The 55,532-nt window shown below is 73.1% G+C and carries 53 protein-coding genes (2 of these 53 cut by a window edge); 22 read left to right on the top strand and 31 right to left on the bottom strand.

Features of this window, described 5'->3' with window-relative positions; all coding sequences use genetic code 11:
* A protein-coding gene (locus C1N71_RS03645; protein WP_137755172.1) for a hypothetical protein crosses the window boundary here: on the top strand, positions 1-362 show its final stretch. The gene continues 523 nt to the left of window position 1, outside the view; the window shows 362 of its 885 coding nt (coding positions 524-885); its start codon lies off the left edge, out of view; it ends in the stop codon at positions 360-362.
* A gap of 16 nt (positions 363-378) precedes the next feature.
* Here the strand turns inward: C1N71_RS03645 and C1N71_RS03640 are convergent, their stop codons facing one another.
* Genes C1N71_RS03640 through C1N71_RS03625 form a run of 4 tightly spaced genes read right to left on the bottom strand, consistent with a single transcriptional unit; the run spans position 379 to position 4,094 of the window.
* The gene (locus C1N71_RS03640) at positions 379-1,497 is read right to left on the bottom strand and encodes a 5-(carboxyamino)imidazole ribonucleotide synthase (protein ID WP_137755171.1); all 1,119 of its coding nucleotides are present in this window, start codon (positions 1,495-1,497) and stop codon (positions 379-381) included.
* The gene (locus C1N71_RS03635; RefSeq protein WP_137755170.1) at positions 1,494-2,840 is read right to left on the bottom strand and encodes a UDP-glucose dehydrogenase family protein; all 1,347 of its coding nucleotides are present in this window, start codon (positions 2,838-2,840) and stop codon (positions 1,494-1,496) included. Before C1N71_RS03635 ends, C1N71_RS03640 begins: the two co-directional genes overlap by 4 nt.
* Positions 2,837-3,349 carry a PH domain-containing protein gene (locus C1N71_RS03630; protein WP_137755169.1) on the bottom strand — a complete coding sequence of 171 codons (513 nt, stop codon included), beginning with the start codon at positions 3,347-3,349 and terminating at the stop codon, positions 2,837-2,839. The genes C1N71_RS03635 and C1N71_RS03630 overlap by 4 nt, the downstream gene beginning before the upstream one ends.
* Before the next feature lie 19 nt (positions 3,350-3,368).
* On the bottom strand, positions 3,369-4,094 hold the full coding sequence (locus C1N71_RS03625; RefSeq protein ID WP_175414082.1) for a biotin--[acetyl-CoA-carboxylase] ligase: 726 nt from the start codon (positions 4,092-4,094) through the stop codon (positions 3,369-3,371).
* Between the two features lie 121 nt (positions 4,095-4,215).
* Between C1N71_RS03625 and C1N71_RS03620 the strand changes: the two genes are divergently transcribed.
* From C1N71_RS03620 to C1N71_RS03610, 3 genes are all read left to right on the top strand, one after another.
* On the top strand, positions 4,216-5,799 hold the full coding sequence (locus C1N71_RS03620; RefSeq protein WP_137755167.1) for an acyl-CoA carboxylase subunit beta: 1,584 nt from the start codon (positions 4,216-4,218) through the stop codon (positions 5,797-5,799).
* Between the two features lie 61 nt (positions 5,800-5,860).
* Entirely contained in the window at positions 5,861-6,082 is a 222-nt protein-coding gene (locus C1N71_RS03615) for an acyl-CoA carboxylase epsilon subunit (protein WP_137755166.1), read from the top strand.
* A 14-nt stretch (positions 6,083-6,096) separates the two neighbouring features.
* Entirely contained in the window at positions 6,097-7,059 is a 963-nt protein-coding gene (locus C1N71_RS03610; protein ID WP_137755165.1) for a DNA topoisomerase IB, read from the top strand.
* An 11-nt stretch (positions 7,060-7,070) separates the two neighbouring features.
* Here the strand turns inward: C1N71_RS03610 and C1N71_RS03605 are convergent, their stop codons facing one another.
* From C1N71_RS03605 to C1N71_RS03595, 3 genes are read right to left on the bottom strand one after another with little or no spacing between them, the layout of a single operon-like run.
* Positions 7,071-7,904, bottom strand: a complete 834-nt coding sequence (locus C1N71_RS03605) for a transposase (RefSeq protein WP_137755164.1) — start codon at positions 7,902-7,904, stop codon at positions 7,071-7,073.
* Between the two features lie 2 nt (positions 7,905-7,906).
* Positions 7,907-9,151: a class I SAM-dependent RNA methyltransferase gene (locus C1N71_RS03600; RefSeq protein ID WP_175414081.1), complete on the bottom strand. Its 1,245-nt coding sequence runs from the start codon at positions 9,149-9,151 to the stop codon at positions 7,907-7,909.
* 40 nt (positions 9,152-9,191) lie between these two features.
* Positions 9,192-10,616 (bottom strand): dihydrolipoyl dehydrogenase family protein, encoded by a 1,425-nt coding sequence (locus C1N71_RS03595; RefSeq protein WP_137755163.1) that lies wholly within the window; start codon positions 10,614-10,616, stop codon positions 9,192-9,194.
* 62 nt (positions 10,617-10,678) lie between these two features.
* Here C1N71_RS03595 and C1N71_RS03590 point away from each other — a divergent pair, with 62 nt between their 5' ends.
* Complete coding sequence (locus tag C1N71_RS03590; protein ID WP_137755162.1) at positions 10,679-11,314, top strand: Maf family protein; 636 nt, start codon at positions 10,679-10,681, stop codon at positions 11,312-11,314.
* Between the two features lie 49 nt (positions 11,315-11,363).
* On the opposite strand, the gene C1N71_RS03585 is transcribed toward C1N71_RS03590, so the two are convergent.
* The 4 genes from C1N71_RS03585 to C1N71_RS03570 all read right to left on the bottom strand — a co-directional run bounded on the left by C1N71_RS03585 (position 11,364) and on the right by C1N71_RS03570 (position 17,289).
* Positions 11,364-12,707: a cell wall-binding repeat-containing protein gene (locus tag C1N71_RS03585; protein WP_137755161.1), complete on the bottom strand. Its 1,344-nt coding sequence runs from the start codon at positions 12,705-12,707 to the stop codon at positions 11,364-11,366.
* Positions 12,708-12,911: 204 nt separating this feature from the next.
* The gene (locus C1N71_RS03580) at positions 12,912-14,978 is read right to left on the bottom strand and encodes an ABC transporter ATP-binding protein (protein WP_137755160.1); all 2,067 of its coding nucleotides are present in this window, start codon (positions 14,976-14,978) and stop codon (positions 12,912-12,914) included.
* Between the two features lie 2 nt (positions 14,979-14,980).
* A complete protein-coding gene (locus C1N71_RS03575) occupies positions 14,981-16,711 on the bottom strand; it encodes an ABC transporter ATP-binding protein (protein ID WP_137755159.1) in 1,731 nt (576 codons plus the stop codon).
* Entirely contained in the window at positions 16,708-17,289 is a 582-nt protein-coding gene (locus tag C1N71_RS03570) for a TetR/AcrR family transcriptional regulator (RefSeq protein ID WP_137755158.1), read from the bottom strand. Before C1N71_RS03570 ends, C1N71_RS03575 begins: the two co-directional genes overlap by 4 nt.
* 147 nt (positions 17,290-17,436) lie before the next feature.
* On the opposite strand from C1N71_RS03570, the gene C1N71_RS03565 reads away from it, so the two are divergent.
* A complete protein-coding gene (locus C1N71_RS03565) occupies positions 17,437-19,212 on the top strand; it encodes an acetyl/propionyl/methylcrotonyl-CoA carboxylase subunit alpha (RefSeq protein ID WP_137755157.1) in 1,776 nt (591 codons plus the stop codon).
* Positions 19,213-19,529: 317 nt separating this feature from the next.
* On the opposite strand, the gene C1N71_RS03560 is transcribed toward C1N71_RS03565, so the two are convergent.
* Both C1N71_RS03560 and C1N71_RS03555 read right to left on the bottom strand, forming a co-directional pair.
* Positions 19,530-20,855, bottom strand: a complete 1,326-nt coding sequence (locus C1N71_RS03560) for an endonuclease domain-containing protein (protein WP_137755156.1) — start codon at positions 20,853-20,855, stop codon at positions 19,530-19,532.
* Complete coding sequence (locus C1N71_RS03555; protein WP_137755155.1) at positions 20,800-22,068, bottom strand: DUF6596 domain-containing protein; 1,269 nt, start codon at positions 22,066-22,068, stop codon at positions 20,800-20,802. Before C1N71_RS03555 ends, C1N71_RS03560 begins: the two co-directional genes overlap by 56 nt.
* A gap of 49 nt (positions 22,069-22,117) precedes the next feature.
* Here C1N71_RS03555 and C1N71_RS14875 point away from each other — a divergent pair, with 49 nt between their 5' ends.
* Complete coding sequence (locus tag C1N71_RS14875) at positions 22,118-22,273, top strand: hypothetical protein (RefSeq protein WP_175414080.1); 156 nt, start codon at positions 22,118-22,120, stop codon at positions 22,271-22,273.
* 25 nt (positions 22,274-22,298) lie between these two features.
* Here C1N71_RS14875 and C1N71_RS03550 read toward each other — a convergent pair whose 3' ends face one another.
* Entirely contained in the window at positions 22,299-22,682 is a 384-nt protein-coding gene (locus tag C1N71_RS03550) for a YciI family protein (protein WP_137755154.1), read from the bottom strand.
* A gap of 111 nt (positions 22,683-22,793) precedes the next feature.
* Positions 22,794-23,450 (bottom strand): M15 family metallopeptidase, encoded by a 657-nt coding sequence (locus C1N71_RS03545; RefSeq protein ID WP_137755153.1) that lies wholly within the window; start codon positions 23,448-23,450, stop codon positions 22,794-22,796.
* A gap of 87 nt (positions 23,451-23,537) precedes the next feature.
* Between C1N71_RS03545 and C1N71_RS03540 the strand changes: the two genes are divergently transcribed.
* From C1N71_RS03540 to C1N71_RS03530, 3 genes are all read left to right on the top strand, one after another.
* Positions 23,538-24,236 carry a response regulator transcription factor gene (locus tag C1N71_RS03540; RefSeq protein WP_137755152.1) on the top strand — a complete coding sequence of 233 codons (699 nt, stop codon included), beginning with the start codon at positions 23,538-23,540 and terminating at the stop codon, positions 24,234-24,236.
* Entirely contained in the window at positions 24,217-25,302 is a 1,086-nt protein-coding gene (locus tag C1N71_RS03535; protein WP_137755151.1) for a sensor histidine kinase, read from the top strand. The genes C1N71_RS03540 and C1N71_RS03535 overlap by 20 nt, the downstream gene beginning before the upstream one ends.
* 68 nt (positions 25,303-25,370) lie before the next feature.
* The gene (locus C1N71_RS03530; protein ID WP_137755150.1) at positions 25,371-25,907 is read left to right on the top strand and encodes an MOSC domain-containing protein; all 537 of its coding nucleotides are present in this window, start codon (positions 25,371-25,373) and stop codon (positions 25,905-25,907) included.
* Positions 25,908-25,935: 28 nt separating this feature from the next.
* On the opposite strand, the gene C1N71_RS03525 is transcribed toward C1N71_RS03530, so the two are convergent.
* Positions 25,936-27,366 (bottom strand): NAD(P)H-quinone dehydrogenase, encoded by a 1,431-nt coding sequence (locus C1N71_RS03525; protein WP_441297163.1) that lies wholly within the window; start codon positions 27,364-27,366, stop codon positions 25,936-25,938.
* Between the two features lie 86 nt (positions 27,367-27,452).
* On the opposite strand from C1N71_RS03525, the gene C1N71_RS03520 reads away from it, so the two are divergent.
* Both C1N71_RS03520 and C1N71_RS03515 read left to right on the top strand, forming a co-directional pair.
* On the top strand, positions 27,453-28,286 hold the full coding sequence (locus tag C1N71_RS03520) for a purine-nucleoside phosphorylase (RefSeq protein ID WP_137755149.1): 834 nt from the start codon (positions 27,453-27,455) through the stop codon (positions 28,284-28,286).
* Positions 28,283-29,932: a phospho-sugar mutase gene (locus tag C1N71_RS03515; protein WP_137755148.1), complete on the top strand. Its 1,650-nt coding sequence runs from the start codon at positions 28,283-28,285 to the stop codon at positions 29,930-29,932. Before C1N71_RS03520 ends, C1N71_RS03515 begins: the two co-directional genes overlap by 4 nt.
* A 456-nt stretch (positions 29,933-30,388) precedes the next feature.
* On the opposite strand, the gene C1N71_RS03510 is transcribed toward C1N71_RS03515, so the two are convergent.
* Genes C1N71_RS03510 through C1N71_RS03500 form a run of 3 tightly spaced genes read right to left on the bottom strand, consistent with a single transcriptional unit; the run spans position 30,389 to position 32,210 of the window.
* A complete protein-coding gene (locus tag C1N71_RS03510; RefSeq protein WP_137755147.1) occupies positions 30,389-30,664 on the bottom strand; it encodes a PTS ascorbate transporter subunit IIB in 276 nt (91 codons plus the stop codon).
* On the bottom strand, positions 30,661-31,110 hold the full coding sequence (locus C1N71_RS03505) for a PTS sugar transporter subunit IIA (protein WP_137755146.1): 450 nt from the start codon (positions 31,108-31,110) through the stop codon (positions 30,661-30,663). The genes C1N71_RS03510 and C1N71_RS03505 overlap by 4 nt, the downstream gene beginning before the upstream one ends.
* On the bottom strand, positions 31,107-32,210 hold the full coding sequence (locus tag C1N71_RS03500) for an adenosine deaminase (RefSeq protein ID WP_254678082.1): 1,104 nt from the start codon (positions 32,208-32,210) through the stop codon (positions 31,107-31,109). The genes C1N71_RS03505 and C1N71_RS03500 overlap by 4 nt, the downstream gene beginning before the upstream one ends.
* 146 nt (positions 32,211-32,356) lie before the next feature.
* Here C1N71_RS03500 and C1N71_RS03495 point away from each other — a divergent pair, with 146 nt between their 5' ends.
* Positions 32,357-33,235 carry a nucleoside hydrolase gene (locus tag C1N71_RS03495; protein ID WP_254678143.1) on the top strand — a complete coding sequence of 293 codons (879 nt, stop codon included), beginning with the start codon at positions 32,357-32,359 and terminating at the stop codon, positions 33,233-33,235.
* 16 nt (positions 33,236-33,251) lie between these two features.
* Here C1N71_RS03495 and C1N71_RS03490 read toward each other — a convergent pair whose 3' ends face one another.
* From C1N71_RS03490 to C1N71_RS03450, 9 genes are all read right to left on the bottom strand, one after another.
* Complete coding sequence (locus C1N71_RS03490; protein WP_137755143.1) at positions 33,252-33,527, bottom strand: hypothetical protein; 276 nt, start codon at positions 33,525-33,527, stop codon at positions 33,252-33,254.
* A gap of 65 nt (positions 33,528-33,592) precedes the next feature.
* A complete protein-coding gene (locus tag C1N71_RS03485; protein ID WP_137755142.1) occupies positions 33,593-34,891 on the bottom strand; it encodes a thymidine phosphorylase in 1,299 nt (432 codons plus the stop codon).
* Positions 34,892-34,932: 41 nt separating this feature from the next.
* Positions 34,933-35,343: a cytidine deaminase gene (locus C1N71_RS03480; RefSeq protein ID WP_137755141.1), complete on the bottom strand. Its 411-nt coding sequence runs from the start codon at positions 35,341-35,343 to the stop codon at positions 34,933-34,935.
* Entirely contained in the window at positions 35,340-36,662 is a 1,323-nt protein-coding gene (locus C1N71_RS03475; RefSeq protein ID WP_137755140.1) for an ABC transporter permease, read from the bottom strand. Before C1N71_RS03475 ends, C1N71_RS03480 begins: the two co-directional genes overlap by 4 nt.
* Positions 36,659-38,035: an ABC transporter permease gene (locus C1N71_RS03470; RefSeq protein WP_175414079.1), complete on the bottom strand. Its 1,377-nt coding sequence runs from the start codon at positions 38,033-38,035 to the stop codon at positions 36,659-36,661. The genes C1N71_RS03475 and C1N71_RS03470 overlap by 4 nt, the downstream gene beginning before the upstream one ends.
* Positions 38,032-39,534: an ABC transporter ATP-binding protein gene (locus C1N71_RS03465; RefSeq protein WP_137755139.1), complete on the bottom strand. Its 1,503-nt coding sequence runs from the start codon at positions 39,532-39,534 to the stop codon at positions 38,032-38,034. The genes C1N71_RS03470 and C1N71_RS03465 overlap by 4 nt, the downstream gene beginning before the upstream one ends.
* A gap of 136 nt (positions 39,535-39,670) precedes the next feature.
* Entirely contained in the window at positions 39,671-40,780 is a 1,110-nt protein-coding gene (locus tag C1N71_RS03460; protein WP_137755138.1) for a BMP family lipoprotein, read from the bottom strand.
* Positions 40,781-40,942: 162 nt separating this feature from the next.
* On the bottom strand, positions 40,943-42,016 hold the full coding sequence (locus tag C1N71_RS03455; RefSeq protein ID WP_137755137.1) for a BMP family lipoprotein: 1,074 nt from the start codon (positions 42,014-42,016) through the stop codon (positions 40,943-40,945).
* A gap of 265 nt (positions 42,017-42,281) precedes the next feature.
* Entirely contained in the window at positions 42,282-43,394 is a 1,113-nt protein-coding gene (locus C1N71_RS03450; protein ID WP_137755136.1) for a mannose-1-phosphate guanylyltransferase, read from the bottom strand.
* Between the two features lie 114 nt (positions 43,395-43,508).
* Between C1N71_RS03450 and C1N71_RS03445 the strand changes: the two genes are divergently transcribed.
* The gene (locus C1N71_RS03445; protein ID WP_175414078.1) at positions 43,509-44,669 is read left to right on the top strand and encodes a glycosyltransferase family 4 protein; all 1,161 of its coding nucleotides are present in this window, start codon (positions 43,509-43,511) and stop codon (positions 44,667-44,669) included.
* Positions 44,670-44,876: 207 nt separating this feature from the next.
* Here C1N71_RS03445 and C1N71_RS03440 read toward each other — a convergent pair whose 3' ends face one another.
* Together C1N71_RS03440 and lipB are read right to left on the bottom strand one after the other, a co-directional pair.
* Entirely contained in the window at positions 44,877-45,935 is a 1,059-nt protein-coding gene (locus C1N71_RS03440; RefSeq protein WP_137755135.1) for a lipoyl synthase, read from the bottom strand.
* Complete coding sequence (lipB, locus tag C1N71_RS03435; protein WP_137755134.1) at positions 45,932-46,594, bottom strand: lipoyl(octanoyl) transferase LipB; 663 nt, start codon at positions 46,592-46,594, stop codon at positions 45,932-45,934. Before lipB ends, C1N71_RS03440 begins: the two co-directional genes overlap by 4 nt.
* A 264-nt stretch (positions 46,595-46,858) precedes the next feature.
* On the opposite strand from lipB, the gene sdhC reads away from it, so the two are divergent.
* The 6 genes from sdhC to C1N71_RS03405 all read left to right on the top strand — a co-directional run bounded on the left by sdhC (position 46,859) and on the right by C1N71_RS03405 (position 52,366).
* Entirely contained in the window at positions 46,859-47,194 is a 336-nt protein-coding gene (sdhC, locus tag C1N71_RS03430; RefSeq protein WP_137757172.1) for a succinate dehydrogenase, cytochrome b556 subunit, read from the top strand.
* Complete coding sequence (gene sdhD, locus C1N71_RS03425) at positions 47,194-47,658, top strand: succinate dehydrogenase, hydrophobic membrane anchor protein (protein ID WP_137755133.1); 465 nt, start codon at positions 47,194-47,196, stop codon at positions 47,656-47,658. The genes sdhC and sdhD overlap by 1 nt, the downstream gene beginning before the upstream one ends.
* Before the next feature lie 20 nt (positions 47,659-47,678).
* Positions 47,679-49,472: a succinate dehydrogenase flavoprotein subunit gene (sdhA, locus tag C1N71_RS03420; protein WP_137755132.1), complete on the top strand. Its 1,794-nt coding sequence runs from the start codon at positions 47,679-47,681 to the stop codon at positions 49,470-49,472.
* A gap of 202 nt (positions 49,473-49,674) precedes the next feature.
* The gene (locus C1N71_RS03415; protein WP_137757171.1) at positions 49,675-50,436 is read left to right on the top strand and encodes a succinate dehydrogenase iron-sulfur subunit; all 762 of its coding nucleotides are present in this window, start codon (positions 49,675-49,677) and stop codon (positions 50,434-50,436) included.
* 189 nt (positions 50,437-50,625) lie between these two features.
* Entirely contained in the window at positions 50,626-51,453 is an 828-nt protein-coding gene (locus C1N71_RS03410; protein WP_137755131.1) for a siderophore-interacting protein, read from the top strand.
* A 103-nt stretch (positions 51,454-51,556) separates the two neighbouring features.
* Positions 51,557-52,366, top strand: a complete 810-nt coding sequence (locus tag C1N71_RS03405) for a TspO/MBR family protein (RefSeq protein WP_137755130.1) — start codon at positions 51,557-51,559, stop codon at positions 52,364-52,366.
* Positions 52,367-52,441: 75 nt separating this feature from the next.
* On the opposite strand, the gene ptsP is transcribed toward C1N71_RS03405, so the two are convergent.
* On the bottom strand, positions 52,442-54,091 hold the full coding sequence (ptsP, locus tag C1N71_RS03400; protein WP_137755129.1) for a phosphoenolpyruvate--protein phosphotransferase: 1,650 nt from the start codon (positions 54,089-54,091) through the stop codon (positions 52,442-52,444).
* Between the two features lie 78 nt (positions 54,092-54,169).
* Between ptsP and C1N71_RS03395 the strand changes: the two genes are divergently transcribed.
* Both C1N71_RS03395 and C1N71_RS03390 read left to right on the top strand, forming a co-directional pair.
* A complete protein-coding gene (locus tag C1N71_RS03395; protein ID WP_137755128.1) occupies positions 54,170-55,156 on the top strand; it encodes a YihY/virulence factor BrkB family protein in 987 nt (328 codons plus the stop codon).
* 43 nt (positions 55,157-55,199) lie between these two features.
* Positions 55,200-55,532 carry the beginning of an exodeoxyribonuclease III gene (locus C1N71_RS03390; protein WP_137755127.1) on the top strand. Its footprint extends 501 nt past the window's final position, so 333 of the gene's 834 nt are visible here — the first part of the coding sequence; it begins with the start codon at positions 55,200-55,202; its stop codon lies off the right edge, out of view.

The following is a 55,532-nucleotide window of genomic DNA, read 5'->3' as shown; positions in this document are numbered from 1 at the left end:
CCGTCCTCGACGATCGCGATGCGTTCGGCATCGGCGACCTGCCCGTCGGCCGCATGCTCGGCGCGTACTCCTACGACGGCGACGTCGAGGGCTGCTACCCGTACCCGCATCCCGACCACGCCGCGGTCGCGACGACGCTCGCCGACGTCGACCTCGGCGCGCGGTCGCAGTCGTGGTCGACGTGCTCGCTCGATCCGGCGACGGGCGCGGGGGACCCGAGCGAGGTCAGCGATGCGGCCGCGACGGCCGCCTTCGGTCCCGACGGGGCCTTCCCCGCCGCCTACGGCTGGCTCGGCCCCTGGCCGCTCGACGACGGCCAGGCCGAGCTCTTCCACCGGCAGCAGGCGTTCGCGACCCGCTGACGCGGGCCGCGGTCGATCACTCGAACGTCGCGGCCGCCGCCCTCGCCTGGTAGGCCACCTCGTCGAGCTCGTCGCCGACGACGGTCACGTGGCCGACCTTGCGACCCGGCCTTGCGGTCTTGCCGTACGAGTGCACCTTCGCGCTCGGCTGCGCCGCGAGCGCCCGCTCGTAGCGCGCCTCCATGCGCCCCTCCGCGGGACCGCCGATGACGTTGATCATCACGGCCGACGGCGCGAGCATCGCGCTCGAGCCGAGCGGGAGGTCGAGCACGGCGCGCAGATGCTGCTCGAACTGGCTCGTGACGGAGCCGTCGATCGACCAGTGTCCGGAGTTGTGAGGGCGCATCGCGAGCTCGTTGACGAGCAGCCGCCCGTCCTCGGTCTCGAAGAGCTCGACGGCGAGCGCACCCGTGACGTCGAGGCCCTCCGCGATGCGCACGGCCATGTCCTCGGCGACGGCGCCCTCGCCGCCCGCGCGCGGCGCGGGCACGACGACCTCGGCGCAGATGCCGTCGCGCTGCACCGTCTGGGCGAGCGGCCAGGCCACGATCTCGCCGCTCGGACGGCGCGCGACCTGCTGCGCGAGCTCGCGCCGGAACGGGACGAGCTCCTCGACGAGGAGGCGCGGGCCGCCGTCGGCCGCGCCCTCGAGCCAGTCGGCGACGTCGTCGACCGCGCGCACGACGCGCACGCCCTTGCCGTCGTAGCCGCCCGTCGCGGTCTTCACGACCGCGGCACCGCCGTGGTCGTCGAGGAACGTCCGGAGGTCGGCGGCTCCGTCCACCGGAGCCCAGTCCGGCTGCGCGACGCCGAGCTCGGCCATGCGCTCGCGCATGAGGCGCTTGTCCTGCGCGAAGCGCAGCGCGTGCGGACCGGGGCGCACGGCGACGCCCGCGTCGACCAGGCGCTGCAGCACCTCCTGCGGCACGTGCTCGTGGTCGAACGTCACGACGTCGACGCCCTCGGCGAAGGCGAGGACGACGTCGGCGTCCCGGTAGTCGCCGACGGCGGTGGCGGCGAGCGAGGCTGCCATGCCGTCGGCCTCGGCGAGCACGCGCAGCTCGACGCCGAGCGCGAGGGCGGGCGGGATCATCATGCGGGCGAGCTGCCCGCCTCCGACGACGCCGACGATCATGCGATGGCCTCCTCATGGCTCGTGGTGGGGGTGGGATCGCGATCGGGCCTGCCGATCGCGACGACGCGGAACCCAGCGGCCGCCCAGGCGTCGCGGTCGAGCACGTTGCGCCCGTCGACGACGACGCGCGCGGCCGTCCGCTCGGCGACGGCCGTCGGGTCGAGCTCGCGGAAGACGCGCCACTCGGTGCCGAGCGCCAGGACCGCGGCATCCGCGAGGGCCTCGTCGAGGGTTCCCGCGATGCGCAGCGCCGGCGCACGACGGGCGGCGGGGGCGGCAGCCTCGGGATCGTAGGCGACGACGTCGTGCCGCTCGGCGAGCCGCATCGCGACGTCCAGCGCCGGCGAGTCGCGCACGTCGTCGCTGTCCGGCTTGAATGCGAGCCCCAGCATCGCGACGGCGCCGCCGCCCGCGGCGTCGAGCTCGCGCTCGACGAGCGCGACCATGCGGTCGCGACGACGCAGGTTCACGCGGTCCACCTCGTCGAGGAAGCCGAGGGCGTCCGCGGCACCCACCTCGATCGAGCGGGCCCGGAAGGCACGGATGTCCTTGGGCAGGCAGCCGCCGCCGAATCCGATGCCCGAGTTCAGGAAGCGGCGGCCGATGCGCGCGTCGATGCCGATCGCGTCGGCGAGCTGCACCACGTCGGCGCCCGACGCCTCGGCGACCTCAGCCATGGCGTTGATGAACGAGATCTTCGTCGCGAGGAACGCGTTGGCGCTCACCTTCACGAGCTCGGCGGTCGCGAAGTCGGTGACGATGCGCGGGGTGCCGCGCTCGAGGATCGACGCGTACACGGCGTCGAGCGTCGCGACGGCGGCGTCGTCGCCCGAGCGCACGCCGTACACGAGGCGGTCGGGCGCGAGGGTGTCCGTCACCGCGAGGCCCTCGCGCAGGAACTCGGGGTTCCACGCGAGCCTCGCGCCCGTCGCCTCGACGAGCGCGGCGAGGCGCTCGGCCGTGCCGACGGGGACCGTCGACTTGCCGACGACGAGCATGCCCTCGCGCAGGTGCGGCAGGAGCGAGGACACCGCGGCGTCGACGTGCGTCATGTCGGCGTCGTTCGACCCGGGTCGCTGCGGCGTGCCCACGCAGACGAACCAGACGTCGGCCTCGACGCCCTCCGCATCCGTCGCGAAGCGCAGCGACCCGGCGTCGATGCCCTGCTGCAGCATCGCCTCGAGGCCCGGCTCGTAGAACGGGGCTCGACCCGCGCCGAGCGCGGCGACCTTCGACGCGTCGACGTCGATCCCGACCGTCGCGAGGCCGAGCGACGCCATGCCCGCCGCGTGCACGGCGCCGAGGTAGCCGCAGCCGACGACGGCGATGCGTGGAGCGGTCATGCGTGATCCTCCAGTCGAGGGGCGGAGCCGACGCCCGGCACGTCGAGGAGCGCGGGCGCCCCCGGCGTCCCTGCCACGAGCTCGGTGAGGGTGCGCTGCACGAGGGACGCGCTGGGGACGTCGGCGAGCGTCACGGGATGCTCGCCGCCCGTCGACAGCAGCACGTCGCCCGAGCCGACGATCGCCTGCAGGCCCTGCCTGCGCAGCGTGACGTCGTGGATGCGCGACAGCGGCACGTCGCGCTTCGAGCCGCCGAAGGCGCTGCGCACGATGACGCGGCGCGAGGTCACGACCACGCGACGCGAGAGCCACGCGAGCGTCGGCACGACGCACAGCACGACGGCGAGCACGATCGCGAGCGACCACACGACGAGATCCCACAGCTGCCACGCGACCCGGCCGAGCGCGAAGGTCGTGCCGAAGGCGATGCCGCACAGCAGCACGGCGGGCAGCAGCAGCGCCCGGCCGTGGGACCGCAGGCGCACGACGACGCGCTCCGGATCGCTCATGGCACCATCCTCCCAGCCCTCAGCGCACGTGCTGCACGTCGCCGGCCGAGACGCGCTCGCGGCGCCCGTCGACGTCGACGTCGAGCTCGCCGGCGGGCCCGAGGCCGGACGCGGTGCCGACGAGGTCGCGACCGGCGGGCAGCAGCACGCGCACGCGCTCCCCCAGCGTCGAGCAGCGCCCGGCGATGCGCTCGTGGAGTCGCGCGTCGGCGAGGTCGCTCGCGTCGCGGATGCCGCGCAGCACGCCCGCGAGGACCGCGTCGGCGAGCTCCTCCGCCTCTCCGCGCGCCCCCGCGATCCGCAGCGACGTCGCCCGGTCGGTCGGCAGCTCGTCGGGCGTGAGGACGAGGTTGACGCCGACGCCCACGACCACGTCGTCGCCGCGGCGCTCGCAGAGGATGCCGGCGACCTTCGCGCCGTCGACGAGCACGTCGTTCGGCCACTTCACCGACACCGTCGCCGTCGGCACGAGCGGGTCGATCGCCTCGGCGAGCGCGAGCCCGACCGCGAGCGGGAGCCAGCCCCAGGCATCCGGCGGCGACGTCGGCCGCACGAGGATGCTCGCCGCGAGGCAGCGTCCGGCGGGCGCGACCCACGCACGACCGAGCCGACCCCGGCCGGCGCGCTGGTCGAGCGTCGCCCACGTGCTGAGCGCGGCGGCGCGCGGGTCGACGACGTCGAACGTGCTGCCGACGCTCGGCAGCACGGTCACGGGCGCGAGCGAGCGCGCGGACTCGAAGGGCACGCGCCCACCGTACCCGCGACGCGCGCGCACGCGAGGCGTTGGAGGTTCCCACGACGGATCCCGCGCAGACGTCGTGGGAAGCCACCAGGGCACGGCATCCGGCGCCGTCTAGGGTGGACGGGTGACCAACGCCGAATCGACGACCGCCGGCCGCATCGAGCAGCTCCGCCAGCGCAATGAGGAGGCGATCGTCGCCAAGGAGCGCGCCGCCCGCGAGCGCCAGCACGCCAAGGGCAAGCAATCGGCTCGCGAGCGCATCGAGGCGTTCGTCGACCCCGGCACGTTCGTCGAGTTCGACGCGTACGTGCGCCACCGCACCACGGCGTTCGGCATGGACGCGAAGCGGCCGTACGGCGACGCGGTCGTCACGGGCATCGCGACCGTCCACGGCCGCCGCATCGCCGTCTACTCGCAGGACTTCACGACCTTCGGCGGCTCCCTCGGCGAGGTCGCCGGCGAGAAGATCGTGAAGATCATGGACTACGCCATCAAGGTCGGCGTGCCCATCGTCGGCATGCTCGACTCGGGCGGCGCGCGCATCCAGGAGGGCGTCGTCGCACTCGGCAAGTACGGCGAGATCTTCAAGCGCACGACGGCCGCCTCGGGCGTCATCCCCCAGATCTCGATCGTCATGGGCCCCGCGGCCGGCGGCGCCGTCTACGGACCGGCCCTCACCGACTTCGTCGTCATGGTCGACAAGTCCAGCCACATGTTCGTCACGGGCCCCGACGTCATCAAGACCGTCACGGGCGAGGAGGTCGGCTTCGAGGAGCTCGGCGGCGGCCTCACCCACAACTCGATCTCGGGCGTGAGCCACTACCTCGCCGCCGACGAGGCCGACGCGCTCGACTACGTGCGCGCGCTGCTCGCCTTCCTGCCGGACAACAACCAGTCCGAGGTGCCCGCGTACGACCACCAGGCGCACCGCGTCGTCAACGACCTCGACCGCTCGCTCGACCGCGTCATCCCCGACTCGCCGAACCAGCCCTACGACGTGCTCGACATCATCGAGGTGCTCGTCGACGACCGCGAGTTCCTCGAGGTGCAGCCGCTCTACGCGCCGAACATCGTCATCGGCTTCGGCCGGCTCGAGGGGCGCACGATCGGCATCATCGCCAACCAGCCCAAGCAGATGGCCGGCACGCTCAACATCGAGGCCGGTGAGAAGGCCGCGCGCTTCGTGCGCTTCTGCGACGCCTTCTCGATCCCGATCCTCACGCTCGTCGACGTGCCGGGCTACCTGCCCGGCACCGACCAGGAGTGGACGGGCGTCATCCGCCGCGGCGCGAAGCTCATCTACGCATACGCCGAGGCCACGGTGCCGCTCGTGACCGTCATCACGCGCAAGGCCTACGGCGGCGCCTACATCGTCATGGGCTCGAAGCAGCTCGGCGCCGACATCAACATCGCGTGGCCGACCGCCGAGATCGCCGTCATGGGCGGCCAGGGCGCCGTCAACATCCTCTACCGCTCCGAGATCAAGCAGGCCGAGGAGGAGGGCCGCGACGTCGCCGCCGTGCGCCAGCAGCTCGCCAACGACTACACCTACAACGTGACGAGCCCGTTCCTCGCCGCCGAGCGCGGCGAGATCGACGGCATCATCGAGCCGTCCGAGACGCGCGTCGCCATCACGAAGGCGTTCCGCGCGCTGCGCACGAAGAAGGTCGTGCGGCCCGAGCGCAAGCACGGCAACATCCCCCTGTGATGCGCAGGCGTGAGACCGCAACCCCTCGCGACGCGCACGCGCCGATCGGGACGATAAGCGCATGACCGAGACGTGGAAGCCCGAGCCCGACGAGACCGACATGGTCGTGCTCCAGGGGTCGCCGACCGCCGAGGAGCAGGCTGCCGTGCACGCCGTGCTCACGGCGCTCGGCACCGAGTGGGCGCAGACGAAGCACCGCAAGGTGCTCGACGCACCGACCGGCTGGCTCGCGGGCACGCGGCCGGGCGACGGATCCCTCGCCTCCACGCACTCCGGCGTCTGAGCCGGCCGGGCACCGTGCCTCGCCTGCGCAGGGCGCATCCGAGCGACGATCCCGGCATCCGGCGCCGACGCGCCGGGAAGGGGTGGACGTACCTCCACGACGACGGCTCGAAGGTCTCCGACGAGGACCGCGAGCGCGCGGCCGCGCTCGTGCTGCCGCCCGCATGGACCGACGTGTGGATCGCCGCCGACTCCCTCGCGCACATCCAGGCGACGGGCGTCGACGCGGCCGGGCGCACGCAGTACCGCTACCACGAGGCGTGGTCGGCGAAGCGCGACCGGGTGAAGTTCGAGCGCGCGCTCGACCTCGCCGAGGCCCTGCCTGCCGCACGGCGCCGCATCACGAGCGACCTCGGCGCGGAGGGCCTCGGCCGTGAGCGCGTGCTCGCGGCGGCGATGCGGCTGCTCGACGTCGTCGCGATCCGCGCCGGCGGCGACGCCTACGCCGAGGACAACGGCAGCCGAGGGCTCATGACGCTGCTCGTGCGGCACGCGACCGTCGACGGCGACGCCGTGCGCCTGCGCTTCCCCGCGAAGAGCGGGCAGAAGTTCGACGTGACGGTCGAGGACGCGCCGCTCGCGCGCTGCATCGCCGAGCTCTGCTCGCGCTCGGGGCGCTCCCGCCTGTTCGCCTGGGACGACGGCAGCCGCACGCGGCGCGCGCTGCGCGACTCCGACCTCAACGCGGCGGTGAAGGAGGCGACTGGCGGCGAGTTCACCGCGAAGGACTTCCGCACGCTGCACGGCACGATCGTCGCCGCCGACGCGCTCGCACGGGCCCGCGACGTCGGCACGCAGCGCGAGCGTCAGCGGGCGATCCGGCAGGCGGTCGTCGAGGTGTCGCAGACCCTCGGCAACACCCCGTCCGTCGCGCGCGCGTCGTACATCGACCCCGAGGTCTTCGAGCGCTTCGAGGCCGGCGAGGTCGTGGGGCTGAAGGGCGCGCGCGAACGCGCCCTGCTCGCGCTCCTGCGCTGATCGATCGCGGCTCAGTCGAGGGCGTCGTGCGACTGCGCGGCACGCCGCTCGGCATCGGCGACGCGGCGCTCGGCCGCGGCGCGCTCGTCGGCGGCGGCACGCTCCTCGGCGCGCGCGGCGTCCCGCTCGCGCCCGAGCCGGGCGACGTCGCGCTGGAGCTGCGCGATGCGCTCGTCGAGGTGCTCGGCGCGCTCCCGCGCCGTCGCCTCCGCCGCCTCGATCCCGCGCAGCGCGCGGACGGCCTCGCTCGCCTCCGCGTCCGCCTCGCGCGCGGCGCGCTCGGCAGCCTTCCGCGCACGCCGGCCGGCGAGCTCGTCGGCGCTCGCGCGCACCGGTGCGGGCGGAGGATCGCCGCCGGCGAGGGCACCGGCGAGGTCGACGCCCTCGAGCCCCACCGACTCGAGCGCGCGCACGAGCCGTCCGCTCGCCACCGCCCGGCCCGCCTCGGCGTCCAGCATCGCGGCGGTCAGCGTGCGCTCCACGTCCTCGCGGGCTGCGGCGCTCACGCGCACGCCCGCTGCCTCGGCCCTATCGACCGCGTCGGCGGCGAGCCTGGCCACGAGCGCGCGCCGCTGCGTCGTCAGCGCGCGGAGCTCGGCGCCGTCGAGCTCGTCCTGCGCGTCGCGCAGCGACTCGGCGAGGCCCAGCATCCGAGCGACGGCGTCCGGCTGCTCGCGCGCGAGGGCGTCGACGACCCACGCGGCGAGAGTCGGTCGGCGCAGGGCGCGGATGGCGCGGGCGAGATCGCGGTCCCGCTCCGCGCGGGCTCGCGCGTCGCGCGCGGCCACGAAGTCGCTCGGGGGCGCAGCGAGCAGCTCGCGTGCGATCTCGTCGAGCCCGACCATCGTCAGCCGCGCGTGAACCTCGCCACGCACTCGACGTGGTGGGTGTGCGGGAAGAGGTCGAACGCCTCGAGCGGGCCGAGGTCGTAGCCGGCGTCGACGAGCAGGCGCGCGTCGCGGGCGAACGCGACGGGATCGCAGGCGACGTAGACGACCTGGCTCGGCGCGAGCTCGACGAGCGACGCGATCGTCTCGCCGCCGGCGCCGGCGCGCGGCGGGTCCAGCACGACGGTCGCGGCGCGCAGGCGGTCGCGCTCCGCGGCGGACGCCTCGCGGACCGTGTCGCGCAGGAAGCGGTCGACCTTCGCGGTGATCGCGAGCGCGCCGACCCATTCTGCGAGGTTCTCCGCCGCGTGGTCGGTGGCGACCTCGTCGGACTCGACGCTCGTCATCCGCGCCTGCGGCCCGAGCACGTCGCCGAGGGCGGTCGCGAGGAGGCCGACGCCGCCGTAGAGGTCGAGGTTCGCGGCCTTCGGGTCGATGCGCGTCACGTCGATCGCCCGGCGCACCGCGTCGACGAGCACGCCCGGTGCCTCGCGGTGCACCTGCCAGAAGCCTGCGCGGTCGACCTGCAGCTCACGCTCGCCCACCCGCTCGAGGACGGTGTCGGTGCGGCCGCGCACCGGGTCGCCCTCGGTCGCGATGACGTCGACCGAGCCGTCGCCGCGCTGCACGTAGTCGACCCGCGACGCGCCAGGCAGCCGCAGGTCGAGCTGCGCCTGGTCCTGGATGCCCTCGGTCGCGAGCGGCAGGCTCGTCACGGGCACGACGGTGTGGCTGCGGGCGGCGAACGGTCCCTGGCGCCCCGAGTCGTCGACGTGGAGCGTGACGCGCGTGCGCCAGCCGAGGCCGCCGCGAGCGTCGTCGCCGGGCGCCGCCTGCACGGGCACGTCGCGTTCGATGCGACCGGTGCGGCGCAGCGCATCCTCGACGACGCGCTGCTTCAACGCACGCTGCGCGGGCAGGCGCACGTGGCCGAGCTCGGCGCCGCCTGCACGCCGCTCGGGCGCGCGATCGATCGACGCCTCCGGCCACACGTGCGGCACGCGGTCGGGTGACGCCTCGAGCACCTCGAGCGTCTCGCCGCGCCCGAAGCTCCTCTTCAGCTCCGTGACGCGCACGCGCACCGTCTCGCCGGGGAGCGCGTCGGGCACGAAGAGCACGCGCCCCTCGTGCCTGCCGACGAAGACGCCGCCGTGGGCGACGTTGTCGATCGTGAGTGCGAGCTCGTCTCCGCGCTGGATGGGCATCCCCCGATCCTCCCACGCGTGTCGTGCGCTCGCTCCCCGCTCAGCGCTCGCGGCGCTGCCGTCGGAGGTCCTCGACGACGCGCAGCCAGATCTCGCTCGCCGTCGGGTACGAGGGCACGGCGTGCCACAGCCGTGCCGTCGGCACCTGGGCGGCGACCGCGACCGTCGCGGCGTGCAGCAGCTCGGCGACGCCGTGCCCCACGAGCGTCGCGCCGACGAGCACGTCGCGATCGGCGTCGACCACGACCACGACGCGGCCGCCGGCGTCGTCGCGCGCGAGGGACGTGCCCGCGACGGCGAGGTCGATCGCGACGCGCTCGACGCGGATCCCCCGCTCCTCCGCCTCCGCCTGCGTCAGGCCGACCGCCGCGACCTCGGGATCGGTGAAGACGACCTGCGTGAGCGGATCGTCGTCCACGCCGACGACCTCGTCGGCGCGGCCGCCGTCGGCGACGCGGCCGATGACCTCGCCGGCGATGCGCGCCTCGTGCTTGCCCATGTGCGTGAGCTGCCAGCGCCCGGCGACGTCGCCGGTCGCGTACAGCCAGCCCTCCGCGCCTGCGACGCGCTGCCGGCCGTCGACGACGATGCGATCGAGGCCGACCGCGTCGAGGCCGAGGTCGTCGGTCGCCGGGCGCCTGCCCGTCGCGACGAGGATCTCGTCGGTCACGAGCTCCGCTTGGTCGATCGTCGTCGTCACGGCGCCGCCGTGCACGTGCCCCGTGCCCGTCGCCTCGGGCGCGTGACGACGCACGCGCTGCACGTCGGCGTGCAGTCGCACGTCGACCCCCGCCTCGCGCAGCCCCGCCTCGACCGCCTCCGCGGCCTCGGGCTCGAGCCGTGCGAGCAGCCCGCCGCGCGCCGCGAGCGTCACGCGCGCGCCGAGCGCGGCGAGCCACGTCGCCGCCTCGCACGCGACGACGCCGCCGCCGACGACGAGGATCGAGCCGGGCACCTCGTGCATGGCGGTCGCGTCGCGCGAGCCCCACGGCATCGCGTCGGCGAGCCCGTCGATCGGCGGCGCCGTCGGCGTCGAGCCGGTCGCGAGCACGACGGCGTGACGCGCGACGAGCGTGCGGTCGCCGACGACGACCGTGCGCTCGCCCGTCAGGCGCCCCCGGCCGCGCACGACCTCGATGCCGACGCCCTCGGCCCACTCGACCTGCCCCGAGTCGTCCCAGCCGGAGGTGAAGGAGTCGCGCCTGGCGAGCACGGCGTCCACGTCGAGCGGCGCCTGCGGGCCGAGGCCGGGCATGTGCTGCGCGAGGGAGCGCACGGCCGGTGGCACGAGCAGCGCCTTGGACGGCATGCACGCCCAGTAGGAGCACTCGCCGCCCACGAGCTCGGCCTCGACGAGCGCCGCGGTGCGGTCCGATCCGGCGATCGCGTACTGCGCGGCGTTCTCGCCGACCGGTCCACCGCCGATCACGATCACGTCGTGGGTGGGGTCGGGGGTGGTCGTCATGCGCTCACGCTACGAGACGCCGGATGCGGGCGCGACCGGTTGCGCGGCTACCCTGGCGCACGATGCGCTTCCACCTCGCCTCCACCTCCCCCGCCCGACTCATGCTCATGCGGCAGGCCGGCATCGAGCCGGTGCTGCTCGCGAGCGAGGTCGACGAGGACCTCGCCGTCGCCGCGCACGAGGCCGAGCACGGGCCCGCCACCACGCCGAAGGTCGTGCAGCTGCTCGCTCGCGCCAAGGCCGAGGCCGTGCTGGGCCGCGAGCCGGAGGGGCGACCGATGCACGGGCTGCTGTTCGGCGGGGACTCGGCCCTCGAGCTCGACGGCGCGACGCTCGGCAAGCCCCACACGCCCGAGCGCGCCCGCGAGCGCTGGCGCGCGCAGCGCGGCCGCGAGGCCGTCCTGCACTCCGGGCACTGGCTCGTCCGCCTCGACGAGGGCCGCGTCGTCGGCGCCATCGGCGCGACGGTCGGCGCTCGGCTGCGGTTCGCCGACCTCGACGACGACGAGATCGACGCGTACGTCGCGACGGGCGAGCCGCTCGAGGTCGCCGGCGCCTTCACGATCGACTCGCTCGGCTCCGCGTACGTCGAGGAGATCCACGGAGACCCTTCGACCGTCATCGGCATGAGCATCCCGACCGTCCGTCGCCTCGCCCGCGAGCTCGGCGTGGCATGGCACGAGCTCTGGACGCGATGAGGCGCGTGAGGAGCGCGGTGCGGGCCGAGCCGGCCCGCACCGCGTCCGATCAGCAGGGCTGCGAGAGCGCCGCGTCCGAGACGACCGCCGTGCCGCCGATGGCGAGCACGCCGGCGGGCTCGATGGCGTCGATGCTCGCGGCGATGGGCGCCGGCAGGCAGGTCGGCGCCGTGAGCAGCAGCGGCATGCCCGACGAACCGGCCAGCACGCCGCCGGTCAGCGCGTCCGGGAAGCGCTCGCCCGACGCCAGCAGCGCGTAGGGGGCTTCGGAGAAGAACCCCGCCGTCTGCTGCGCGATGGCCGCGCTCGTCTCGTACCGGTTGGCACCCGAGATGCGGTACACGTCCGACGCGCCGTAGATGCCCTGCAGCTGCGCCTCGATGCCCGCGCTCACGGATGCGGTGCCTCCGACGACGATCGGGCCACCGGTGACGTGCTCCGAGAGCCACGTCGCGATGCTCGGCGGCAGCGACGCCGCCGAGCCCGGCACCAGGATCACGGGGATGCCGAGGTACGCGGCGATGCCTGCGACGGAGACCGCGTCGGGGAAGCGCTCGCCGGACACGATGAACGCCTGGGTGGACGTCGATCCGCCCTGCTGCGCGTAGAGCGCCTCCGCGAGCGCCTGCGAGGTCGCGTAGCGGTCGGGTCCCGAGATGCGGGTGCACGAGGTGATCTGGTCGGGCATCTGATCGCAGAGCCCCGGCGAGAGCGCAGCCGTGCCGCCGAGCAGCACGACGTTCGTGGCGCCGCTGTACTCGATCTCCTCTCGCACCGTCGACGGCAGCGAGTCCCGCTGCGAGAGCAGCAGCTCGGCGAACGGGTTCACCACCACGAGCGGAGTCGACGACAGCGCGTCGGGGAAGCTCTCGCCGTTCGCGATGAAGACCGTGTCGGCGCAGGCGCCGTAGTTCGTGTCGATGCCCACCTGCACCGAGGTCTCGTACCGGTTCGCACCCGAGATGCGGCCGCCGTCCGGGTAGACCGAGAAGCTGACGTCGTCGAGGCCGCCCGGCGACTCGATCGTCGCCCGGACGGCAGTGCGCCCCGGACCGACGTCGAACGTGACGGGTGCTCCCGTCGTCGTCTGCACCTCGGCGCCCACGACGTAGGTGACCGAGGTCTGTCCGACGTCCGGACCGGCGAGCGTGACGCTCGTCGGCGTCGTGGCGACGACGGCGTCGAAGTCGGCGAAGGCGGCGCAGAGCTCCGCGGCGGGCACGTCGACGCCCCCGTCGACGTCGTCCGGGGTGTCGCGCGCTGCGGTGGCTGCGGGAGCTCCGATGAGGACGCCGGCGAGCACCGCCATGCTCGTCGCGGAGGCGAGCGCGCCGGCTCGCAGGCCGGCGCGACGACGCGTGGGCGCCGTCCGGTCGAGGTGGATGGACGTCATCTGCGGCTCCCTTGCGCGGCCCGTTGGGCGAGGACGGCGGCGCGGGTGCGGCTCCGTGTCCGCAGCGTAGGTCCGGGTGCATCGGCCACGCCAGGACGATCCACAGCGCCCACAGGGCTACGACAGAGGTCGGGTGACGGGGCTCCGGTCCCGGACGCGGCGACGACGGGCGCGCGTGCCTCGCCGCGCCCGCCGATGCGCCGATCAGGTGTGCGGCTGCGTCGCGACGGAGCCCGTCGGCGCGTGCACGCCCTCCGTCTCCTCGAGGTCGACCGCCGCCTGCTGGAACTGCGCCTCGTAGAGCCTGCGGTACGCGCCGCGCCGGGCGAGCAGCTCGTCGTGCGTGCCCTGCTCGACGATGTCGCCGTGCTCCATGACGAGGATGAGGTCGGCGTCGCGGATCGTCGAGAGACGGTGCGCGATGACGAACGACGTGCGATCCTGCCGCAGCGCCGCCATCGCCTGCTGCAGCAGCAGCTCCGTGCGGGTGTCGACGCTCGACGTCGCCTCGTCGAGGATGAGCACCGACGGCTGCGCGAGGAAGGCACGCGCGATCGTGACGAGCTGCTTCTCGCCGGCCGAGAGGTTCGAGGCCTCCTCGTCGAGCACGGTGTCGTAGCCCTCCGGCAGCGACTGAACGAAGCGATCGACGAACGTCGCCCTCGCCGCCTGAAGGATCTCGTCCTCCGTCGCCTCCGGCCTGCCGTACGCGATGTTGTCGCGGATCGTGCCGCCGAAGAGCCAGGTGTCCTGCAGCACCATGCCGGTCTGCGCGCGCAGCGCGTCGCGGGTGAGCGTGCGCGTGTCGACGCCGTCGAGCGTGATGCGGCCGCCGTCGATCTCGTAGAACCGCATGAGCAGGTTGACGAGCGTCGTCTTGCCGGCACCCGTCGGCCCGACGATCGCGACCGTCTGCCCCGGCGCGACCGTGAGCGAGAGGTCGCCGATGAGCGGCTGCTCGGGGTCGTACGCGAACGCGACGTGCTCGAACGCCACCGCGCCGCTCGTCGCCTCGATGGTGCCGCCGTCCGCGTCCGACTCCTCGTCCTCCGCGTCGAGCAGCTCGAAGACGCGCTCCGCGCTCGCGGCGCCCGACTGCACCATCGTGAAGGTCTGGCCGAGCTGGCCGAGGTTCTGCGAGAACTGCTGCGAGTACTGGATGAAGGCCTGCACGTCGCCGACGCGGATCGAGCCGTTCGCGACGAAGAGGCCGCCGGCGACGGCGACGAGGACGTAGCCGACGTTGCCGACGAACGTCATGAGCGGGAAGACGAGACCCGAGAGGAACTGGGCCTTGAACGAGGCCTGGAAGACCGCCTCGTTCTCGGCCTGGAAGCGGTCGCGGACCTCGCGCTCCTTGCCGAAGACCTTGACGAGCGCGTGGCCGGTGAAGGACTCCTCGACGAGCCCGTTCAGGCGTCCCGTGCGCTTCCACTGCTCCGCGAACAGCCCCTGCGCCCGGCCCATGACGAGTCCGAGGATGATGCCCGTCAGCGGCACGGAGATGAGCGCGATGAGCGCGAGCCAGACGTTGATCGTCAGCATCATGACGAGCACGCCGACGATCGTGAGGACGCCCGTGACGATCTGCGAGAGCGTCTGGCTCATCGACTGGCCGACGTTGTCGAGGTCGTTCGTGACGCGCGAGAGCAGCTCGCCGCGCTGCATCGAGTCGTAGTAGCGCAGCGGCAGGCGGTGCACCTTGTCCTCGACCGCGGCGCGAAGACCCGCGACCGTGCGCTGCACGACGCGGTTCACGAAGTAGCCCTGCACCCACTGGAAGAGGCTCGCGACGACGTAGAGGGCCAGCACGAGCATGAGCACCTGGCTCAGCGCGCCGAAGTCGATCCCCGCGCCGACGGTGAAGCCGTCCATGTTCGCGATGATGTTCGCGACGTCATCCTGCCCCTGCTGGCGCAGCAGCGCGACGACGTCGGCCTGCGACGTGCCGGCGGGCACGCCCTGCGCCCCCAGCGTCTGCTGCACGAGGCCCTGCACGATGAGGTTCGTGCCCTCGGCGAGCACCCGCGGCGCGATCACGTTGAGCACGATGCCCGCCGAGCCGACGAGGAAGACGAGCGCCAGCAGCGCCTTGAAGGGCGCGAGCAGCCCCAGCAGCCGCCGCAGCGTCGGCAGCAGCGCCTTCGCCTTGCCGGGAGGCGCCTCCCAGTCGTCGGCCCCGCGCCGGGCGGCCTCCGCCTGCTCGGCCTCGAGGCGCTCCTCCTCCGTGAGCTCCCGCTCGACGACGGGCTCCTGCTTCCTGCGTGCCATCGTCAGACCTCCACGGCCATCTGCGAGTCGACGATCTCGCGGTAGGTCTCGTTCGTCTCGAGGAGCTCGTCGTGCGTGCCGAGGCCGACGACGCGCCCGTCGTCGAGCACGACGATGCGGTCGGCGTCGACGATCGTCGACACGCGCTGCGCGACGACGAGCCGGGTCACGCCGACCACGTCGGTCGCGAGCGCGGCGCGCAGGCGCGCGTCGGTCGACAGGTCGAGCGCGCTGAACGAGTCGTCGAAGACGAGGATCGGCGGACGCTTCACGAGCGCGCGGGCGATCGCGAGGCGCTGCCGCTGTCCGCCCGACACGTTCGTGCCCCCCTGGGCGATCGGGCTGTCGAGGCCGTGCTCCTTGGCACGTACGAAGTCCGCCGCCTGCGCGGTCTCGAGCGCCGCCCACAGCTCCTCGTCGGTCGCATCCTCCTTCCCGTAGCGGAGGTTCGAGGCGATCGTGCCCGAGAAGAGGTACGGCCTCTGCGGCACGAGGCCGATGGATGCCCACAGCGTCTGCTCGTCCGCGTCGCGCACGTCGACGCCGCCGACCGACACGGATCCGCTCGACACGTCGAACAGCCGCGGCACGAGGTTCACGACCGTCGTCTTGCCGGCTCCGGTCGAGCCGATGATCGCGACGGTCTCGCCGGGCTCGGCCAGGAAGGAGACGCCCTCCAGCACAGGCGTCTCGGCGCCCGGGTAGGTGAACGTGACGTCGTCGAAGACGATGCGTCCGCGCTCGGGCTGGTCGGTGCGCGCGGCGGTCGAGACGGCGACCGAGGGCTCCGCCTCGAGCACCTCCGTGATGCGACGGGCGCCGACCGCCGCCCTCGGGATCATCATCGTGAGGAACGTCGCCATCATGACGCCGAACAGGATCTGCATGAGGTACTGCAGGAACGCCATCATCGTGCCGACCTGCAGCGTGCCCGCGTCGACGAGCTGGGCGCCGAACCAGATCACCGCGACGCTCGACGCGTTCACGATGAGCATGACGAGCGGGAACGTGAGCACGAAGAGGTTGCCGGTGCGCAGCATGGCATCCGTCACGCCGTCGTTCGCGACCTGGAACCGTGCGCGCTCGCGCCGCTCCTGCACGAACGCGCGCACGACGCGGATGCCCGTGAGCTGCTCGCGCATGACCTGGTTCACGCGGTCGATGCGCTCCTGCAGCAGCACGAAGATCGGCACGAGCCGCGAGACGATGACGCCCATCACGAGCACCATGAGCGGCACGATGATCCAGATGAGCCGCGACAGCTCGGCGTCGGCGCGCACGGCCATGACGACGCCGCCGATCGCGAGCATCGGGGCGGACATGAGCATGGTGCAGCCCATGAGCGTCAGCATCTGCACCTGCTGCACGTCGTTCGTGGTGCGCGTGATGAGCGAGGCGGCGCCGAAGCGCTGCACGTCGCGCTCGGAGAACGACGAGACGCGCGCGAAGATGCGGGCGCGCAGGTCGCGCCCGGCCGTCATCGCGAGCCTTGCGCCGAAGAGGATCGCGAGCGCGTTCGCGACCACCTGGCCGAGGCTCATGAGCAGCATCTCGCCGCCGAGCCTCCAGATCGTGGCCGTGTCGCCCTGCAGCACGCCCTGGTCGATGATGTCCGCGTTGATCGTGGGCAGCATCAGCGAGAGCAGCGCCTGCGTGAGCTGGAACACGACGACGAGGACGAAGGCGATCCACGAGGTACGGATCGCGGCGGTGATGAGCCTCCACAGCCTCATGCGCGGAGCTCCTTCCTGGTGTCGGTGCGGGCGATCCCATGGAGCAGGATGCCGGTGACGTCGGACATGTCCATGGCGCTGCGCTCGCCCCAGCCCGTCGCGGCGGCGAAGGTGAGGGTGCGCAGCGCGTCGGCGGCGACGAGCGGGTCGACGGCGAGCTCGTCGGCGTGCTCGGCGAGGATCGCGGCGATGCGCTCGCGCAGCTCGTCGAAGCGCGGGTCGTCGCGACGACCCTCCGCCAGCAGCACCGGCCCCAGCGCGATCGCCATCTGGAAGAGGCTCGTGAAGCGGACCGTGAGCACGCCGGCGATCGCCGGGACCGTCGTCGCGAGGGTCTCGTCGGCGAGGTCGTCGAGGTCGGTGAGGTCGTAGGCGACCTCGGAGGCGCGATCGAAGAGGGCGCGCAGCAGCGAGTCCTTGTCGCCGAAGGAGCGGAACAGCGTGCCCTCCGCGACGCCCGCGGCGTCGGCGAGCTGCCTCGACGTGATGGATGCGCCGTGCTCGAGCACGGCGGGGACGATCGCGTCGAGGATCTGGACCTGACGGTCCTCGAGCGTCATGCGAGTCGGAGGTGCCACGGCCGATCACGCTACTGAGTGAGCACTCACTCCGCAACCGACGCGTCGGTGACGTCCGCGATCTGTGGACTTCGGCAACGGGATGCGGCTCGGCGTTGTCGATGCTCGCCGAGAGCGGGCATCCCTTCTCGCGTAGGCTCGGTGCTCATGCCGCGCATCACGAAGGTCCTCGTCGCCAACCGTGGCGAGATCGCCGTCCGAGTCATCCGAGCCGCGAGGGATGCGGGGATCGGCAGCGTCGCCGTCTACGCCGAGCCCGACCGCGACGCCCAGCACGTGCAGCTCGCCGACGAGGCGTACTCGCTGCACGGTGCGACGAGCGCCGAGTCGTACCTCGTGATCGACAAGATCCTCTCGGTCGCGCGCCGCGCGGGGGCGGACGCCGTGCATCCCGGCTACGGCTTCCTCGCCGAGAACGCCGACTTCGCGCGCGCCGTCATCGACGCCGGCATCACCTGGATCGGCCCGAGCCCCGACGCCATCGAGGCGCTCGGCGACAAGGTCTCCGCGCGGCACATCGCCGAGAAGGTCGGCGCTCCCCTCGCGCCCGGCACGCTCGAACCCGTCGCGACGGCCGACGAGGTCGTCGCATTCGCCGACGAGGTGGGCCTGCCCGTGGCGATCAAGGCGGCGTTCGGCGGTGGCGGCCGCGGGCTCAAGGTCGCGCGCACGCGGGAGGAGATCCCCGAGCTGTTCGACTCCGCGACCCGCGAGGCCGTCGCGGCGTTCGGCCGCGGCGAGTGCTTCGTCGAGAAGTACCTCGACCGACCGCGGCACGTCGAGACGCAGTGCCTCGCGGACGCCCACGGCAACGTGGTCGTCGTCTCGACGCGCGACTGCTCGCTGCAGCGCCGCCACCAGAAGCTCGTGGAGGAGGCGCCCGCGCCGTTCCTGAGCGACGAGCAGGTCGAGCGCCTCTACGCCTCGTCGAAGGCCATCCTCAAGGAGGTCGGCTACGTCGGCGCCGGCACATGCGAGTTCCTCGTCGGCCGCGACGGCACCATCTCCTTCCTCGAGGTGAACACGCGCCTCCAGGTCGAGCACCCCGTGTCCGAGGAGGTCACGGGCCTCGACCTCGTGCGCGAGCAGTTCCGGCTCGCCTCCGGCGGCGTCCTCGACTACCCGGACCCCGTCGTGCAGGGCCATGCATTCGAGTTCCGCATCAACGGCGAGGACCCGGGCGCCGGGTTCATCCCCGCCCCCGGCCCCGTGCGAGCGTTCATCCCGGCGACGGGACCGGGCGTGCGCGTCGACTCCGGCGTCGTCTCGGGCGACGTCATCGGTGGCCAGTTCGACTCGCTGCTCGCGAAGCTCGTCGTCACCGGCGCCACGCGCGAGGAGGCGCTCGAGCGCTCGCGTCGCGCGCTCGCCGAGTTCCGCGTCGAGGGCCTGCCCACCGTCCTGCCGTTCCACCGCGTCGTCGTCGACGACCCGGCGTTCGCGCCGGCGGACGGTGAGCCCTTCTCGGTCTACACGTCGTGGATCGAGACGGAGTTCGTGAACGAGATCCCCCGCTGGGGCGGCGAGGCCGGCGAGCTCGGCGGCCCCGAGGCGCGTCGCGAGGTCGTGGTCGAGGCCGACGGCAAGCGCATCGCGGTGTCGATGCCCGCGCGGCTCTTCCCCGAGACCGTCGCGACGAAGGGCCCCGCGCCGCGCCGCACGCGCATCGCGGCGGCGGGCGGCGCGACGGGCGGCACCATCGCATCGCCCATGCAGGCGACGGTCGTGAAGGTCGCCGTCGAGGAGGGGCAGAGCGTCGTCGCCGGCGACCTGCTCGTCGTGCTCGAGGCGATGAAGATGGAGCAGCCGATCGCGGCGCCCCGCGACGGCATCGTCACGTCGCTCGACGCACCCATCGGCACGACGATCTCGAGCGGCCACCGCCTCCTGGTCATCGCCGACGCGGACGCCGACGCGGCCTGACTCGCGCGCGGCGCCGCGTGGGCCGCGCGCCCGCCCCGTGCCGTCGCGCGCTGGTGCGTGTTGCGTTTCGCAGGCGATTCCGCCCCTCGAGGGAAGATCGCCCTCGAGAGCCGGGATCGCCTGCGAAACGCGACTCCCACGACCCTGAAGCCACGCTGACACGACGACGCCGCACGCGCGCGGACACGACGCGAACCCTGCGTTTCGCAGGCGATTCCGCCCCCCGAGGGAAGATCGCCCTCGAGAGCCGGGATCGCCTGCGAAACGCGTGCCGGGCGACGCAGGACCGACGCCGGGCGACGCGGCATGCGTCGAGGTCAGCGGGAGGAGCGATCCCGGTGGCGATCGGCGTCGACCGCTCGCATGATCGTGGCGAGGACGCGGTCCCAGTCGTGGAGTATCTCCGCGTAGGTGAAGCGCAGCACGTCGTAGCCGCGCAGCTGGAGCTCGCGATCCAGCCATCGATCGCGCGCGAACCCCTCGACGAGCGCGTGGTGCTCGCGGCCGTCGATCTCGACGATCAGCCGCTCCCCGACGAGGAAGTCGCGCCGCCCGAGGCCCTCGACGCGGAACTGCGGGATGGCGCGCACGCGCGCCGCGCGCAGCCGCCAGCGCACGATGCTCTCCCCTCCCGCATCCGCAGATCCGTCGACGACGGTCGCGAGCTCGCGCCCCCTCGCCGAGTCGGACAGGACGCGTCGAAGCCATCCGAGCGAGCAGCGACCCTGGCGCACGGCGCTGTCGAGCACCGCGAGCGCCAGGTCGGGCGGCTGGCATTCGGCGACGTGCACGAGCACGTCTCGCAGCGGTTGGCGCGCCATCGTCGGCGCAGCGGTGCGGGCGCGCCAGTGCACGACGACGGTCGGATCGTGATGCGCGGGCGGCGCACCTTCCTGCCGAGGATTCAGCCGCGACCCGTTGCCAGGCACGGCGACGTGCAGGCGGCCGTCGTCCACCGTCCAGAGGCCGAGGGCGCGTGCGGCGGTGATGCAGGTCGCCTGTCCGCGGACGCGCACGGCGGCGACCGCGTCCGCGTCCGCGTCCGGCACCGCGCACCATCCGCGCCGGACCTTGCGGAGGCCGCCTCGCCGCCGAGCCTCAACCACGTCAGCGCGGCCGAAGCCGCGAGCGCGGAGCTGCTCGAGGCTCGCGATGCCCCCGAGTCGCCCGACCGTCTGCTCGACATCCATCCCCCGAGCGTCGACGACGCATGCGCTGGAGGTGCGGCAGGCGCCGCCGATCGTGGACGACGTCCGACGCAGCCCATCTGTTCGGGACGCGCACCCCGCGTCTCGGTCGGCAGCGACGACGGTCGCACCCCAGCACCACGATCCTGAGCCTTCGCGTTTCGCAGGCGATCCCGGGGTTCGAGGGAAGATCGCCCTCATGAGGCGAGATCGCCTGCGAAGCGCAAAGCCTGCGATCGATTGAACTCGCAGGACCACACCCCTTCGGTCGCGTTTCGCAGGCGATCCCGGCTTCGAGGGATGATCGCGCTCATGAGGCGGAATCGCCTGCGAAACGCAAAGCGCGCGGGTCGAGAGTCGGGGATGGGCGGCGGCCAGGACGCCCGCCTGGGCGCGCGCGTCAGCCCTGGGCGCGGCTCGCGCAGAAGGCTCGGACCGGGTCCGAGGCGACGGCATCGTCGGCGAGGCGCACCGCGAGGGCGCGGTAGCGCGCGGCGGCGTCGGGCGCGCGCGTGCGCCACGCGAGGTCTGCGAGCACGAGGTCGACGTCGCGCCCCGTCGCCCGCGCGCCGTCGTCGAGCGCGGCGACCTGCTCGCGGATGCGGGCCATCCCGTCCGGCTCGGTCGACAGCCGTCCGTCCGATGCGTCGCGGATGCCCGCGGCGACGAGCAGCGCGTACGCCTCGGCGACGAGCCGCGCGAGCGTCGCCGAGCGAGCCGGCCAGCGCGCCTCGACGGCGCGGTGCAGGCGCGCGACGCGCGGCCACGGCACGTCCCACGCCGCGGGCGCCGCGGAGTGGAGCGCCGCGATGCGCGCCTCGAGCGCGAAGCGCCCGGGATCCTCGCCGGCGAGCTCCGACGCCGCGAGCGCGTCGCCGATGCCGAGCGCGAGGCGCCGCGCATCCCAGCCGCGTCGGTCGACCGCCTCGGGCGCCACGGCGACGCCGTCGACGACGCGGCCTGGCCGGCGCGCGAGCGCGAGGCGGGCGATGGCGAGCACGGCGCGCGCCTCCGCGTCGTCGGTCCGCTCGCGCACGAGCGCCTCGGCGATGCGCTCGGCATGCGCGACGAGATCCCCGACGGCGTCGGCGGGCTCGGGCACGAGCCGCTGCCCGATCGCGACGAGCCCGTGCACGCAGTCGAGCACGACCGGCATGCGGCGCTCGCGCTGCTCGCCCGTCGGCACGTGGAACGCCCCGCGCTCCTCGGCGAGCAGCCGCTTCGCACGGGTGAGCCGCGCCGCCGCGGCACCGCGCTCGAGCCCGAGGTGCGCGGCGATCGCATCCACGTCGACGCCGAGCACGAGCCGCATCGCGAGCACCATGCGCGAGACGGGTGGCAGCAGCTCGTCGCACGCGACGAGGAGCAGCGCGACCCGGTCGTCGATGGCCGACATCCGCGCGCCCTCCGTCGTCGCGTCGTGCAGCGCCGGCAGGTGGACGCGCTCCGTCGCCCGCCGCCTCGCCGCGTCGATCGCGGCGCGGCGGCCGACCGCGATGCACCATCCGACGAGGGATGCCGGCGGCCCGGACTGCGCCGCGGCGCGCGCGAACGCCTCCGCGGCGAGCTCCTCGCCCTCGTCGATCGACCCGGTCGCGGCCGCGAGCGCCCGCACGACCTGCGGCCACGCCTCCTGGAACGCGGCGGGTTCGATGCGGGCGTCGTCCATGGTCCGCATCGTCCCAGCCCGCGGCGATGCGGGCCGGTAGGCTGGGCCCATGCACCTCGTCGCCGAAGCATCGCATCTCGACGCCACCGTGAACCCGGCCGATCCGTTCACGGCCGTCATCCTCGTCGCGTGCGGCCTCGGCGCCGTCGCGATGGTCGCGCTCGTGGGCGTGGCGCTCGCGACGCTCTTCGGTCGCGCCGACTGATCCGGCCGCGCCGCTGCGCGCCCGATCACCCCATCGGGAAGACGCGGCGCCACTCGACGTGCCCACCGGTGGGCACATGCGCGGCGATGCGCCGCGCGACGTCCTCGTCGTCGACCTCGATGAGGTAGAAGCCCGTGACGACCTCCGTGAGCTCGGGGTTCGCGCCGTCGGTGAAGACGGCGTCCTCCTCCCGACGCCCCGGGCCGCCCGGCGTCACGCGCCCGCCGTACCGGGCGTGCTGCAGCGCCTGGCCGCCGACGACGGTGCCGCCGAGCTCGCGCACGCGCTCCTCGAAGGCGGTGAACTCGCCGAAGTCCTCGCCGAGCGCGTCGGCCGTCCCGCCGTCGGCGGGGAGGTAGGCGTCGCTGTCCCAGTCGGGCTCGTGGATGAAGTACGCGTACGTCGTCATGGCGGTTCTCCTCGTCTCTCCGGTGGCACGGTGCCACATCTCGGAGACGGATGGGGGCGGCGCGATTCGACACGCGCGGATCGTCGTGCGGATCCCGGGCGTGTCGCACTGTCAGTGCGCGGCGGTGGGATCGGTCGCCATCGGCGGGCACGTGCCGTCGGCGGCCGCCTCGGGGCGCAGCTCGAAGTGCCACGACTCGTTCGCGTACGTCTGGCACAGCCCCCACGCCCAGCCGTGGCCGCCGAGCCACGACGCCCCGTCGAGGTCGCCGACGTCGACGGCGTCGCCCGTGACGTGCGCCGACTCGTCGGGCGTCGACACCCAGCGCGCGGCCTCCTCCGCCGAGCCGTAGGTGACGATGGCCTCGTCGAGCATCGCCTGCTGCAGCGCCGCCGACCGCCAGCCGGAGTTCACGACGATCTCGAAGCCCTCCGCCGCCGCCGCGTCGGTGGCCGCGCGGAGGGCCGACAGCAGCGCGGGATCGAGCCGCGAGACGGCGGGGACGTCGGCGTGCGGCGACACGGGGCCGCCGGGCAGCAGCCCGTCGTCGACGCCGGGCACGGAGGAGTCGGATGCCGCGCCCGGCTCGGATGCGGCGGGCGGCAGCCCGCGATCGCCCGCGACCGACGACGTCGGTGCGGCGACCGCGGCGAGCATCCACTGCAGGGCGGGCGGCACGGCGCAGGTCGCGAGCGCGACGACGACGAGGCAGCCGACGACGAGGGCGAGGCGACGACGGCGACGGAGGACTGGGGCGGCGGTGCTCATGCCTCGAGCACACCGTGCGGGCCGTTGCGAGAGCGTCTCGGATTCTCGATACGCCGGCGATACCTGCCGATCCGTACGATCGGGAGCATGCGCGTCCTGGTCGTCGAGGACGAGCCCTACCTCGCGGACGCGATCCGCGACGGCCTGCGGCTCGAGGCGATCGCGGCCGACGTCGCGCTCGACGGCCACGCGGCGCTCGAGCTGCTCGCGCTCACGACCTACGACGTCGCGGTGCTCGACCGCGACGTGCCGGGCATCTCGGGCGAGGCGATCGCGCGCAGCATCGTCGAGGGCGGCTCGGGCACGCCCATCCTCATGCTCACGGCCGCGGATCGACTCGACGACAAGGCGTCGGGGTTCGAGCTCGGGGCCGACGACTACGTGACGAAGCCGTTCGCGATGCGCGAGCTCGTGCTGCGCCTGCGCGCCCTCGATCGGCGGCGTGCGCGGCGGCGACCGCCCGTGCGCGAGATCGCGGGGCTGCGGCTCGACCCGTTCCGACGCGAGGTGCATCGCGACGGCCGCTACGTGGCCCTCACGCGCAAGCAGTTCGCGGTGCTCGAGGTGCTCGTGGATGCGGCGGGCGGCGTGGTGAGCGCGGAGGAGCTGCTCGAGCGCGCGTGGGACGAGCACGCGGATCCGTTCACGAACGCCGTGCGCATCACGGTGTCGACGTTGCGGAAGCGGCTGGGCGAGCCGTGGATCGTGCGCACGGTGCCCGGCGTCGGCTACCGCATCGCCGAGGCGGACGAGGCCGAGGGGACGGATGCCGACGCGTCGGCGTGAGGGGGCGAGCGTGCGCGTGCGCCTCGCGCTCAGCTACGCCGCCGTCGTCGTCGGCACGGGCGCGCTGCTGCTGGCGGTCGTCGCCGTCTTCCTGCTGCGCTACGTGCCCGCCGGCCCCATCGACGCGGCGAGCGGATTCGTGCCGAACCGCGGCGACCTCGTGCGCGCGTTCACGCCGGCGGCGGCGCTCGCGATGGGCGTGCTGCTCGTCGTCGGCGTCGTGGGCGGCTGGCTGCTCGCGGGCCGGATGCTCGCGCCGCTCGACCGCATCGGCGAGGCGGCAAGGCTCGCGACGCAGGGATCGCTGCAGCACCGCATCCGCCTGCCTGGTCGTCGTGACGAGCTGCGCGACCTGGCCGACGCGTTCGACGGCATGCTCGATCGGCTCGAGGCGCACGTGTCCGAGCAGGAGCGCTTCGCCGCCAACGCGTCGCACGAGCTGCGCACGCCGCTCGCGACGATGCAGGCGATGCTCGACGTCGCCCGCGCGACGCCGGAGGAGGACGTGCCGGCGCTGCTCGAGCGGCTGCACGCCGTGAACGCGCGCGCGATCGACCTCACCGAGTCGCTGCTGCTGCTCGCGCGCGCCGACGGCCGCGCGTTCGCGCGCGAGCGGGTCGACCTGTCGCTCGCAGCGGAGGATGCGGTCGAGACGCTGCTGCCGCGCGCCGAGGCCCGCAGCATCGCCGTCGACGCCGCGACGGCGCCCGCGGTCGTCGTGGGATCGCCGACGCTGCTGCGCCAGCTCGCGGCGAACCTCGTCGAGAACGCCATCGTGCACAACCTCGACGCCGACGGCCGCATCCACGTGGGTACCGGGGAGCGCGACGGCGTCGCGTGGCTCGCGGTCGAGAGCACGGGCGAGCGCATCGATCCGGCCGATGCCGAGACGCTCGCGGAGCCGTTCCGGCGCGGGTCGACGCGCGTCCACGACCGCGGCGGCGTGGGGCTCGGCCTGGCGATCGTGCGCAGCATCGTCGCCGCGCACGATGGCGCGCTGGTGCTGCGCGCGCGGCCGGACGGCGGCCTGCGCGTCACGATCGAGCTGCCGAGGGTCGCGCGCTGACGCCGACGTCGACGCAGCCGGCGGCCGCGCGGTCGACGCGCTGCGGCGCCGCGCGGCATGCTGGGGGCATGCCCGATCCGTCCGTCGTCGCCGTCGCCCGCGACGACCGCCACCGCTTCTCGAAGCCGACGTGCGACGTCATCACGCTCGTCGCCGGCCACGGCGTGCTCGGCGACGCGCATGCGGGGCCGACGGTGCAGCATCGCTCGCGCGTGCGCCGCGATCCGACGCAGCCGAACCTCCGGCAGGTGCACCTCATCCACCGCGAGCTCTTCGACGAGGTCGATGCCGACGTCGCGCCCGGCGACCTCGGCGAGAACGTCACGACCACGGGGCTGGCACTGCTCGAGCTGCCGCGCGGCACGCGGCTGCACCTCGGCCCCGACGCGATCGTCGAGGTCACGGGGCTGCGGAACCCCTGCACGCAGATCGAGCGCCACGCGGCGGGTTTGCTGGCGCAGGTCGTCGGCCGCGACGACGACGGGCACGTCGTGCGCAGGACGGGCGTCATGGGCGTCGTCGTCGCAGGCGGCGACGTGCGGCCGGGCGACCCCATCGTGGTCGCGCTGCCCGACGGCGCGCATGAAGGGCTCGAGCCGGTCTGAGCCGCCCTCGAGCCGAGGTCGGCGCGGGTCAGTCGGCGACGCGGTGCATCGCGCGCGCCGCGTCGGCGATGGATCCCGTGAGCGACGGGTAGACCGGGAAGACGCGGGCGACCATGTCGACCGTGAGCCGGTGCTCGGCGGCCATCGCGATCGGGTAGATGAGCTCCGACGCCTTCGGCGCCACGACGACGCCGCCGATGACGGTGCCCGATCCCGTGCGCGCGAAGAGCTTCACGAACCCGTCGTCGATGCCCATCATCTTCGCGCGGGGGTTCGTCGACAGGTGCACGGTGTGGATCTCGCCCTGCGCGATGCCCTCCTCGATCTCCTTCGCCGTCCAGCCGACGGTCGCGATCTCGGGCTGGGTGAAGATGTTCGACGAGACCGTGCGCATCGAGATGGGATGCACGGCGTCGCCCAGCGCGTGGAACATCGCCGTGCGACCCTGCATCGAGGCGACGGAGGCGAGCGGCAACGCGTTCGAGCAGTCGCCGACGGCGTAGACGCTCGGCAGGTTCGTGCGGGCGACGCGGTTCACGAGAATGTGGCCGGAGTCGGCGAGCTGCACCCCCGCCTCCTCGAGGCCGATGCCCGACGTGTTCGGGATCGAGCCGACGGCCATGAGGCAGTGGCTGCCCTCGACCGTGCGACCGTCGGAGAGCGTGACGACGACGCCGTCGTCGCTGCGGTCGACGCTCGCGGCGCGCGACTTCGCCAGCAGGGTCATGCCCTGGCGCGTGAACACGTCCTCGATGACGGCCGCGGCGTCGGCATCCTCGCCGGGCAGCACCTGGTCGCGGCTCGACACGAGCGTGACCTTCGAGCCCATGTTCGAGTACGCGCTCGCGAACTCGGCGCCCGTGACGCCCGAGCCGACGACGATGAGGTGCTCCGGCACGTCCTCGAGGCCGTAGAGCTGGGTCCAGGTGAGGATGCGCTCGCCGTCGGGCATCGCCGTCGGCAGCATGCGTGGGCTCGCGCCGACCGACACGACGATCGTCTCCGCCTCGATCTCGTCGAAGTCCTCGCCCTTGCGTCCCGTCGAGACGGCCACGCACGTCGGCGAGACGAGGCGCCCCTCGCCCTGCACGATGTGCACGCCGGCGCGCTCGAGGTCGGCGGCCATGTCGAGCGACTGCTGCGCCGCGAGCGCCAGCAGCCTGCGGTTCACGGCGCGCAGGTTGACGGCGACCTCGGGCTTCGAGGGTCGGCCGGTCTCGCCGCGCGCGAAGAACTGCACGCCGAGGCCGGATGCGTCGCGGATGGCGGCGGCCGACTCGGCCGTGGCGATGAGGGACTTCGAGGGCACGACGTCGGTGAGGACCGCGGAGCCGCCGACGCCGACGCGCTCGACGAGCGTGACGTCGGCGCCGAGCTGCGCGCCCGTGAGCGCAGCCTCGTACCCGCCGGGTCCGCCGCCGACGATGACCACTCGCTGCTGCCGCTCGAACACGCTCACGCCTCCGATTCTCGCAGCATCCGGCTGCACACCGCGCCGCGCTCCGACGCGGCGGCCACCGGACGTCGATCGCCTATCGTGGCTGCATGACCCAGCACCCCCTCGACGTCGCGGGAGCCGACCCGATCCAGGTCGCCCGCGCAGCCGCCGACGACATCCGCCGCATCACGGGCGTCGACCGCCACGACATCGCCCTCACCCTGGGCTCGGGATGGGCGAAGGCCGCCGACCTCGTCGGCGAGACGACGCACACGATCGACGCCACCGACGTCACCGGCTTCTCGAAGCCCGCCCTCGAGGGCCACTCCGGCACGATCCGGTCGGTGCTGCTCGCCGACGGCCGCCGCGCCCTCGTCATCGGCGCGCGCACCCACTACTACGAGGGCCACGGCGTGCGCCGCGTGGTGCACTCGGTGCGCACGGCCGCCCAGACGGGTGCGGCGATCATGGTGCTGACGAACGGTGCCGGCGGGATCCGCGAGACGTGGACGCCCGGCCAGCCCGTGCTCATCTCCGACCACATCAACCTCACCGCCGACTCGCCGCTCGAGGGCGCGACGTTCGTCGACCTCACCGACCTGTACTCGCGGCGCCTGCGCGACGTGGCCCGCTCGGTGGATCCCAGCCTCGACGAGGGCGTGTACTGCCAGTTCCGCGGCCCCCACTACGAGACGCCCGCCGAGGTGCAGATGGCGAAGGCCATCGGCGGCCACATCGTGGGGATGTCGACGGCGCTCGAGGCGATCGCGGCGCGCGAGGCCGGCATGGAGGTCCTGGGCTTCTCGCTCGTGACGAACCTCGCCGCCGGCATCCAGCAGACGCCGCTCAGCCACGACGAGGTCATCGAGGCCGGCCGCGCGGCCGAGCCGGTCATCTCGCGGCTGCTCGCCGACGTCGTCGCCGCGACGGGTCGCGCATGACCCTGGACGCCGCGCGCGCGTGGCTCGCCCAGGACCCGGACCCGCTCACGCGCGACGAGCTCGCGCAGCGCATCGCCGACGCCGAGGCGGGCGACGCCGAGGCGCTCGCAGCGCTCGAGGACGCGTTCTCCGGTCGGCTGCAGTTCGGCACGGCCGGCCTGCGCGGCGAGATCGGCGCGGGCCCGAACCGCATGAACCGCGTGCTCGTGGGCCAGGCGACCGCCGGGTTCGCGCGCTTCCTCGTCGAGCGCGAGGACGCGCCGACGATCGTCGTCGGCTTCGACGGCCGCACGCGCTCCGACGTCTTCGCGCGCGACGTGGCCGAGATCATGGCGGGCGCCGGCGTGGCCGCGACGCTCCTGCCCCGTGCGCTGCCGACGCCCGTGCTCGCCTTCGCCGTGCGGCACCTCGGCGCGAGCGCCGGCGTCATGGTGACGGCGAGCCACAACCCGCCGCGCGACAACGGCTACAAGGTCTACCTCGGCGGCGCCGACGAGGGCAGCCAGATCGTGCCGCCCGTCGACGCGGCGATCGCCGACCGCATCGCGGCAGTCGCGGCGTCGACGACGTTCGACGCCCTCCCCCGCGGCGCGTACGCGACGGCGGGCGACGACGTCGAGCGCGCATACGTGCGTGCCACGGCGGCGATCGCCGGCTCCCCGGCCACCGAGCCGCCGACCGTCGTCTACTCGGCGATGCACGGCGTCGGCAGCGCGACGGTGCGCGCCGTCGTCGAGGCGGCCGGCTTCCCGCCGCTCGTCGAGGTGCCGGAGCAGGCGGAGCCCGACGGCCGCTTCCCGACCGTCGCCTTCCCGAACCCGGAGGAACCGGGCGCGATGGACCTCGCGTACGCGACGGCGGACGCCGCCGGCGCCGACCTCGTGCTCGTGAACGACCCCGACGCCGACCGGCTCTCCGTCGCCGTGCCCGATCCCGACCGCGAGGGCGGCTGGCGGCAGCTGACTGGCAACGAGGTCGGGCTGCTGCTCGGCTGGGACGCCGCGCGCGCCGCGCACGGGCAGGGCGCGCTCGCCGCATCCATCGTCTCCTCCCCCGGATTGCAGGTCATCGCCGAGGCGCACGGCCTCGACTTCTCGACGACCGCGACGGGCTTCAAGTGGATCTCGCGGGTGCCGGACCTCGTCTACGGCTACGAGGAGGCGCTCGGCTACCTCGTGAACCCGGGGACGGTGCGCGACAAGGACGGCATCTCGGCCCTCCTGCGCGTGCTGACGCTCGCGCACGAGCTGCACGCGCACGGCTCGTCGCTCGCCGACGAGCTCATCGCGCTCGCCGCCGAGTTCGGCGGCTTCGCGAGCGGCCAGGTGAGCCTGCGCGTCGCCGACCGCAGCCGCATCCCCGCCATCGTGCAGCGGCTGAAGGACGACCCGCCCGCGCAGCTCGCCGGCAGCGACGTCGTGGCGGCAGACGACCTCGCGCTGCCCGAGCACGGGGCGATCGGCGACATCCTGCGGCTCACGCTCGCCGACGGCGCGCGCATCATGGTGCGCCCGTCGGGCACGGAGCCGAAGGTGAAGGTGTACGTCGACGCGGTCTCGACGCAGGGCTCGCCGCACGAGCGCATCCATGCGGCCGAGGCGCGCGTCGAGGCGCTGAAGGAGGCGATGCGCCCGCTGCTCGACTGAGCGGCGGCGAGCGTCCCGGCGCGGCTCGCTGCGCTCGCACCTCACCGCGCGGTCCTGGGAGCATCCGATCGCAGCCGGCCCGCTCGACCGCTCCTTGAGGTGCGAGCGAAGCGAGCCTCGAAAGGAGCACCCCCAGGAGCGGCTCGCCTCGAGGCTCGCTGCGCTCGCGCCGCACCGAGCGGTGCTGGGAGCATCCCATCGCAGCCAGCCCGCTCGACCGCTCCTCGAGGTGCGAGCGGAGCGAGCCTCGAAAGGAGCACCCCCTGGCGCGGCTCGCTTCGAGGCTCGCTGCGCTCGCACCTCACCGAGCGGTCCTGGGAGCATCCCATCGCAGCCAGCCCTCTCGACCGCTCCTTGAGGTGCGAGCGGAGCGAGCCTCGAAAGGAGCACCCCTGGCGCGGCTCGCTTCGAGGCTCGCTGCGCTCGCACCTCACCGAGCGGTATCGGGGCGTCGGGCTAGAGCTCGCGCTCCAGCACGCTCGTGACGGCCTCGAGGTCCATGATGCGGTCGACGACGGCGACGTGCGCCGTGCCGGCCTCGGCGCGCACGCGAGTGAACCACTCGGGCGTCGTGAGCACGAGCTGCGCGTCGGCGGCGTCGCGTGCGACGTCGTCCGTGCTCGACGCGGCGACCTCGGCCTCGACGTCGAGCCGAGCGAGCGCACGACGCACGGTCGTGGCGAGGATGGCGCTCGTGCCGACGCCGGCGCCGCACACCGTCACGATCCTCACGAGGCGCGTCCCTCGATCGCGTCGATCGCCTCCGCCCGCGTCGTCGCGGCGGCCACGGCGTCGACGACGCCGGCGCGGTCGAGGCGCACCGCGAGGTCGGCGAGCGTGCGGATGTGGTCGGACTGCGTCATCGACGCGAGCGCGACGACGACGCGCACGGGGTCGTTGTGGGGATGTCCGAAGGCCACGGGCTCGAGCAGCGTCACGATCGCCGCGGCGGGGCGGCGCACGAGCGCGCTCGGGCGCGCATGGGGCAGCGCGACGCCGGGGGCGACGACGCACCACGGCCCGCCGTCGTCGATGAGCTGCACCATCTCGTCGACGTACGCGGGGCCGACGGCGCGCGCGTGCACGAGGTCGCGGCCGGCAGCGCGCACCGCGTCCTCCCACGACGCGGCGGCGACGCCGGGCGAGAAGGTCGCCTCGGCGATGAGAGCTGCGGTCATCGCAGCTCGTCGAAGACGTCCGTGATGTGCTCGACGAGGTCGTCGCGCTCCTCGACGGGCAGGAACGTCGAGCGTGCGGCGTTCACCTGCAGCTGCTCGAGGTCGTCGAGGTCGTAGTCGAACGTTTCGGCCAGCAGCGCGAGCTCGTTCGTGAGGGTGGTGTCCGACTGCAGGCGGTTGTCGGTGTTCACCGTGACGCGGAAGCCGAGCTGGTAGAGCATGTCGAACGGGTGGTCCTCGATGTCGTCGCCGAACGCGGCGATGGCACCCGTCTGGAGGTTCGACGAGGGGCTCAGCTCGAGCGGGATCTGCCGCGAGCGCACCCACTCGGCCGTCTCGCCGAGCTCGACGAGCAGCTCGTCGCCGCGGTCGTCGACCGTGAGGTCCTCGGCGATGCGCACGCCGTGGCCGAGGCGCAGGGTGCGACCGGCGAAGAGTGCGTCGCGGATCGACTCGATGCCGGCCGCCTCCCCCGCGTGCACCGTGACGGGCATGTGGGCGCGCGCGAGGAGGTCGAACGCCTCCGAGTGCCGCGACGGCGGGAACCCGTCCTCGGGGCCGGCGATGTCGAAGCCCACGACGCCGCGGTCGCGGTGGCGCAGCGCGAGCTCCGCGATCTCCGTCCACCGGTCGAGATGGCGCATGGCCGAGACGAGCTGCCCGACCTGGATGCGACGGCCGTGCGAGCGCACGAGGGCGACGCCCTCGTCGAGGCCCGCCTGCACCGCCTCCACGGCGGCGTCGAGCGAGAGCCCGCGCGCGAGGTGCTGCTCCGGCGCCCAGCGGATCTCGCCGTGCACGACGCCGTCGTCGGCGAGGTCGAGCACGAACTCCCGCGCGACGCGCACGAGCGCCGACTCCGTCTGCATGACGGCGGTCGTGACGTCGAAGGTCTTCAGGTACTCGACGAGCGAGCCGGAGTCGGCCGATTCGGCGAACCATTCGCCGAGCGACTCGCCGTCGCTCGCGGGGAGGTCGACGCCGATCTCGTCGGCGATCTCGACGATCGTCTGCGGTCGCAGCCCGCCGTCGAGGTGGTCGTGCAGGCTGACCTTCGGCAGGGCGCCGATGTCCACGCCGTCGAGCAGGATGCGGTCCACGTCGTCCTCCCAGATCCGTCGCCTCGATCCTACGGAATGCGTCGCGCGCGTGGCGGCCGGATGCCCGCCGCGGCGCGCCTACGCTTTAGGTCGTGCCCCGCCGCATCCTCCTCGACTGCGACCCCGGCCACGACGACGCCATCGCGATGCTGCTCGCCGCCGGGTCTGGCGAGGTCGAGCTCGTCGCGGTGACGACCGTCGCCGGCAACCAGACGCTCGAGAAGGTGACGCGCAACGCGCTCGCCGTCGGCACGATCGCGGGCCTCGCGGGCGTGCCGTTCGCAGCGGGTGCCGAGCGGCCGCTCGTGCGCGAGCAGGTCGTGGCGCCGGAGTACCACGGCGAGTCCGGGCTCGACGGCCCGGAGCTGCCCGAGCCGACGATCGCGCTCGACGCGCGACACGCGGTCGACCTCATCGTGGAGACGGTGATGGCGTCGGAGCCGGGCGAGCTCACGCTCGTCGCGACCGGCGCGCTCACGAACCTCGCCCTCGCGGTGCGCCGCGAGCCGCGCATCACGGCCCGGGTGCGCGAGGTGGCGTGGATGGGTGGCGCGGCGGCGGGCGGCAACCACTCGCCGGTCGCGGAGTACAACGCGGCGATCGACCCGGAGGCGGCGCGCATCGTGCTCGACGCCGGGTGGCCCGTCGTCATGGTCGGGCTCGACCTCACGCACCAGGCGCTCGCCGACCAGGCGGTGCTCGACGCCATCGCCGCCGTGCCGGGTCGCCCGGCCTCCTTCACGCTCGAGCTGCTCGACTTCTTCCGCGGCACCTACCGCGAGCAGGGCTTCGCCTGGCCGCCCGTGCACGACGCGTGCGCCGTCGCCTACGTCGTCGACCCGGGATGCATGACGGTGCGCCCCGCGCCGATCGACGTCGAGCTGCACGGCGAGCTCACGACGGGGCAGACGGTCGTCGACCTGCGGCATCCCGCGCCCGCAGGCTGCACGACGTCGGTCGCGCTCGCGCTCGACGCCCCGCGCATGTGGGCGCACGTGGTCGACGCCCTCGCGCGCCTGGCGTGAGGTCGGCGGCGCGGCGTCAGCTCGAGGCGACCCCGAGGCCGATGGCGGCGAGGATGAAGCCGCCCACCGCGATCCACAGGATGACCCCGAGCACGAGCATCGCGACGTTGAGGCCGATGCCCCAGTTCGCGATCGTCCGCGCGTGCGGCTCGCGCCGCTTGGCCATGATGCCGACGATGAGCCCGGCGATGGGTGCGAGGAACGTCCAGTTCGCGAAGATCGAGACGATGCCGATGACGAGGCTCGTGATGCTCCACGCGCTCGACGTGCCCTGGACCTGCTGCTGAGTCATGGCACCATCCTGCACTCCGGATGCTGGACATCGCGTCCGACCGCGGGAGGAAGCGGTGGTGGACCTCAGGACGAGGCGACGATGCGGTCGCGCACGATCGGCAGCGCCTCGACGGGCGTGCCGACGGGCGCGACCTCCCACGCCCCCTCGAGCGCGTCGAGCGCCCGGTCGAAGCGGGAGGCGTCGTCGGCCGAGAGCGTCCAGAGCGGCTGACCGGCGCGCACGGCGTCGCCGGGCTTCACGTGCAGGTCGATGCCGGCCGCGTGCACGACCTCGTCGGTCGCGCGGGCTCGGCCCGCGCCGAGGCGCCAGGCCGCGACGCCGAACGGCAGCGCGTCCTGCCGTGCCAGCACGCCGTCCGCCTCGGCGACCACCGTGTGCGTCTCGTTCGCGACCGGCAGGTCCGCGTCGGGATCGCCGCCCTGCGCGACGACGAAGCGCCGCCAGCGGTCCATCGCCCGACCGTCGGCGAGCGCGGCCTCGACGTCGGCGTCGGGCTGCCCGACGGCGGCGAGCATCTCGCGCGCGAGCGCGACCGTGAGCTCGACGACGTCGGCGGGGCCGCCGCCCGCGAGCACCTCGACCGACTCGCGCACCTCGTTGGCGTTGCCGATCGCGAGGCCCAGCGGCACGTCCATGCTCGTGAGCAGCGCGCGCGTGTCGACGCCGGCGTCGGTGCCGAGCGCCACCATCGTCTCGGCGAGCTCGCGCGCCCGCGGCTCCTCGCGCATGAAGGCGCCCGAGCCGAACTTCACGTCGAGCACGAGCGCGCCCGTGCCCTCCGCGATCTTCTTCGACATGATCGACGACGCGATGAGCGGGATCGCCTCGACGGTGCCGGTCGTGTCGCGCAGGGCGTAGAGGCGCTTGTCGGCGGGCGCGAGGCCGGAGCCGGCCGCGCAGATGACGCCGCCGACGTCGGCGAGCTGCGCGAGCATCTCGTCGTTCGTCAGCGCCGCGCGCCAGCCGGGGATCGACTCGAGCTTGTCGAGCGTGCCGCCCGTGTGCCCGAGCCCGCGGCCGGAGAGCTGCGGCACGGCCACGCCGAACGCCGCGACGAGCGGCATGAGCGGCAGCGTGATCTTGTCCCCGACGCCGCCCGTCGAGTGCTTGTCGACCGTGGGCATCGGCAGCGAGGAGAAGTCCATGCGCTCGCCCGAGGCGATCATCGCCTGCGTGAGGTCGTGGATCTCGCGCCGCTCCATGCCGTTCAGCAGGATCGCCATCGCGAGGGCCGCCATCTGCGCGTCCTCGACGTAGCCGCGCGTGTAGGCGTCGACGAGCCAGTCGATCTCGGCCGTCGTGAGCACCCCGCGATCGCGCTTGGTGCGGATGAGGTCGACGACGTCGTGCGCCTCTGCCATGGGTTCCCTCTCGTGGTGGTGGAGGGCGTCGTGCGCCCTCGTCAGTCGGCTGCGCGGTACGCGTCGAGCGTCGTGGGCCCGAAGGCGTCCGGCAGCACCTCGTCGATCGTACGGATGCCCGACAGCGTCTGCAGCAGCATGCCGGGCGCGGCGTGCTCGAACAGCAGCTGCCTGCACCGGCCGCACGGCATGAGCGTGGCACCGTGGCCATCCACGCACGTGAACGCGACGAGGCGGCCGCCGCCGCCCATCACGAGCGCGGAGACCATCGAGCACTCGGCGCACAGCGTGACGCCGTACGCGGCGTTCTCGACGTTCGCGCCGGTCACGACGCGGCCGTCGTCCGCGAGCGCCGCGCATCCGACGGCGAAGCCCGAGTACGGCGCGTAGGCCTTGGCGTTCGCCTCGACGGCGGCCGCGTGCAGTGCGTCCCAGTCGATCGCGGTCGTCATGACTTCAGGTACGGCTTGCCGCTCGCCGCCGGCGCCCTCGACTGCCCGATGAAGCCGGCGACCGCGAGGATCGTGATGACGTACGGGAGCATGAGCATGAACTCGTTCGGCACGCCCGAGCCGATCGACTGCAGCACGTTCTGCAGCGCCTGCGCGAAGCCGAACAGGAGCGCCGCGAGCGTCGCCTTCACCGGGTGCCACTGGCCGAAGATCACGGCGGCGAGGGCGATGAAGCCGAGGCCGCTCGTCATGTCGCGCTGGAACGAGCCGTTCGAGTCGAGCGTGAAGTACGCGCCGCCGATGCCGACGATCGCGCCGGCGAGCGTGACGTTCCAGAAGCGCCAGCGGTTCACGCGGATGCCCACGGTGTCGGCCGCGAGCGGGTGCTCGCCGAGGGCGCGCAGCCGCAGGCCCCACGTCGTGCGGAACAGCGCGAACGTCACGACGACGACCGCGACGTACATCGCGTACACGATGACGGTCTGGTTGAAGAGGGCGGGCCCGACGATCGGGATGTCCGCGAGCAGCGGGATGCGGATGCGCGAGAACCGATCCGGGTTGTTGAGCTCCGGGTTGTCGGTCAGCACCGACGAGTACAGGAAGTTCGTCAGGCCCAGCACGAGCACGTTGAGCACGACGCCGACGATGACCTGGTCGACGTAGTACTTGATCGAGAAGGCCGCGAGCACCATCGAGACGAGCACGGCGGCGAGCATCGCGGCGAGGATGCCGCCCGCGCCGGCGACGAGCACGCCCACGGCGCCCATCTGGCCGACGGGACCCGCCGCGATGGCCGACGAGGTCACCGCCGCCGCGAACGCACCCGAGAGCAGCTGGCCCTCGATCGCGATGTTCACGACGCCGACGCGCTCGGAGATGACGCCGCCGAGGGCGCCGAAGATCAGCGGTGCTGCGAGGCCGACCGTGAGCACGAGGAGGCCGGGCAGCGGGATCGACTTCGTCGCGCCCGCCCACACGAGGAAGGCCACGACGGCGACGACGCCGAAGACGACGGGCAGCCAGAGTCCGACGCGGCGGCGCGTGGCGTGCGCTGCGATCGCGACGCCCGTCATCGCGGCGAGCAGCAGCGTCGCGACGATGCCGGTGATCCGTGCGGGCAGCACGGCGTCGGGCAGCTGCAGCAGGTCGGCGTTCGTCGACAGGCGCAGCGTCGTCTCGCCGTCGCGGCCGAAGCCGACGAGCACGATCGCGACGACGACGGTCAGCACGACGTAGGTGATGGGCACGCGTCGGCTGCGCGGTCGCACGACCTCGGGGGCGTCGTCGGCTGCGAGGCCAGCGGTCTGGACGGCGGTCATCGCGCGCCTCCCCTCGGCTTGGGCAGGCGGAAGATCGTGCGCACGAGCGGCGGGGCCGCGATGCACAGCACGATGACCGACTGCACGACGAGCACGATGTCGATCGGCACGCCCTCGGCGGCCTGCATGCGGAAGCCGCCGGCCTTGAACGCGCCGAACAGCAGGCCGGCGGCGAGCACGCCCCACGGGTTCGACCGGCCGAGCAGCGCGACGGTGATGGCGTCGAAGCCGATGCCGGCGTCGATGCCCGAGGTGAAGCCCGTCGTGACGGTCGCCTGGACCTGCTGCGCGCCGGCGAGGCCCATGAACGCGCCGGCGACGAGCATCGCCTGCACGTAGACCGTCTTCACCGACATGCCGGCGTTGAGGGCCGCCTGCGGGTTGAGGCCCACGGCCCGGAAGCGGAAGCCGAGGCTCGAGCGCTCGATGAGCCACCACGCGACGACGACGGCCGCGACCGACAGCACGATGCCCCACGTGAGGTTGAACTGCGAGCCGAGCAGCGGCGGCAGCACCGCCGACTCGAGCATGCGCGGCGTGATCGGGTTGTTGCTGCCCGGAGCCTGCAGGAGGCCGGGCGTGCGGATGAGGTACGAGAGCAGCCACAGCGCGACGAAGTTCAGCATGATCGTCGTGATGACCTCGTGGGCGCCGGTGCGCGCCTTGAGGATGCCTGCGATGCCGGCCCACAGCGCGCCGGCGATCATGCCGGCGACGAGGGCGACCGTGATGTGCAGGATCGGCGGCATCGGGAACGAGAACCCGACCCATCCCGCGGCGGCCGCGGCGGCGAGCATCTGCCCGCGACCACCGATGTTGAACATGCCCACGCGGAACGCGACGGCGACGCCGAGGCCAGCGGCGATGAGCGGCGCGGCGAAGTGCAACGTCTCGGTGAGCGGGCGGATGAGCGCGACGAAGCCGCCCTCAGGCCGCGAGAAGTTGAGGATCGAGCCCTGGAAGAGCGCCCAGTAGGCACCGCCCACCGCGGAGCCGATCGCGGCGATCGTGTCGCCGGGCCGCGCGAAGAAGTACGCGCTCGCCGCCTGGACGCCCTCGTCGGTGACGGCGATGAGGATGCCGCCGACGACGAACGCGATGAGCACGGCGAGCAGCGACACCATGGGCGTGCCGCCGAGGATCTGCCGGGCGACGCTGCCCCACCGGTCCTCGTCCTGGTTCTGCTCGTGCGACTCGGTCGTCGGGGCCGCCACGACGGGCACCTCGACGACGGTCGGCGCGTGCACGACGTCGCGGTCGCCCTCGGCCTCCACGGATGGCGCACCGCCCGAGCGCTGCTGCGCGGGCGCGATCGGCGCGTCGCGGTCGTCGGCGTCGGGCGCGCGGCCGGACGTGTCCTGCTCGTCGGTCATGCTGCGAGTCCCTCCGGCAGCTCTCCGGCCATCATGATGCCGAGATCGTCGCGCGACGTGTCCGCGGGCACGACGCCCACGATGCCGCCGCCGTACATGACCGCGATGCGGTCGGCGAGCCCGACGACCTCGTCGAGCTCGGTCGAGACGACGATGACGGGGATGCCCGCGTCGCGCGTCGCGATGACCTGCGCGTGGACGAACTCGATCGAGCCGACGTCGAGGCCGCGCGTCGGCTGCGAGGCGACGAACAGCTGCAGCGGACGCGACAGCTCGCGCGCGAGCACGACCTTCTGCTGGTTGCCTCCCGAGAGCGTGCCCACGGGCGTCTCGATCGACTGCGCGCGGATGTCGAAGGCGCCGAGGCGCTCCTGCGCGAACTCGTCGCGCGCCGCGCGCACGATCGTGCCGCGGCGCACGAACGGCTCGCCCTGGTAGCGATCGAGCATGAGGTTCTCGGCGATCGAGTACTCGCCGACGAGCCCGTCGACCTTGCGGTCCTCTGGCACGAAGCCCACGCCCGCGTCGAGCACGTCGCGCACGCTGCGGCCGAGCAGCTCGACGCCGTTGAGGCGGATGCTGCCCGTCGCGCGCCGCTGCAGCCCGAGGATCGCCTCGGTGAGCTCCGTCTGGCCGTTGCCCTGGACGCCGGCGATGCACACGACCTCGCCGCCGTGCACGGTGAGCGAGAGGTCGTCGACGACGGCGATGCCCTGCTCGTCGACGACGGTGAGGTGCTCGATGACGAGCTCGTTGTCGGTGCGCACCGACGGCTGCTTGGTCACGGTGAGCTCGACGGGCCGGCCGACCATGAGCGAGGCGAGCTCGGTGCTCGTCGCCGTCGGCTCGGCGGTCCCGACGACCTGGCCGAGGCGGATGACCGTGATGCGGTCGGCGATGGCGCGCACCTCGCGCAGCTTGTGCGTGATGAAGACGATCGCGGTGCCCTCGTCGCGCAGCTGCTGCATGATCGTCATGAGCTCGTCGGTCTCCTGCGGCGTCAGCACCGCGGTGGGCTCGTCGAAGACGAGCACCTTCGCGTCGAGCGAGAGCGCCTTGATGATCTCGACCCGCTGCTGCACGCCGACGGGGAGGTCCTCGATCCGCGCATCCGGGTCGATCTGGAAGCCGAAGCGCTCGGAGATCTCGACGACGCGGCGCTTGGCGCCCGCGAGCCCGCCGAGCTCCTTCTCGTGACCGAGCAGCACGTTCTCGGCGACGGTGAAGACGGGGATGAGCATGAAGTGCTGGTGCACCATGCCGATGCCTGCGCGCATCGCGTCGCCGGGCCCTGCGAACCGCTGCACCTCGCCCTCGAGCAGGATCTCGCCCTCGTCGGCCTGGTACAGGCCGTAGAGCACGTTCATCAGCGTGGACTTGCCCGCGCCGTTCTCGCCCAGCAGGCAGTGGATCTCGCCCGCCTCGACCGTGAGGTCGATGTGGTCGTTGGCCGTGAGCGAGCCGAAGCGCTTGGTGATGCCGCGCAGCTCGAGGGTCATCGCCGCTCCTCGAATGGATGGTGCCGTGGATGGTGGGGATGGTGCGCCGGCGGCCTGGGTGCGGGTGCCGGTGCCATGACTGTAGTCGCACGGGTGGGGGCCGGCGCGACGCCGGCCCCCACGCGTCAGCGATGCCTTACGGCGACGAGGGCGAGTCGACGACGATGTCGCCGGCGATGATCGCCGTGCGGATCGTCTCGAGCTCGTCGGCCAGGCCCTCGGGGACCTGGTCCTCCCACTCGTTGAACGGGGCGATGCCCACGCCGTCGTTCTCGAGCGTGCCGACGTAGGGCTCGCTCGTGAAGTCGCCGGCCGCGTCCTCGAGCACGACGGCCTCGACGCCCGCGTCCATGCCCTTGAGCACGGAGGTGACGAACAGGTCGGCGTAGTCGGGCGCCGTGAGCGACAGGTCGGCGTCGACGCCGATCATGCCGTAGCGCACGTCGGGGTTCTCGGCCTGCGCCGTGCGGATCGCCTCGCCGGCGGAGAGGAAGATCGGGCCGCCGACGGGCATGACGATGTCGGCGCCCTGCTGGAGGAACGTCGTCGCCGTGGCGTTGGCTGCGGGGCCGGCCTCGAAGGCGCCGACGAACGTGCCGTCCTGCGCGTCGACGTCCCAGCCGAGCACCTGCACGTCGGCGCCGTTCTGCTCGTTGTAGTACTGCGCGCCGAGCACGAAGCCGTCCATGAAGATCGTCACGGGCGGGATGTTGATGCCGCCCCACGTCGCGATGGTGCCGGTCTGCGTGCTCGCCGCCGCGGCGTAGCCGGCGAGGAACGCGGCCTGCGCCGTGTCGAACGTGATGGGCTGGACGTTGTCGGCGGTGATCGACGAGTCGTCGATGATCGCGAAGTTCACGTCGGGGTTCGCGTCGGCCGCGGCCGACGTGGCCTCGGCGAGCAGGAAGCCGACCGTGACCATCATGTCGCAGCCGCCGTCGAGCAGGTTCTGGATGTTCGACTGGTAGTCGGTCTCCGACTGCGACTCCGCCTGCGTGTACTCCACGCCGAGCTCCTCGGACGCGGCCTGCAGGCCCTCGAGGCCGAGCTGGTTGAACGACTGGTCGTTGAAGCCGCCGGCGTCCGAGACGATGCAGGGCGAGATGTCGGCCGTCGCCTCGCCCGACTCCGCGGGGCCCTCCTCAGGGGCCGACGCGCAACCTGCGAGCAGAGCCGCGACGCCCAGCGTCGCGAGACCGCCGAGGGCGGTCTTCCGAATGTTCCTCAAGGGGGTCCTCCAGTGCATGGGGTGGCCGCACGGGACGGCCGGGGGTATCGGGCAGCCTAGCCACGGCTCGCGGCCGCGGACGCCGTTCGCGCGAAGTCGAAACGCGATCGTTGCATTGCCGTCCGACGACGTGCGCGATCGGCGCCGCGGGCGCCGCGTCGGGCCCCGCGCGGCGCGGGGCTACGGGGCGCTGGGGCTCTCGACGACGAGCTCGCCGGAGACGATCTGCTCGCGCAGCGCGTCGATCTCGCCCTGCAGCTCGTCGCTCACGCGGGGGCTGAGGTCGTGGTACTCGGCGAGTCCCACGCCCTCGTTCTCGAGCGTGCCGACGAGCGGCTCGTCCGTGACGGCCTGCTCGTCGACGAGGTCGCCGATCGCCTGCACCACGAAGTCCTGCGTGTTCTTCTCGACCGTCGTGAGCAGCAGCGGGTGGTACTCGTCGGGCAGGGTCTCGTAGCCGTCGGAGTCGACCCAGATGACGAGCGCCTCGGAGCCCGCGTCGAGCGAGGCGAGGAACGCGCCCTCGCCGACCTGGCCCGCGACGGGGAGGATGACGTCGGCGCCCTGGGCGATGAGCGACTGCGCTGTCGCCTGACCGAGCTGCACGTTCTCGAAGTCGCCCGTGAAGATGCCGTCCTGCGTCTCCACGTCCCAGCCGAGCACCTGCACGCTCGTGCCGTGGGCGGCGTTGTAGGCGTCGACGCCCTGCACGTAGCCGTCCATGAACAGCGTCACGGGCGGCTGGTTGCCGCCGCCGAACGTGGCGACGACGCCCGTCTGGCTCACGCCGGCCGCGAGGTAGCCGGCGAGGAACGACGCCTGCGCGGTGTCGAAGACGATGGGGCGCACGTTCGGCGCCTCGACGACCTCGTCGACGATCGCGAACTGCACGTCGGGGTTCGCCTCGGCCTGGTCGGCGGTCGCGGCGGCGAGCTCGTAGCCGACGGTGAGGACGAAGTCGCAGCCGGTGCCGACCGCCGCCTCGACGTTCGGCGCGAGATCCGACTCGCTCGTGGAGACGAGCACGTTGACCTCGACGCCGTAGTCCTCCTCCGCCTGCTCCATGCCGGCCCAGGACGCCTGGTTGAACGAGCGGTCCTCGAGCCCGCCGGAGTTCGTGACCATCTGCGCGCAGAGGTCGGATGCCGCGGCGCCAGCCCCGTCGCCATCGCCCTCGGGCGCGGCCTGGCAGGCGGTGAGCGCGAGCGCGACGAGCGCGACGGGCGCGGCGAGACGGAGGGCGGTGCGGGACATCGGTGCTCCAGGGTGCGGCGGTGCGGGTGCTGTCACCCTAGCCCGCGCACACCGCGCATCGGCCGCATGCGCGTCGCCCCGTGCGGCACCCCGGGGGACGCGTCCGCGACCGACCCCCGTCGATCGGCGACGTCGCGCGTCGATTGGCGACTTCGCGCTCGGTGATTGGCGACGTCGGCACTGCAGAAGTCGCCGATCGGTGGCGGAGGTCGCCCAGCAGTGCCGGCCGGCGACGGGTGCGGCAGGTCGCGTGCGCAGACGCCGGCTAGAGCACCGTCGCGTTGCCCGAGCGTCGGATGGCGTCGACCACCTGCTTCACCCGCTGCGCATGCTCGGTCGTCGTCACGAGCAGCGCATCCCCCGTGTCGACCACGACGATGTCGCGGACCCCGACGAGCGAGATGACGCGATCCGTGGTCGACACGACGATGCCGGAGGCGCCGTCGGCGAGGACGGTCGCCTGCCCCGACAGGATCGCGAGCCGATCGCCGCCCGACGAGCCGTTGTGGAGCTTCGCGATCGCGGAGAAGTCGCCCACGTCGTCCCAGTCGAAGTCGCCGGGGACGACGACCATGCGACCGCGCTCGGCCGCGGGCTCGGCGATCGCGTAGTCGATCGCGATCTTCTTCAGCTGCGGCCAGATGCGGTCGACGGCCGGCCCGCGGGTGGCCTGGTCGTCCCATGCCGCGGCGAGCTCGTCGATCTGCGCCCGCAGCTCGGGCTCCGTCTCGGCGAGCTCGGCGAGCAGCACGTCGGCGCGGGCGATGAACATCGCCGCGTTCCAGAGGAAGTCGCCCGAGGCGACGTAGTCGCGGGCGGCCTCGGCGCCCGGCTTCTCGACGAAGCGCACGACCTCCGCGACGCGCGGCGCGTCCGGGATGCCCGCGGGCTCGCCCGCCTGGATGTAGCCGAACCCGATGGCCGGCTCCGTCGGCGTGATGCCGATCGTCGCGATCTTGCCCGTGCGCGCCGCCGCGACGGCATCGGTCACCGCCCGTCGGAAGCCGCGCTCGTCCTCGATGACGTGGTCGGCCGCGAAGGAGCCCACGACGACGCCGGGTTCGCGGCGCTCGAGGATCGCCGCGGCGAGCAGCACGGCGACGGTCGATTCGCGCGGATCCGCCTCGAGCACGATGTTCGCGTCGGTGAGCGCGGGCAGCTGCGCCTCGACGGCCGATCGGTGGGCGCGACCGGTGACGACCATGATGCGGTCCTCGCCCGCGAGGGGCGCGAGCCGCGAGAACGTCGACTGCAGCAGCGTGCGTCCCGAGCCCGTGAGGTCGTGGAGGAACTTCGGCGCGTCCGCCCGGGACAGCGGCCAGAGCCTCGAGCCGACCCCGCCGGCGGGGATGATGCCGTAGAACCCGTCGATCGTCATGGGGCCACACGCTATCCGCCCGTCCCGGACCGACCCGGATCGACGCGGAGCGTTCACACGCCATTCACATGCATCGGTCCCCGGTCGCCATCCGCGCTGCCTACCGTCGGCGACGTGGAGATCGAACGCGTCGCCATCGTCACCGAGAGCTTCCTGCCCACGGTCAACGGCGTGACGTCGTCGGTGATCCGGGTGCTCGAGCACCTGCGGGCCACCGGGCGCCAGGCCATGGTCGTCGCCCCGCGTTGCGGCGCCCCCACCCAGGTGCACGGCGCACCCGTGTTCGAGGTGCCGTCGTTCGCGTATCGCGAGTTCCCCGTCGGGATGCCGAGCCCCCAGCTGCACGGGCTGCTGCAGCGGTTCCAGCCGGACGTCGTGCACGCCGCATCCCCGTTCCTCCTCGGCGGCCAGGCGATCGCGGAGGCGCGGCGCATGGGCGTGCCCTCCGTCGCCGTCTACCAGACCGACATCGCCGGCTTCGCGCGCCGCAACCGGCTCTCGGCCGGAGCGCCCGTGGCGTGGAAGGTGCTGCGCCGCATCCACAACCAAGCCGACCTCACGCTCGCGCCATCGTCGTCGGCGATCGCCGACCTCGACGCCGCGGGCATCGATCGTGTCGCGCACTGGGCGCGCGGCGTCGACCTCGACGCGTTCCATCCCGACCACCGTCAGGGGCCGGCGGCGCTCGCGCTGCGCGAGCGGCTCGCGCCGCGCGGCGAGACGATCGTGGGCTACGTCGGTCGCGTCGCTCCCGAGAAGGGGCTCGAGCGACTGCGCGCGCTGCAGGGCACGCGAGGGATCCGCGTCGTCGTGGTCGGCGACGGACCCGGCATGGCGGCGGCGCGCCGCGCGCTCGCGCCGCTCGGCGCCGTCTTCCTCGGCCAGCGCACGGGGGCCGCCCTCGCGGCGGCGTACGCGGCGCTCGACGTCTTCGTGCACACCGGCGCCGAGGAGACCTTCGGGCAGACGCTGCAGGAGGCGGCCGCGGCCGGACTGCCGGTCGTCGCGCCGCGCGCCGGCGGACCGATCGACCTCGTCGACCACGGCATCACGGGCTTCCTGTACGAGCCGGACTCGCAGCGGGCGCTGCGGGATGCGGTGCGCACGCTCGTGGACTCCCCCGCGATGCGGGCGCGGATGGGCGAGGCCGGCCGTCGCCGCGTGCTGCAGCGCACCTGGCCGCGCGTGTGCGACGAGCTCGTCTGCCACTACGAGGCGGCGCAGCGCCACGCGCTGACGGGCGTCGAGCCCGTGCGGGCGGCCGCGGTCGTCTGACGCTTGCTCGCCGCGGCGGGCAGCGCGGCGGCCGGGCATCGATCGGCGCCGATGTGCGCCGATCGACGGGGTTCGGTCGCGGAACGTGGCCACTCGATGGGGATTGGCGACTTCCACCACTGATTGGCGACTTCCACACGGTCGAAGTCGCCGATCACCTCGGCGGAGGTCGCCAATCAGCGGCCGAAGTCGCCAATCGCCGATGCCCTACGCCGCGCGGCCGCCGTTCGTGATGCCCGGCGCCGAGACGGGAGCCGCAGCACCCGCTCCGAGCCCCGCGACGATCGACGCCGCCTGCCCGGTGCCGCGCGCCGCGAGCGCCTGCCGGTAGAGCGTGCCCGCACGGTAGGACGAGCGCACGAGCGGTCCCGACATGACGCCGGCGAAGCCGATCTCGGTCGCCGCCTCGGCGAGGTCGGCGAACGCCTCCGGCTCGACCCAGCGGTCGACGGGGTGGTGCCGCGGCGAGGGGCGCAGGTACTGCGTGATCGTGATGAGGTCGCAGCCCGCATCGTGCAGCACCTCGAGCGTGTCGAGCACCTCGGCGTCCGTCTCCCCCATCCCGAGGATGAGGTTCGACTTCGTCACGAGTCCCGCCTCGCGGCTCCATCGGAGCACGTCGAGCGAGCGCTCGAAGCGGAATCCGGGCCGGATGCGACGGAAGATCCTCGGCACGGTCTCGACGTTGTGCGCGAAGACCTCGGGCCGCGTGGCGAAGAGCTCGTCGAGCAGGTGGCGGTGCCCCGTGAAGTCGGGCGCGAGCATCTCGACGCCGACGCCGGGGTTCACCTCGTGGATGCGGCGCACGGTCTCGGCGTACAGCCAGATCCCCTCATCCTCGAGGTCGTCGCGGCACACGCCCGTCACCGTCGCGTAGCGCAGCCCCATGCGGCGCACCGACTCCGCGACCCGCCCGGGCTCGAGGCGGTCGAGCAGCGCGGGCCTGCCCGTGTCGATCTGGCAGAAGTCGCAGCGTCGCGTGCACTGGTCGCCGCCGATGAGGAAGGTGGCCTCGCGGTCCTCCCAGCACTCGTAGATGTTGGGGCAGCCCGCCGACTGGCACACGGTATGCAGGTCCTGCTGCTCGACGAGCTCGGTGAGCGCGGTGTACTCGGGCCCCATGCGCGCGCGGGTGCGGATCCACGGCGGCTTGCGCTCGATGGGCGTCTGCGCGTTGCGCACCTCGAGCCGCAGCAGTCGGCGCCCCTCCGGAGCGCCCGCGGGCGAGGCCTGCTGCACCTCGCCGACCGGCCCTGCGCAGTTCATGCGGCGACGACCGGACGGGCGGATGCGGCGGGGATCGCGGCGACGCCGAGCGCGATCAGCGCGTCGGCGAACGCGTCGCCCACCTCCTCGACGCTCGGCGCGGAGCCGAGCCGCGCGGCGATGGAGGTGACGTCGGCGTCCGTGATGCCGCACGGCACGATGCGCGCGAACTCGGACAGGTCGGGGTCGACGTTCACGGCGACGCCGTGCATCGACACGCCGGCGGCGACGCGCACGCCGACCTGCGCGAGCTTCGCGTCGCGGGCGAGGGGCGAGCCGTCGCCGCGCAGCCACACGCCGGCGCGACCCGGCACGCGCTCGGCGTCGAGCCCGAGGGGCCGGAGCACGTCGATGACCGCCTGCTCGAGCCTGCGGACCCAGTCGACGACGCCCAGCTCGCCGATGCGCACGATGGGGTACGCCACGAGCTGACCCGGACCGTGCCACGTGATGCGCCCACCACGGTCGACGCGCACGACGGGCGAGCCGTCGAGCGGCAGGTCGCTCTCGCGCGTGCTCGTGCCCGCCGTGAGCACCGACGCGTGCTCGAGCAGCAGCAGCGCATCCTCGCCGCCCTCCACGACCTCGTCGTGCAAGCGTCGTTGCAGCGCCCACGCCTGCTGGTAGTCGACCTCGCGGCCGAGCCTCATGACTCGCATGGCCCGACCCTACTGTTTCTGCACCGAGTCTGGAAATGCCCCGTGCTCGCACGGCGCGTCGGGTCCGCGAGCGGAAGATACGAGGTTCTTGCGCCGCACGTGGTTCGGTGCACGCCATCGGCGGGCCTAGGATCGACAGTGGCATCCGCTCGTACGAGTCTCGTGAGGAGGGCACGCGTGGCAAGCTCCCGCACCCCGACCCTCGCCGATCCCAAGCCGTCGCGTCTCCGCATCGCGGGCACGCTCTACCGCGGCAACGAAGGCATGTGGTCGTGGGTCCTGCACCGCATCTCGGGCATCGGCATCTACTTCTTCCTCCTGGTGCACGTGCTCGACACGTCGCTCATCCGCGTGAGCCCGGAGGCCTACAACGCCGTCATCGCGACGTACAAGAACCCGATCATGGGGCTCGGCGAGGTCGTCCTCGTCGGCGCCGTCGTGTTCCATGCGATGAACGGCCTGCGCATCATCGCCGTCGACGCCTTCCCGGCTGCGACGCGCATCCAGCGCATCCTGTTCTGGGTCGTCATCGCGCTCGTGATCGTGCTCATGGCCGGCTTCACGCCGACGCACCTCGCGAACGTCTTCGGGGAGCACTGATGTCCGCGACCATCGAGAGCCCTCGCACGCCGTACGCGTACCCCGCGCGCTCGACGGGCCGCCGCGGCCCGAACCTCGAGAAGGCCGGCTGGATCTTCATGCGCGTCTCGGGCGTCGTGCTCGTCGTGCTGATCTTCGGCCACCTCTTCTACAACCTGCTCTTCACGCCCGGCGGCATCCAGGCGATCGACTTCGGGTTCATCGGCGGCAAGTTCGCCAACCCGCTGTGGCAGTGGTGGGACGTCGTGATGCTGTGGCTCGCGGTCCTCCACGGGTCGAACGGCATGCGCACGATCGTCAACGACTACGTGCACCGCGAGCCGCTGCGCCGCGTCGCCCTCGGCGCGATCGCCGGCGCCGCCATCATCCTCATCGTGCTCGGGACGCTCATCACGTTCACGTTCGACCCCTGCCCCGCAGGCGCCGACCCCGAGCTGCTGGCGTCCTTCTGCGCCGACCGCTGATCCAGGAGTCCCTGCACCACATGACCGAGTCGACCGTGTCCGCCGACGGCATCCACTACCACCAGTACGACGTCGTCATCGTCGGAGCCGGTGGCGCAGGCATGCGCGCAGCCATCGAGGCCGCGCCCAACGCCTCCACCGCCGTCATCACGAAGCTGTACCCGACGCGCTCCCACACGGGCGCCGCGCAGGGCGGCATGGCAGCCGCCCTCGCCAACGTCGAGGACGACAACGCCGAGTGGCACACCTACGACACCGTCAAGGGCGGCGACTACCTCGTCGACCAGGACGCCGCCGAGATCCTCACGCGCGAGGCGATCGACGCCGTGCTCGACCTCGAGAACATGGGTCTGCCGTTCAACCGCACGGAGGACGGCAAGATCGACCAGCGCCGCTTCGGCGGCCACACGCGCGACCACGGCAAGGCGCCCGTGCGCCGCGCCTGCTACGCCGCCGACCGCACCGGCCACATGATCCTGCAGACGCTGTACCAGAACTGCGTCAAGCACGGCGTGCACTTCTTCAACGAGTACTACGCGCTCGACCTCGTGATGGCGGAGGTCGACGGCGTGCAGCGCGTCGCGGGCGTCGTCTCGTACGAGCTCGCGACCGGCGAGATCCACGTCTTCCAGGCGAAGTCGGTCGTCTTCGCCACCGGCGGCTTCGGCAAGATCTTCAAGACGACGTCGAACGCGCACACCCTCACAGGCGACGGCGTCGGCATCATCTGGCGCAAGGGCCTGCCGCTGGAGGACATGGAGTTCTACCAGTTCCACCCCACCGGGCTCGCCGGCCTCGGCATCCTCCTCACCGAGGGCGCGCGCGGCGAGGGCGCCATCCTGCGCAACGCCTCGGGCGAGCGCTTCATGGAACGCTACGCCCCCACCATCAAGGACCTCGCGCCGCGCGACATCGTCGCGCGCTCGATGGTGCAGGAGGTGCTGGAGGGTCGCGGCGCCGGGCCGCACAAGGACTACGTCTACCTCGACTGCACCCACCTGGGTGCCGAGGTGCTCGAGACCAAGCTGCCCGACATCACCGAGTTCGCGCGCACGTACCTCGGCGTCGACCCTGTCGTCGAGCGCGTGCCGGTGTACCCGACCGCGCACTACGCGATGGGCGGCATCCCGACGAACAACGACGCCGAGGTGCTCAGCGACAACGACACCGTCGTGCCGGGCCTCTACGCGGCCGGCGAGTGCGCCTGCGTGTCCGTGCACGGCTCCAACCGCCTCGGCACGAACTCGCTGCTCGACATCAACGTCTTCGGCAAGCGCGCCGGCAACAACGCCGTGACGTACGCGAAGTCCGCCGACTTCGTGCCGCTGCCCGACGACGCCGCGGACAACGTCGTGGGATGGCTGCAGCAGCTGCGCGCGGCGACCGGCACGGAGTCCGTCGCGCAGATCCGCAAGGAGCTGCAGGAGACGATGGACCGCAACGCCCAGGTGTTCCGCACCGAGGAGACGCTGCAGGCGGCCGCGGCCGACGTGCGCGCGCTCCGCGAGCGGTACCTCGGCGTCTCGGTGCGCGACAAGGGCAAGCGCTTCAACACCGACCTTCTCGAGGCCGTCGAGCTGGGCTTCCTGCTCGACCTCGCCGAGGTGCTCGTCGTGTGCGCCCTCAACCGCAAGGAGTCGCGCGGCGGCCACATGCGCGACGACTTCCCGAAGCGCGACGACGAGCACTACATGCAGCACACGATGGCGTACCTCTCGGGCGACCCGCACTCGGCGGACTCGACGGACCACATCCGCCTCGACTGGAAGCCCGTGCGCAAGACGATCTACGAGCCCACCGAGCGGAAGTACTGAGGCCATGGCCACGCACGAGAGCGAGAAGAACACGCCCGTCACCTCGCAGGAGGCAGCGGTCGAGGCCGGCGAGCCGCAGGCGCAGGCCGCCGAGGCAGGTGCCGCGACGAACGCCGACAGCCAGGCCGTGTCGCCCTCCGAGCCCGGCACCGCCATCGGCGGCGAGGTTGCCGCAGGCCCCGAGACGACCGGCGGCGAGCCGATCGCCGACCCTGCCGGCGGAGCACCGGCCGAGGAGGCGATCGAGGAGCCGCAGTCCTTCACGGTGACCCTCAACATCCGCCGCTACGACCCCGAGGTCGACGACGAGCCGAAGTGGGTCGACTACGACGTCGAGATGTACCCGACCGAGCGCATCCTCGACGCCCTGCACCGCATCAAGTGGGAGCAGGACTCGACGCTCACGTTCCGCCGCTCGTGCGCGCACGGCGTGTGCGGCTCGGACGCCATGCGCATCAACGGCCGCAACCGCCTCGCGTGCAAGGCGCTCATCAAGGACTTCGACACGTCGAAGCCCATCTACGTCGAGGCGATCAAGGGCCTGCCGCTCGAGAAGGACCTCATCGTGGACATGGAGCCGTTCTTCGACTCCTTCCGCGAGATCCAGCCCTTCCTGCAGGCCTCCGGCAAGCCCGAGAAGGAGCGCCACCAGACCATCGCGCAGCGCGAGCGCTTCGACGACACGACGAAGTGCATCCTCTGCGCCGCGTGCACGACCTCGTGCCCCGTGTTCTGGACCGACGGGCAGTACTTCGGTCCGGCCGCGATCGTGAACGCGCACCGCTTCATCTTCGACAGCCGCGACGAGGCCTCGCAGGTGCGCCTCGACATCCTCAACGACAAGGAGGGCGTGTGGCGGTGCCGCACGACCTTCAACTGCACCGACGCGTGCCCCCGCGGCATCGAGGTGACGAAGGCGATCGCCGAGGTCAAGGCGGCGATGACGTCCGGCCGCGTGTCCTGACGCGCCGACGCACCGATCGAGACGGCCCGGAGCCTCGGCTCCGGGCCGTCTCGCGTCCTGGTGGATGCGTCGGGATGCGCATCGCAGGCGATTCGGGTCGGTGAAGGGAAGATTCCCCTCCACCACCCCGGATCGCCTGCAGGACGCATGACGGATAGGTTGGTGAGGTTGCCCGACCCGAGGAGCTCCATGTCCGCGCCCGCACGCCGCAGTCGCCCGACGCACGTGCTGGAGGTGGTGGCGGTCGAGTGGCGTGCCCCGCACATCGTGCGCATCTGGGCCGGTGGCGACGGGCTCGCCGCGTTCTCGGACGCGACTCCGACCGACCGCTATGTGAAGCTCTGGTTCACGCAGCCCGGCCACGACCTCGATGCGCCGTGGGACGTGGAGGAGCTGCGGGCGACCCTCGCTCCTGAGCAGCTGCCGGTCTCGCGCACGTACTCGGTGCCGGTCGTCGAGGCCGAGCGCGTGGCGATCGACGTCGTCGTGCACGGCGACGTCGGCCTCGCCGGCCCGTGGGCCGCGCGGGCGCAGCCGGGCGAGCGGATCGTGTTCTCCGGCCCCGGCGGCGCCTACGTGCCCGATCCGTCGGCCGACGCGCACCTGCTCGCCGGCGACGAGTCGGCCATCCCCGCCATCGGCGCGGCGCTCGCCTGGATGGCGGAGCACGCGCCCACGGCGGTCGGCACCGCCTACGTCGAGGTGCACGGCGCCGCCGACGAGCTGCCGCTGCCGAGGCCCGCGGGCATCGAGCTGGTGTGGCTGCACCGCGGCGACGACGTGGCGGCGGGCACCTCCCCCGTGCTCGCCGACGCGGTCGCGGCGCACGCGTTCGCCGACGGGCGCACGCAGGTCTTCGCGCACGGCGAGCGCGAGTCGATGAAGGCCATCCGCGACGTCGTGCGTCGCCAGGGCATCCGCCGCGAGGACCTCTCGCTCTCGGGCTACTGGGCCTACGGCCGCACGGAGGATCGCTTCCAGGCCGAGAAGCGCGAGCCGATCGGCCAGATCCTCTAGCCTCCGTCGTCGCGGGCCTATTCGTCAGCCGACTGACTAACACCGCTCCGCACGGGTGTCAAGCGCGCGGCCGGCGGCCCTCCCCGTCGCTACCGTCGAGGGCATGAGCACCGCCACGACCTCCGCCACCACCGCCGATCGCGTCCGTGCGATCGTCGTGCTCGTCGCCCTGCCCGTCACGATCGCCGCCGCCGCGCTCGGCTCGGGCGCGTTCGGCGGCACCGAGGTGCAGGAAGGCGGCGACGGCGCGTTCGCGGCGACGGCGACGCCGCTGGCGCCCGCCGGTCCGGCGTTCTCCATCTGGTCGGTCATCTACCTCGGCCTGGCCGCCTACGCCATCTGGCAGGTGCTCCCCCGTCATCAGGACGAGCCCCGCCAGCGTCGCATGGGCTGGCTCGCGCTCGCGTCGCTCGTGCTGAACGCGGCGTGGATCCTCGCGAGCACGTCGGGCCTCGTCGCCCTGACGGTCGTGATCATCGTCGCGCTGCTGCTGTCGCTCATCGTGATCTTCGTCGTGCTCGTGCGCTCGCGCCCGGCGACCCTCGTCGAGCGCGTCGTCGTGGATGGCACGTTCGGCCTCTACCTCGGATGGGTCTGCGTCGCGACGGTCGCGAACGTCGCGGCGTGGCTCGCCGACATGGGGCTGCGCCCCGCGGCCTTCGACGTGCCCGCGTCCATCATGCTCGTCGTCGTCGCCGCGGTCGGCGTCGCGCTCGCCGTCTACGGCAAGGGCCGCATCGCGCCGATGCTCTCGATCGTCTGGGGCGTCTCGTGGCTCGCGGTCGGCCGCGCGACCTCCGAGCCCGAGAGCACGGTGGTCGCCATCGTCGCGGTCGTCGTCGCGGTCGTCGTCGCCGCGGCCACGGTGGCGCTGCGGCTGCGCTCGCGTCGCGAGCACGGCCTCGCGACCTGACGACAGCCCGAGGCCCAGACGCGGGCGACCGCGCGCCGAAGGCGCGCGGTCGTCTCGTCGTGCAGCGCCCGCCCGTCAGGCTGCAGCGGCCGCGTCGCGTGCGCCGGCGGCCGACGACGCCGTCAGCGCCGCGGCGGCCTTCGCCTTCGCCTGCTCGAGCGTGACCTCGAGGAGCTCGGCGCGCACGTCCGCGAACGCGGCGGGGCTCATGGACAGCGACGTGACGCCGAGGCCCACGAGCACGACGGCGAGTGCCGGATCGGCTGCTGCCTCGCCGCACACGCCGACGGGCTTGCCCGCCTCGGCGCCCGCGTCGCCGAGCAGCTTGATGAGGCGCAGCACCGCCGGGTGCCACGGGTCCTGGAACGACGCGACGGTGCCGAGCATGCGGTCGGCGGCGAACGTGTACTGCGTGAGGTCGTTCGTGCCGATCGACACGAAGTCGGCCGCGGCCATCACCTGGTCGGCGAGCACGGCGATCGAGGGCACCTCCGCCATCGCGCCGACGGTCTTCAGCCCCATCTCGCGACCGAGCGCGACGAAGTACTCCGTCTCCTCCTGGTTGGCGATCATCGGCGCCATGACCCACAGGTCGGCGTTCGTCGCCGCGTCGGCCGCCGCGAGCGCCTCGAGCTGGTCGCGCAGGATCTGCTCGCTCGCGCGCAGGGCACGGATGCCGCGCAGGCCGAGCGCCGGGTTCTCCTCCTCGGCGTCGTTGAGGAACGCGAGCGGCTTGTCGGCGCCGGCGTCGAGCACGCGCACGACGACCTTCTTGCCCTCGAACGCCTGCAGCATCCGCGTGTACGACTCGGTCTGCGAGGCGACCGACGGCGCCTCCTTCGCATCGAGGAAGAGGAACTCGGTGCGGAAGAGTCCGACGCCCTCGGCGCCGAGCTCGAGCGCCTTGGCGGCGTCCTCCGGCCGGCCGACGTTCGCGAGCAGCGGCACCTTCGTGCCGTCCGCGAGCGCACCCTCGGTGAGCGGCGCGTCCGCACGCGCCGCTCGGCTCTCCGCCTCGGCGCGCGCCGCCTCGACCTCCTCGTCGGAGGGGTCGAGCGTCACGACGCCGCTCTTCGCGTCGACGACGACGCGCGTGCCGTCGGGCACGGACGCGAGGAGGCCCTCGACGCCGACGACGGCGGTGATGGACTTCGAGCGGGCGAGGATCGCCGTGTGGCTCGTGGGACCGCCGTCCTGCGTGACGAGCGCGAGCGTGCGCTCGAGGTCGAGCGTCGCCGTGTCCGCGGGGGCCAGGTCGCGCGCGAGGAGGATGAAGGGCTCGTCGGACTCAGGGACGCCGGGCGCCGGGACGCCGCGCAGGCGGGCGACGACGCGCTGCGAGACGTCGTCGAGGTCGGTGGCGCGCTCGGCCATGTAGCCGCCGAGCGCGATGAGCATCGTCTTGAACTGCTCGAACGCCTCGTGCACGGCGCGTTCGCCGTTCGTGCCCTGGGCGATGCGACCGGCGATGTCGTCGGCGAGCGCCGGGTCCTGCGCCATGAGCGAGGCGGCCTCGAGCACCTCCTGCGCCTCGCCGCCTGCGACGCGGCCTCGCTGCGACAGCTCGGTCGCGACGTCGGCGAGCGCCTCGCGCACGCGGGCGGTCTCCTGGTCGGCGTCGCCCTCGAGCGGATCGGTCGACGGAGGGGCCAGCGGCTCCGGCATCCGCAGTACCACGCCTGCAGCGATTCCGCGACCGACACCGACTCCACGCAGCTCTGCCATGCCGCAAGACTACGCTGTCGGCACGGCCGAGGATGCGACGGACGGGGGCAGACGGTGGCGACCACGATCGAACGCGTCATGGCGTCTCGACCGGCGAGGACGCTCACCCACTACGGGGCCGCGAAGGGCCCCGTCTTCGCGCAGGGCATGACGCTGAGCGCCTTCCTCTCGCTCTTCGCGGCCCTCTTCATCGGCTTCGCGATCTTCGCCGCCGTGCTCGGTGGCGACTCGGCGCTGCGCGACCGCGTCATCGACGCCGTCGCCCGCTCCGTGCCCGGGCTCCTGCGCACCGGGGAGGACTCCCCCGGCCTCATCGACGTCGACGGGCTCATCGGATCGAGCGTGCTCACCTGGGGCACCGCGATCGCCTCCGTCGGCATCCTGATCACGGCGATCGGATGGATCGGCACGAGCCGCGAGGGCTTCCGCGCCGTCTTCCACCTCCCCGACGTGCGCGCACTCCCGGTGCTGCTGAAGCTCGGCGACCTCGGGGTCGCGTTCGGCATCGGCCTGCTCGTGCTCGCCTCCGCCGCCGTCCTCGTCATCACGAGCGCGATCGCCGACGCGCTCGGCATCGGCGGCGTCGGCCAGGTGCTCGGCGCGCTGGCGCAGCTCGCGCTCGACACGGCGGTCGTCGCCCTGCTCTACCGCTTCGCCGGCCGCCTCCGCCTGCCGTGGCGGCAGCTGCTCGGCGCCTCGGTGGCGTGCGCCGTCGCCTTCGCGATCCTCAAGCAGTTCGCGGCGCTGCTGCTCTCGGGCGGCGCGAACCCGCTCGTCGCATCGTTCGCCGCGGTGCTCGGCATTCTGATCTGGCTCGGCCTCGTGAACCAGATCCTGCTCATTGCCCTCTCGTGGCTCGCCGTCGGCGCGACGGGCGAGGCCTACGTCGCGCAGGTCGACGCGGAGAACGCCCGCGCCGACGCCATCGAGGCGTTGCGGAAGGACCGCGCGGCGATCAAGGCGGAGATCGCCGAGCGCGGCAAGGACGACCCGAAGCAGGGCACCCTCATGCGCCAGCTGCACAAGCGGCTCGCGAAGCGCGCGCGCAGGCCGCGGCGGCGCTGATCGGGCGGCGGCGCGTCGGTGGCGCGCCGGTAGGCTCGAGCCCATGCGCATCGTGTCCGTCAACGTCAACGGCATCCGGGCAGCAGCAGGCAAGGGCATGCTCGAGTGGCTCGACGAGGCGCAGCCCGACATCCTCTGCCTGCAGGAGGTGCGCGCGCAGGACGAGGACGTGCTGCGCATCCTCGAGGGCTGGCACGTGCTCCACGACCCCGCCACCGCGAAGGGCCGCGCCGGCGTCGCCGTCGCCTCGCGCATGCCGTCGATCGCGCACCGCACCGACATCGGCCTGAAGACCTTCGACACGAAGGGCCGCTGGCTCGAGGCCGACTTCGCCCTCGACGACGAGCGCGTCCTCACGGTGATCTCGGCCTACGTC

The sequence above is a fragment of the Agrococcus sp. SGAir0287 genome (assembly GCF_005484985.1).
In the GTDB taxonomy this organism is placed as follows: Bacteria; Actinomycetota; Actinomycetes; order Actinomycetales; family Microbacteriaceae; genus Agrococcus.
This window is presented reverse-complemented; position numbering and strand designations above follow the sequence as displayed.

What these genes read in the sequence shown, in the direction of transcription:
- C1N71_RS03640 (WP_137755171.1), bottom strand. Translation starts at nt 1,497, where the DNA reads ATGATCGTCGGCGTCGTCGGAGGCGGGCAGCTCGCCCGCATGATGATC.
- C1N71_RS03635 (WP_137755170.1), bottom strand. Translation starts at nt 2,840, where the DNA reads ATGACCGCTCCACGCATCGCCGTCGTCGGCTGCGGCTACCTCGGCGCC.
- C1N71_RS03630 (WP_137755169.1), bottom strand. Translation starts at nt 3,349, where the DNA reads ATGAGCGATCCGGAGCGCGTCGTCGTGCGCCTGCGGTCCCACGGCCGG.
- C1N71_RS03615 (WP_137755166.1), top strand. Translation starts at nt 5,861, where the DNA reads ATGACCGAGACGTGGAAGCCCGAGCCCGACGAGACCGACATGGTCGTG.
- C1N71_RS03605 (WP_137755164.1), bottom strand. Translation starts at nt 7,904, where the DNA reads ATGGTCGGGCTCGACGAGATCGCACGCGAGCTGCTCGCTGCGCCCCCG.
- C1N71_RS03600 (WP_175414081.1), bottom strand. Translation starts at nt 9,151, where the DNA reads ATGCCCATCCAGCGCGGAGACGAGCTCGCACTCACGATCGACAACGTC.
- C1N71_RS03595 (WP_137755163.1), bottom strand. Translation starts at nt 10,616, where the DNA reads ATGACGACCACCCCCGACCCCACCCACGACGTGATCGTGATCGGCGGT.
- C1N71_RS03590 (WP_137755162.1), top strand. Translation starts at nt 10,679, where the DNA reads ATGCGCTTCCACCTCGCCTCCACCTCCCCCGCCCGACTCATGCTCATG.
- C1N71_RS03585 (WP_137755161.1), bottom strand. Translation starts at nt 12,707, where the DNA reads ATGACGTCCATCCACCTCGACCGGACGGCGCCCACGCGTCGTCGCGCC.
- C1N71_RS03580 (WP_137755160.1), bottom strand. Translation starts at nt 14,978, where the DNA reads ATGGCACGCAGGAAGCAGGAGCCCGTCGTCGAGCGGGAGCTCACGGAG.
- C1N71_RS03575 (WP_137755159.1), bottom strand. Translation starts at nt 16,711, where the DNA reads ATGAGGCTGTGGAGGCTCATCACCGCCGCGATCCGTACCTCGTGGATC.
- C1N71_RS03565 (WP_137755157.1), top strand. Translation starts at nt 17,437, where the DNA reads ATGCCGCGCATCACGAAGGTCCTCGTCGCCAACCGTGGCGAGATCGCC.
- C1N71_RS03560 (WP_137755156.1), bottom strand. Translation starts at nt 20,855, where the DNA reads ATGCCGTCGCCTCGGACCCGGTCCGAGCCTTCTGCGCGAGCCGCGCCC.
- C1N71_RS03555 (WP_137755155.1), bottom strand. Translation starts at nt 22,068, where the DNA reads ATGGACGACGCCCGCATCGAACCCGCCGCGTTCCAGGAGGCGTGGCCG.
- C1N71_RS14875 (WP_175414080.1), top strand. Translation starts at nt 22,118, where the DNA reads ATGCACCTCGTCGCCGAAGCATCGCATCTCGACGCCACCGTGAACCCG.
- C1N71_RS03550 (WP_137755154.1), bottom strand. Translation starts at nt 22,682, where the DNA reads ATGACGACGTACGCGTACTTCATCCACGAGCCCGACTGGGACAGCGAC.
- C1N71_RS03545 (WP_137755153.1), bottom strand. Translation starts at nt 23,450, where the DNA reads ATGAGCACCGCCGCCCCAGTCCTCCGTCGCCGTCGTCGCCTCGCCCTC.
- C1N71_RS03540 (WP_137755152.1), top strand. Translation starts at nt 23,538, where the DNA reads ATGCGCGTCCTGGTCGTCGAGGACGAGCCCTACCTCGCGGACGCGATC.
- C1N71_RS03535 (WP_137755151.1), top strand. Translation starts at nt 24,217, where the DNA reads ATGCCGACGCGTCGGCGTGAGGGGGCGAGCGTGCGCGTGCGCCTCGCG.
- C1N71_RS03530 (WP_137755150.1), top strand. Translation starts at nt 25,371, where the DNA reads ATGCCCGATCCGTCCGTCGTCGCCGTCGCCCGCGACGACCGCCACCGC.
- C1N71_RS03520 (WP_137755149.1), top strand. Translation starts at nt 27,453, where the DNA reads ATGACCCAGCACCCCCTCGACGTCGCGGGAGCCGACCCGATCCAGGTC.
- C1N71_RS03515 (WP_137755148.1), top strand. Translation starts at nt 28,283, where the DNA reads ATGACCCTGGACGCCGCGCGCGCGTGGCTCGCCCAGGACCCGGACCCG.
- C1N71_RS03505 (WP_137755146.1), bottom strand. Translation starts at nt 31,110, where the DNA reads ATGACCGCAGCTCTCATCGCCGAGGCGACCTTCTCGCCCGGCGTCGCC.
- C1N71_RS03495 (WP_254678143.1), top strand. Translation starts at nt 32,357, where the DNA reads ATGCTGCTCGCCGCCGGGTCTGGCGAGGTCGAGCTCGTCGCGGTGACG.
- C1N71_RS03490 (WP_137755143.1), bottom strand. Translation starts at nt 33,527, where the DNA reads ATGACTCAGCAGCAGGTCCAGGGCACGTCGAGCGCGTGGAGCATCACG.
- C1N71_RS03485 (WP_137755142.1), bottom strand. Translation starts at nt 34,891, where the DNA reads ATGGCAGAGGCGCACGACGTCGTCGACCTCATCCGCACCAAGCGCGAT.
- C1N71_RS03480 (WP_137755141.1), bottom strand. Translation starts at nt 35,343, where the DNA reads ATGACGACCGCGATCGACTGGGACGCACTGCACGCGGCCGCCGTCGAG.
- C1N71_RS03475 (WP_137755140.1), bottom strand. Translation starts at nt 36,662, where the DNA reads ATGACCGCCGTCCAGACCGCTGGCCTCGCAGCCGACGACGCCCCCGAG.
- C1N71_RS03470 (WP_175414079.1), bottom strand. Translation starts at nt 38,035, where the DNA reads ATGACCGACGAGCAGGACACGTCCGGCCGCGCGCCCGACGCCGACGAC.
- C1N71_RS03465 (WP_137755139.1), bottom strand. Translation starts at nt 39,534, where the DNA reads ATGACCCTCGAGCTGCGCGGCATCACCAAGCGCTTCGGCTCGCTCACG.
- C1N71_RS03460 (WP_137755138.1), bottom strand. Translation starts at nt 40,780, where the DNA reads ATGCACTGGAGGACCCCCTTGAGGAACATTCGGAAGACCGCCCTCGGC.
- C1N71_RS03455 (WP_137755137.1), bottom strand. Translation starts at nt 42,016, where the DNA reads ATGTCCCGCACCGCCCTCCGTCTCGCCGCGCCCGTCGCGCTCGTCGCG.
- C1N71_RS03450 (WP_137755136.1), bottom strand. Translation starts at nt 43,394, where the DNA reads ATGACGATCGACGGGTTCTACGGCATCATCCCCGCCGGCGGGGTCGGC.
- C1N71_RS03440 (WP_137755135.1), bottom strand. Translation starts at nt 45,935, where the DNA reads ATGAACTGCGCAGGGCCGGTCGGCGAGGTGCAGCAGGCCTCGCCCGCG.
- lipB (WP_137755134.1), bottom strand. Translation starts at nt 46,594, where the DNA reads ATGCGAGTCATGAGGCTCGGCCGCGAGGTCGACTACCAGCAGGCGTGG.
- sdhC (WP_137757172.1), top strand. Translation starts at nt 46,859, where the DNA reads ATGTGGTCGTGGGTCCTGCACCGCATCTCGGGCATCGGCATCTACTTC.
- sdhD (WP_137755133.1), top strand. Translation starts at nt 47,194, where the DNA reads ATGTCCGCGACCATCGAGAGCCCTCGCACGCCGTACGCGTACCCCGCG.
- sdhA (WP_137755132.1), top strand. Translation starts at nt 47,679, where the DNA reads ATGACCGAGTCGACCGTGTCCGCCGACGGCATCCACTACCACCAGTAC.
- C1N71_RS03410 (WP_137755131.1), top strand. Translation starts at nt 50,626, where the DNA reads ATGTCCGCGCCCGCACGCCGCAGTCGCCCGACGCACGTGCTGGAGGTG.
- C1N71_RS03405 (WP_137755130.1), top strand. Translation starts at nt 51,557, where the DNA reads ATGAGCACCGCCACGACCTCCGCCACCACCGCCGATCGCGTCCGTGCG.
- ptsP (WP_137755129.1), bottom strand. Translation starts at nt 54,091, where the DNA reads ATGGCAGAGCTGCGTGGAGTCGGTGTCGGTCGCGGAATCGCTGCAGGC.
- C1N71_RS03395 (WP_137755128.1), top strand. Translation starts at nt 54,170, where the DNA reads ATGGCGTCTCGACCGGCGAGGACGCTCACCCACTACGGGGCCGCGAAG.